Annotated in this window: 28 protein-coding genes; 16 read left to right on the top strand and 12 right to left on the bottom strand. The window is 43.3% G+C overall.

All coding sequences use genetic code 11. From position 1 onward, the window contains the following. Nucleotides 1–115: 115 nt before the first annotated feature. Nucleotides 116–1429, top strand: a complete 1314-nt coding sequence (locus D0T84_RS09095; protein ID WP_163307568.1) for a peroxiredoxin — start codon at nucleotides 116–118, stop codon at nucleotides 1427–1429. Nucleotides 1430–1655: 226 nt separating this feature from the next. Here D0T84_RS09095 and eco read toward each other — a convergent pair whose 3' ends face one another. The 3 genes from eco to D0T84_RS09110 form a co-directional block, all read right to left on the bottom strand. Continuing rightward, a complete protein-coding gene (gene eco / locus D0T84_RS09100; RefSeq protein ID WP_163307569.1) occupies nucleotides 1656–2147 on the bottom strand; it encodes a serine protease inhibitor ecotin in 492 nt (163 codons plus the stop codon). Between the two features lie 264 nt (nucleotides 2148–2411). After that, nucleotides 2412–2639 (bottom strand): (4Fe-4S)-binding protein, encoded by a 228-nt coding sequence (locus D0T84_RS09105; RefSeq protein ID WP_163307570.1) that lies wholly within the window; start codon nucleotides 2637–2639, stop codon nucleotides 2412–2414. A gap of 79 nt (nucleotides 2640–2718) precedes the next feature. After that, the gene (locus D0T84_RS09110; RefSeq protein ID WP_163307571.1) at nucleotides 2719–3015 is read right to left on the bottom strand and encodes a GNAT family N-acetyltransferase; all 297 of its coding nucleotides are present in this window, start codon (nucleotides 3013–3015) and stop codon (nucleotides 2719–2721) included. A gap of 442 nt (nucleotides 3016–3457) precedes the next feature. Here D0T84_RS09110 and dapB point away from each other — a divergent pair, with 442 nt between their 5' ends. Then, on the top strand, nucleotides 3458–4174 hold the full coding sequence (dapB, locus tag D0T84_RS09115) for a 4-hydroxy-tetrahydrodipicolinate reductase (RefSeq protein ID WP_163307572.1): 717 nt from the start codon (nucleotides 3458–3460) through the stop codon (nucleotides 4172–4174). Between the two features lie 8 nt (nucleotides 4175–4182). After that, entirely contained in the window at nucleotides 4183–5676 is a 1494-nt protein-coding gene (gene lepB, locus D0T84_RS09120; RefSeq protein ID WP_163307573.1) for a signal peptidase I, read from the top strand. A 492-nt stretch (nucleotides 5677–6168) separates the two neighbouring features. Here lepB and D0T84_RS09125 read toward each other — a convergent pair whose 3' ends face one another. The 5 genes from D0T84_RS09125 to D0T84_RS09145 all read right to left on the bottom strand — a co-directional run bounded on the left by D0T84_RS09125 (nucleotide 6169) and on the right by D0T84_RS09145 (nucleotide 14170). After that, complete coding sequence (locus tag D0T84_RS09125; RefSeq protein WP_163307574.1) at nucleotides 6169–6351, bottom strand: hypothetical protein; 183 nt, start codon at nucleotides 6349–6351, stop codon at nucleotides 6169–6171. Between the two features lie 37 nt (nucleotides 6352–6388). Beyond that, entirely contained in the window at nucleotides 6389–7780 is a 1392-nt protein-coding gene (locus tag D0T84_RS09130; protein WP_163307575.1) for a sialate O-acetylesterase, read from the bottom strand. A gap of 73 nt (nucleotides 7781–7853) precedes the next feature. Continuing rightward, a complete protein-coding gene (locus D0T84_RS09135; RefSeq protein ID WP_163307576.1) occupies nucleotides 7854–10058 on the bottom strand; it encodes a glycoside hydrolase family 3 protein in 2205 nt (734 codons plus the stop codon). A gap of 9 nt (nucleotides 10059–10067) precedes the next feature. Then, nucleotides 10068–11633 (bottom strand): glycoside hydrolase family 43 protein, encoded by a 1566-nt coding sequence (locus tag D0T84_RS09140; RefSeq protein WP_163307577.1) that lies wholly within the window; start codon nucleotides 11631–11633, stop codon nucleotides 10068–10070. A gap of 17 nt (nucleotides 11634–11650) precedes the next feature. Continuing rightward, nucleotides 11651–14170: a sugar-binding domain-containing protein gene (locus tag D0T84_RS09145; protein ID WP_163307606.1), complete on the bottom strand. Its 2520-nt coding sequence runs from the start codon at nucleotides 14168–14170 to the stop codon at nucleotides 11651–11653. Between the two features lie 268 nt (nucleotides 14171–14438). Between D0T84_RS09145 and D0T84_RS09150 the strand changes: the two genes are divergently transcribed. The 13 genes from D0T84_RS09150 (at nucleotide 14439) to D0T84_RS09210 (ending at nucleotide 41988) form a co-directional block, all read left to right on the top strand. Next, the gene (locus D0T84_RS09150; RefSeq protein ID WP_163307578.1) at nucleotides 14439–18182 is read left to right on the top strand and encodes a glycoside hydrolase family 2 TIM barrel-domain containing protein; all 3744 of its coding nucleotides are present in this window, start codon (nucleotides 14439–14441) and stop codon (nucleotides 18180–18182) included. Between the two features lie 5 nt (nucleotides 18183–18187). Continuing rightward, the gene (locus tag D0T84_RS09155) at nucleotides 18188–20920 is read left to right on the top strand and encodes a glycoside hydrolase family 2 protein (protein WP_163307579.1); all 2733 of its coding nucleotides are present in this window, start codon (nucleotides 18188–18190) and stop codon (nucleotides 20918–20920) included. A gap of 66 nt (nucleotides 20921–20986) precedes the next feature. Then, the gene (locus D0T84_RS09160; RefSeq protein WP_255495287.1) at nucleotides 20987–23341 is read left to right on the top strand and encodes a glycoside hydrolase family 31 protein; all 2355 of its coding nucleotides are present in this window, start codon (nucleotides 20987–20989) and stop codon (nucleotides 23339–23341) included. A gap of 231 nt (nucleotides 23342–23572) precedes the next feature. Continuing rightward, nucleotides 23573–24994 carry a cellulase family glycosylhydrolase gene (locus D0T84_RS09165; protein WP_163307581.1) on the top strand — a complete coding sequence of 474 codons (1422 nt, stop codon included), beginning with the start codon at nucleotides 23573–23575 and terminating at the stop codon, nucleotides 24992–24994. Nucleotides 24995–25062: 68 nt separating this feature from the next. Then, nucleotides 25063–26493, top strand: coding sequence for a cellulase family glycosylhydrolase (locus D0T84_RS09170; RefSeq protein ID WP_255495283.1), 1431 nt, complete (start codon nucleotides 25063–25065; stop codon nucleotides 26491–26493). A 22-nt stretch (nucleotides 26494–26515) separates the two neighbouring features. Continuing rightward, nucleotides 26516–28576: a beta-galactosidase gene (locus tag D0T84_RS09175; RefSeq protein WP_163307582.1), complete on the top strand. Its 2061-nt coding sequence runs from the start codon at nucleotides 26516–26518 to the stop codon at nucleotides 28574–28576. 33 nt (nucleotides 28577–28609) lie between these two features. Continuing rightward, the gene (locus D0T84_RS22900; RefSeq protein ID WP_255495284.1) at nucleotides 28610–30559 is read left to right on the top strand and encodes a glycoside hydrolase family 97 protein; all 1950 of its coding nucleotides are present in this window, start codon (nucleotides 28610–28612) and stop codon (nucleotides 30557–30559) included. 43 nt (nucleotides 30560–30602) lie between these two features. Then, entirely contained in the window at nucleotides 30603–32225 is a 1623-nt protein-coding gene (locus tag D0T84_RS09185) for an alpha-L-fucosidase (RefSeq protein WP_163307583.1), read from the top strand. A gap of 30 nt (nucleotides 32226–32255) precedes the next feature. Beyond that, complete coding sequence (locus D0T84_RS09190) at nucleotides 32256–34247, top strand: glycoside hydrolase family 97 protein (protein WP_163307584.1); 1992 nt, start codon at nucleotides 32256–32258, stop codon at nucleotides 34245–34247. Between the two features lie 19 nt (nucleotides 34248–34266). Continuing rightward, nucleotides 34267–35139, top strand: a complete 873-nt coding sequence (locus tag D0T84_RS09195) for an esterase family protein (protein WP_163307585.1) — start codon at nucleotides 34267–34269, stop codon at nucleotides 35137–35139. A 259-nt stretch (nucleotides 35140–35398) separates the two neighbouring features. Further along, nucleotides 35399–37663 carry a glycoside hydrolase family 3 C-terminal domain-containing protein gene (locus D0T84_RS09200; RefSeq protein ID WP_163307586.1) on the top strand — a complete coding sequence of 755 codons (2265 nt, stop codon included), beginning with the start codon at nucleotides 35399–35401 and terminating at the stop codon, nucleotides 37661–37663. A 2-nt stretch (nucleotides 37664–37665) separates the two neighbouring features. Then, nucleotides 37666–40764, top strand: coding sequence for a glycoside hydrolase family 2 TIM barrel-domain containing protein (locus D0T84_RS09205; protein WP_163307587.1), 3099 nt, complete (start codon nucleotides 37666–37668; stop codon nucleotides 40762–40764). 258 nt (nucleotides 40765–41022) lie between these two features. Then, nucleotides 41023–41988, top strand: a complete 966-nt coding sequence (locus D0T84_RS09210; RefSeq protein WP_370525483.1) for a glycoside hydrolase family 43 protein — start codon at nucleotides 41023–41025, stop codon at nucleotides 41986–41988. A 141-nt stretch (nucleotides 41989–42129) separates the two neighbouring features. On the opposite strand, the gene D0T84_RS09215 is transcribed toward D0T84_RS09210, so the two are convergent. The 4 genes from D0T84_RS09215 to D0T84_RS09230 are packed head-to-tail and all read right to left on the bottom strand — an operon-like array spanning nucleotide 42130 to nucleotide 47016. Next, nucleotides 42130–43671, bottom strand: coding sequence for an alpha-L-fucosidase (locus D0T84_RS09215; protein WP_163307589.1), 1542 nt, complete (start codon nucleotides 43669–43671; stop codon nucleotides 42130–42132). 21 nt (nucleotides 43672–43692) lie between these two features. Continuing rightward, nucleotides 43693–45645: a glycoside hydrolase family 97 protein gene (locus D0T84_RS09220; RefSeq protein ID WP_163307590.1), complete on the bottom strand. Its 1953-nt coding sequence runs from the start codon at nucleotides 45643–45645 to the stop codon at nucleotides 43693–43695. Between the two features lie 46 nt (nucleotides 45646–45691). After that, on the bottom strand, nucleotides 45692–46081 hold the full coding sequence (locus D0T84_RS09225) for an L-rhamnose mutarotase (protein WP_163307591.1): 390 nt from the start codon (nucleotides 46079–46081) through the stop codon (nucleotides 45692–45694). Nucleotides 46082–46083: 2 nt separating this feature from the next. Next, entirely contained in the window at nucleotides 46084–47016 is a 933-nt protein-coding gene (locus tag D0T84_RS09230) for an aldo/keto reductase (protein ID WP_163307592.1), read from the bottom strand. Between the last annotated feature and the right edge of the window lie 331 nt (nucleotides 47017–47347).

A 47347-nucleotide genomic window follows, 5' to 3' on the forward strand; every position in this document is an offset into this window, starting at 1 on the left:
GAAAGACAAGTTGAGTATTAAAAAGAGGCTATATAAAGCTGCGTTGGATACTCAATATCTCAGGAAACTATTGAAAATTTGATGCGGTTGCCCTGACTTATAAAAATAAATATCTATGAGGAAAAATATTTTCTTATTCATGCTGCTTTTTTATTCTTTTGGCATTTCTGCGCAGCAGGTTGAACTTTCGCTTCCTTATATGGCGGGTAAAGAAGCTAAGATTGCGTATTTTCACGGAAGCCGCTCCGATACATTATCTACAATGTTAGACACAGCCGGAAAAGGAAGTTTACGCCTGCCTGACGGATATAAGGGAATTGTACAACTTATCGTTCCTGATTTTGGTTCTACTGAATTTATTGGTGGAGAGCCCCTGGTTAAAGTAGAATCTGACATGGAGTACATCAGTAAAGATAATGTCCGTTTTCCCGATTCCCGGGAAAATGAATTGCTATACCGTTTCTTTGCTGAGAAAAGTGAGAATATGACCCGTATGGCATGGATACAAAACGGGCTTCAACTAAACAAACCGGAGACAGAACTTTACAGGCTGTTAACGGAAGAATTCAAGTCTATTCAGGAACAGTCTGTCATTATCGACAAGCAGATTAATGAAAGTTCGTCTTATGCCGCCAGTTTGATACAGATTATGGTGTTTTCAAACATTCTAATGTCAGCAAACGATACGCACAATCCACAACAGATAGCACAAGTAAGGGCGTACTTGCACAAAGATATGGACTGGCAGGCTCTTTATACATCCCGTGATTTCTGGTCGATGACAACCAGCCTGTATATAAACCTGTTCGATGCCGGAACAGCTTCTCAAAAAGAAGAGGAGGTGAATTATGCCAAAGAAGTAGCTCAACTCACAGCAAAGGTACAAGAACCTGTGCGTTCGGCCTTGTTCGAAAGCCTCTACAGAGCTTGCGAAGGCCTTGATTGGAATATAGCTAAAGACAGTATGATGTCATACATTGCCCAAAACGGAACGGAAATCAACCTGCATGACAATTATATGCAGTGGATACACACGGAATACCGTACACGTACCGGAAATCCTGCACCTGAAATAGAAGGGGTGGAGATGAGGAATAGAGACGGGGGTACATCGCTGGTCATATTCTATGAATCGGGATGCGGCAGCTGCGAAAGTGAACTTGAAGAAATAATTCTTCATTATCCCCAACTGTTAAAAAAAGGAGTGCGTATAATTACGGTTTCGGCCGATGTAGATAAAAGAACATATGACTTTAACTCCCGTAATTTTCTGTGGAAAGACAAGCTATGTGATTTCAAAGGCTTTAGTGGGAATAATTTCAAGAACTACGGTATCATGGCTACGCCAACGATGTTTGTTATTGACAGAAACGGTATCATTGCGGGACGGTATGCCAGTTTGGAAAATACGGGATTATTGAAAAAATAGCAATCTGCCTGATTTTATTTTTAAACAATTACATTATTGACAGCTTTGCAAGGGGCAGGGTCAGCCTGCCCTTATATGTATAATACCGGGCGGGCTAACATGTGAATCGAGAGTTGAATTATCAACCATCAATTCGCATATAATATAAACGAAATGAGGATATAACCCGGTTATACCCTCATTCAATATCTTTGATTGATAATAATATCAATACAGGCTAATATAATTATTTCACATCCGAAGACTGATCTTTACCAGCTTTCCAGATTCTGTATTTTATTTCGTAGCCCTGAGGAGCATAAATTACAATCGGTAATTTACTGTTATACCTGACCAACAATGTTTGCCCCGAAACGAATTTATTCTCATTTGGCTTATTGCATGCCATCATTGTAGATGTAGTCTGGCCATTAGATGTAAATTCATAATAAGTATATCCCCATCCTTGCAGATCTTTTTCTTCAATCTTTCCCATCAATCGATGCTTGTTGCAATCTACGCTCATTACTTTTCCGGGTACAATCTCAACTTTAAACAAAGATTCATCCGACTTTTTCTTCAATTCTATAACATGTCTTACCATACCTTCCGCTGCCTTAGGGAACGGCTCCAGCGCCTTCTCCAGTTCTTGTTTGTTTTGGGCATTTACGATGCCGGCAAAAGACATTATCAGGCTCATTGCGAATAGTGCTAGCACTGTTTTTGTAAACTTCTTCATTTTTCTTTCTATTTTTTAAATTAATTAAATTCTATGACTCCGGTAAAACCAAAAGGTTTAAGGGTCGGATTTTTTTTCTTTACCTTTCATTTTACCCTGCTCGGTATTTAACTAACAATTTAAAACTAGAAAGGTTTTAATTTATTGCGACAAACAGTTAAATTTAAACGGACAGTCAAAAAAATAAAGCATACCGAAAAGAGAAATGGCCGTTACTATAACAGAAACGACCATTTCCCGGAAATATATAAATGTAAAGTCAATTCAATCTCTTTTTTCGTTATTCATCCTGTAACTTAATGCACCCGACGGACATTTCGTAATCTGAGCGATTAGCTGTTCGGTAGTAGCGTTCTCAGGTTTTACCCAAGGCCTTTCTTTCGGATGATAAACCTCCGGCAGCATCTTTACGCATATACCTGCATGCTGACAAATTTCCGGTTTCCATACAATGGTCAGTTCCCCATTTGTATATTCTACAATCTTTTCCATTTTCTTCGTTTTATATAAATAATCAGTAAAAATTAAAGCAATAACGACTTCTGGCCAATCTGTTTCTTTAAGTAAGAGCCTAGAAGTTTATCCCCCTCATTACAATACGCCTCCAGTCGGGATGCTTTTTTATATACCCTGCTATAAAGGGGCAAAGTGGAATTAGCCGCAACTCTTTCTTTTCTATATCGGCCAGCACTTTCTCCGCCAACTGGCTGCCTATACCTCTTCCTTCGAGGGCTACCGGAACCTCGGTGTGGGTCAGGTATATCTCGCCGTTATTCGTCTTGATATACTCCACTTTAGGTATATAGTTCCCTACATGAAACTCGTATTGATTTTTCCCGATATTATCTATAAGTTCATAGTTTTCCATCTCTATATTTTTTATGTTTATCTATAAACGCCATACGAAACGATATTGTTTAGAGCCTGTTTAGATTTTATTCGTTCAATTTCATCAGTCGTTTTATTTATTGTCGTATTTACATACGCTGCACTCCGGTGACCATTGGATGCTGAAGGAAGCATCCCGTGTCTCTTTTTAGGATCGGGATCCTTCCCTACGGTCGGGATGACATGCGGCAGTAAATATTTTTAATTACTTAAAATAAATCATTAACAGGCACAATTCACTTTTGTACGGAAAATCATTGGAATGAAAAATTTTAATAAATTATGTTTATATTTCTTACAAGCTGTAATCTTCGCGATATAAAATAGACTAATAATCAGGTATAAATTGATAACCGAATCTTAAAGAAATAAGTTTTTATGTATATTTGCATGCTTTAGTTACTTATTAACCAATACACAGAATGAATATAGCGCTTATAGGATATGGAAAAATGGGGCATGAAATAGAGAAGATCGCCCTGCAGAGAGGTCATAAAATTGTTTCGATCATTGATGTCAACAATCCGGATGAATTTGAATCTCCGTCATTTAGGAGCGCCGATGTGGCAATAGAATTTTCCATGCCCGACAGTGCTATAAATAATTACCGTAAATGCTTCGCGGCCAATGTCCCTGTAGTTGCAGGTACCACAGGCTGGCTTGAGCATCTGGAAGAGGTGAAAAAAGCCTGTGCGGAACAAGGGAAAACATTTTTTTATGCATCTAATTACAGCCTCGGTGTAAATATATTTTTCGCTTTGAATAAATATCTGGCAAAGATTATGAACAACTATCCGGACTATGATGTAAGAATGGAGGAAACGCACCATATCCACAAGCTTGACGCTCCCAGCGGTACAGCCATCACACTGGCTGAAGACCTGATAAAAGAGGTTGACAGAAAGGACAGGTGGAATCTGGAAACACAAGAAAAAGAGACCGACCTTGCCATCCATTGCATCCGTGAAGGGGAAGTTCCGGGCATACACGAAGTAATATATGAATCACAAGCCGATATCATCAGTATCAAACACGATGCTAAAAGCCGTATAGGATTCGCGCTTGGGGCAGTACTTGCCGCCGAATTCACAAAAGGTAAAAAAGGATTTTTAGGAATGAAAGACATGCTGAAATTTTAAACTGACATATGGAAAAGAGTACATCAAACCAAACGAATAAAAGGGAAAGACGTAAACCCGGCACAAAGCAATGGATATATGCCATTGTTGCTTGTATCTGTTGCATCTCATTTGTTATCTGGACCGGATACTGGGCTGTCCTGATCCTGATTCCCATTTTTATCGACATCTACATCACTAAATTTATCCCCTGGGGCGGATGGCGCAATGCCAAGAATAAACAGGTAAAAAACGTACTCGACTGGGTAGATGCCATTCTTTTTGCCCTCGTAGGAGTTTACTTCATCAATACATTCTTCTTCCAGAATTACCAGATACCTTCTTCATCGCTTGAAAAATCACTTTTGGTTGGGGATTTCCTGTGCGTGAGCAAACTGAGCTATGGGGCGCGTTCGCCAATGACGCCGTTTTCGATGCCTCTGATGCAGCATACTTTCCCGTTTTTCGGGTTTAAGTCGTACCTCGATAAGCCTCAACTGGAATACCAGCGATTTAAAGGTACAGGGCATATAGAGAGGAACGACATAGTTGTTTTCAACTATCCGTCGGGCGACACCGTGGCCTCAAAAATTCAGGAGGTCGACTATTATGTATTGTGTAAAGATGCCGGAAGGGATGCCGTATGGCGCGACCGGAATACATACGGGGAAATACTGTACCGCCCGGTAGACAGGCGCGAAAATTACGTGAAACGTTGCATCGGACTTCCGGGAGATGTGTTGTCAATCGTTAGCGATACCGTATATATAAACGGCAACCCGATACAAAGCCCTGAGAAAATGCAGTTGTTATATTGCGTACAAACAGACGGGACGGACATTTCTTCCGCTGTATTCGATGAGCTCGGATTAAGCAATGAGGATAAAAGAAAAATAGGGATGTTTCAGGATCTGAGGGAACTGGACAGTTTGTCGTATGTAAGGAGAATATTCCCGGATGCGAAAAACGGCAATCCCGGACTTTTATACATGAACATCAATATGACAAAGGAAATGGCTGATAAAATGAAACAAAAGCCATTTGTAGAAAAAGTTATCCCTCAAAATCAATTTTATAAACTGGCAAACAAAGTGGGCGGACAACGCTTTATTCAGCCTACCATCTATCCTATAACTTACGACGGCCAGACCGAACCGGGAGATTTTCATGCATTATGGATACCTAAAAAAGGAGAAACCATCAAATTCGATACAGACGTTGATTATAAGGTCGCGGCTTATACCCGTTGCATAAAGAACTACGAGCACAACAGTTTTGAGTACAAAGACGGGAAAATCTATATCAACGGGCAACAGGCCGACTCTTATACATTCAAGTTCGACTATTACTTTATGATGGGCGACAACAGAGACAACTCGGCCGATTCGCGTGTATGGGGATTCGTACCGGAAGACCACATCGTAGGTAAACCTTTGTTTATATGGCTATCTCTCGACAAGGACAAGAATTTCTTTAGCGGAATACGCTGGAGCAGGCTGTTTACATCGGGCAATAAGAAGTGAGTTATAAATAATGAGTTGTTGACTGATGACTGATGACTGATGACTGCTAACTGCTAACTGCTAACTGCTAATTGTTTCCAATGTCGGTCAGTCGGTAAAAATGTGTTTAATATAATCGTTCTTTAACTTTTTGCATAAATACTATCTTAGGTTAAATACTTTAGTCGCAGTTCCTGACTGCCGCGCCCTCCCGGGCTTGTCCCTTCTTTTGGCATTGCCCAAAAGGAAGCAAAAGGCTAGTGCTTTGTCCCTCGGCGACCCACCAACGGCTGGCCGGCTAAACGGGACGAAACTCGCCTGCGGCTCGGACAACATCCCGTTTCACGCCGACTGCACCGGGTGGGTGCCCCGCCTGCGGAACAGATGCACGGAGTCGCGACGCAACGTCAAGACAGAGGATAAACCCTGCAAATCAGGCGTCAGTCAGCGCCGTTAGCAAGCGTACGGGGTACCCACCCGGTGCAGGCGGCGTAGAATGAAGTGCGGGCGCTTTTATGCATCATCTGCCAATCTGTAGAACGATGAATCCATTATCACTTCATTCAGCCGACAAGCCGATGGTGGGTCGTACGGCGAAGCGGGGCGCAATGCTTTTTTGCTTACTTTTGGAGCTTCGGCCAAAAGTAAGGCAAGCAATCTGTGATTGCGCGCAGAATAAAAAATAAAAGAACACATAATTTAAACAAAACGAAATACTGATTCACATAAATATTCAATTTGTACGGAAAGCCACTACCGGAATCCCTTCTGTAGAAAACAAATTTCCGATACTGTCATCATCAAAGCAATAACGAATATTCACTTTTGTGGATTGTAATCCATCTGTTGAAACAACTAATTTATCCCCCTCTATTTTCCCTGTAGCCTCTTTCCATATACCGTCATCTCCCGATATTTTCAATCCTTCTATTTTACTGCCTTTAATAATTAAGCCTTTCTTCACACCATCGAATGTAATAAATATCTTATCTTCTTTTTGATAGGCTTCCTTAAAAACAGGACTTTCATAGTCTCCAACAAACTTGCCATATGTATCGTCCAGAGCCAGATAAGAGAGTCGTAAACCTGCCCCTCTTTTATCTCGTGGATGTATATCCTGCACATTTTCCACCAAATCGGATACAGTTATCATTTTCACCTTATGCATCATTCTGGGAAGCATTGCTTGTTGTTCGCGCAACCGTGCCGGACCGTTATCTGTGGATTGGTATGTGAATGGAGCTATCTGAACAAGATAAAAAGGAATCTCTTTATTAAAACCTGTGCGCCATGAACTAATCAATCGTTGCATCAAACGGGCATAAGAATCGGCATACGGATGGTTCGCCTCTCCCTGGTACCAGATACATCCGGCTATTTCGTAAGGCATAACCGGACGAATCATACTGTTGTATAACGCTCCCGGCTCTGCAGGCCACCACTGGGAAGCACCATAAAAATCATCGGCCACTACAGGGTCTGACATTACATTCTCACGCGGCGTCCACACTTCGGCGGGAGTACCTCCCCAAGCGGCAACGATAATCCCGACAGGCACGTTAAGTTCTTCACTTATATTTCGTCCGAAGAAATAACCGATAGCACTGGATTGGCGCATGGTTTCGGGAGTACAGCGTGTCCATTTCGAGAAACAATTTTCCTGAGGGGTAGAAGCCCCTATCTGTGGAAGGTGAAAAATGCGGAGATTGGGAAAGTTCGCATTCTGTGCTTCTTCATCGCCATTCTGTATGCCATGATTTACACTCCATTCCATATTGGACTGACCGCTACATAGCCAAACTTCTCCCAGCATCACGTCTGATAGTGTGACTTCCGAAGAGCCGCTGATGCGAATTTTGTACGGGCCACCTGCTTCTACAGTCCGGATGCGTGCAGACCATTTACCCATATTGGTAACTTGGGTCTTTATCGTATCACCATTCAGCCATTCGGGCATGATATTAATATGTTCGCTTGGAGTGCCCCATCCCCAAAGCGTTACTTCCGAATTTCGCTGCAATACCATATGGTCTGTAAAGACAGCAGGCAAGCGGATTTCGGCCTGTAGAGCCGACAAGCAAAATAGTTGAAGAAGGAGGAAGCAGAATATGCTATATCTTTTCATAACTATTTTGTTTTGAGATATTATACTGATACTTATGCAGGCTAAACAAATGAATAAAATCTTTTTCATATCATTATTTAATGTTAATAATTATTGAACTTTTGATGTCTGTCGAAGAAGCTGCACAGTGTAGCGTAAATTTATCTTTCTCTACTATCCATTCCTGTGCCTTGTCATCGAAATAGGCCAGATCTTTCACTGGGATGGCTATATCAACAGTTTTACTTTCGCCTGCCTTCAGGAATACCTTTTGGAAACCTTTCAGTTCTTTGGCCGGACGAGGCAACGATGGCTTCTGTTGTGAAGCATATACCTGTACAACTTCAAACCCGTCTTTAGAGCCTTTATTTTGAAGAGGAACAGATACCTTGATTACATCCCCGTTAGTATATTCCTTTTGGTCGGTAACTGCTTTTCCGTACTCAAAAGTGGTGTATGACAAACCGTAGCCGAATGGAAACAATGCGGGAATCTTTTTGGTATCGTGCCAGCGATAGCCTACCAGAATATCTTCCATATACACCTGACGGATACTGTCGCCCGGATAAGACATCGTGCCAAATGACATGGCTCCGTTATCCTCCCAACGTTTTGGGATACTGAATGGTAATCTTCCCGAAGGATTTGCCTCTCCCGAAATCACATTGGCGGTAGCACTTCCTGTTTCCGAACCGAGATACCATGACTGCATGAGTGCCGGAATTTTATCCAACCACGGCATGGCCACACCGTTTCCGCTGATAAGAATGATCCCCGTATTTTTATTTACTTTCAATAAATCGTCAATCAGTTCGTCTTGTCCGAAAGGTAGGCCATAGGAAAGGCGGTCACCCGACTCACAATCCTGATTGAAATTCTTATTCAATCCTCCAATGTAGAGTACCACATCTGCATCCTTAGCCAGAGCCAGAGCTTCACGTTTTAATGAATCGGCATTGTAGGGAGATGGCGTAGCAAATCCGTAAGATGTTGGCCCGGAGCCATATCCCATAGTGTAAAATATTTTATCGGCTCCATATTTTTCTATCAATCCCTCCAATGGAGTGATTTCTTTACTTACTTTTACATTCGATGACCCTCCGCCTGTGCTTAATCTGCGGGAGGCATTCTCACCGATAACCACGATTTTATTATAACGTCCTTTTGGGATAGGGAAGAAGTTATTGTTGTTTTTCAATAATACAATACCTTGTTCACCCACTTCTCGCGCTACATCGTAGTGTTCTTTCGTAGTAAAGCTGCCATAAGGTTTGTTCCTGTCCATGTTGGTACGAAGGTTTAGACGTAATATCCGCCTGACCTTATCATCAAGACTAGAAACAGGAAGCTGTCCGGCTTGTATTTTCTTCAAATAAGGATCTGCCAGATAATACCTGTTGAATGCAAATTTTTCACCTGTAGTAAGACCATCCGTCCATGTCCCCATTTCGATGTCAAGACCGTTGAGGGCGGCTTCGTCCGTATCGTGCGTACTTCCCCAGTCAGAAATCAATACACCATCGAACTGCCATTCTCCTTTGAGGATGTCGTTATTCAATCGTTTATTGTGCGTACAGTATTGCCCTCTGTATTTATTGTAAGAACCCATTATGGCCCATGCTTTTCCTTCGAGTATGCCGGCTTTAAATCCCGGCAGGTAGATTTCATACAATGCGCGGTCTGAAACCTCCACATCAATATGTCCTCGCCATGTTTCCTGATTGTTCAAGGCATAATGTTTGATGCAGGCAGCTACTCCGTTCTTCTGCACACCCTTTACATAGGCTGGTACCATTTTAGATACAAGGAAAGGGTCTTCGCCCATATATTCAAAGTTTCTGCCGTTGGCAGGAGTTCGATATATGTTAAATGCAGGACCTAACAATACATCTTTTTTTCTGTAGCGAGCCTCTTCTCCTATTGCTTCCCCATATTTATAGGATAACTCCGGATTGAACGTTGCAGCCAGACAAGTCATGGCAGGGAAAGCCGTAGCAGCATCATTTGTCCATCCTGCGCTGTTCCAGCTATTCCATTCCAACTCCTTGTTTACACCGTGAGGCCCGTCAGTCATCATTATTTCGGGAATACCCAACCGGGGAACACCGGGTGTGGTGAAATTGGACTGGGCGTGTATCATCGCTATTTTTTCTTCCAAAGTCATTCTCGACAAAGCGTCTTCTATACGTGCTTCCATTGACTTGGAGTCATCCAAATAGATGGGAGTTTGCTGACTTTGCGCTCCTGCATGTGCCATGAACAGGCTAATAAATAATATGTAGATAGATAATTTTTTCATTTTTATATATTAATATGAGTAATCAAACCACTCAAAATCTGCCACTCCTTTCGAAGCCTTCTGCGAAGCTGCATAAAGCGCAAAATAGATTCCTGTGAATCCTCCTACGGTTTCGCTGCTTATATAGCGTACATTCATTTTTCCTAATGGATTGAATGTCTTATTATCTGTAGAATAGGAGAAGCTGTAGAAATCGTTACTGCCCCCTACCCGTAAATAAAACTTACCTTTTGGCAGTTCTATCTCTTTTTCAATGTGTTTCATATTGCCCAGGCGATAACGCAAAGTAATGATTTGTTTGTCTTTATCTCCCTGACGAACAAACAGGTCGTAGCGGTGTTCGTTGGTCATATATACGGTGATACCCCCTTCATCATTTGGTGATGCATTATCGAGTTCGATGGCTGTAGTAGCTGTACAGTTGATGTGTTGTTGCCTACGGCCAACGAAAGTAGGAGTAACGCCTTTGTCATCTAATTGTACGGTCGTAGTTTTCAGCCGTAGATGTCCTTTGCGTTCTGAAAGCGAGTAGTTTGACATTATCGGGTTATAGAGGTAGTTCCATTCCAATCCCAGTTTCGGCGTATCAAAATTGGTACGGACAGGAGCCGAAGCATGCGGTTTCAGCGGAAGAGTTTCGCAATCCATTTCCAGTTGCGCTGTACCGTCACCATTAATTACAGGCCAAGCGTTTTTGTCCCACCTCACAGGTACCAAGAAAGTCTCTCTTCCGAGCATGTGATGCAGCCCCGATTGTGGACGGAAGCCAAGGAACACCATCCACCAACTGCCATCGTGAGCCTGTACAAAATCGCCGTGCCCGACTGCCTGTATGGGGTTCATTTGTGCATTCTCATTAATATGTGTCATAATTGGGTTGGCAGGATTGGAATCGTAAGGGCCATCTATTTTGCGGCTGCGTGCGATCGTTATCTTATGTCCATATTCTGTTCCTCCTTCGGCAATAAGCAGATAGTACCAGCCATCTTTTTTGTAGATGTGAGGTGCTTCGGGATAACGTCCGCCTGTACCACCCCAAATGGGTTTGGAAGGAGTTAGTTGTTTTCCTGTTTTCGGGTCGATTTCGCACAGGGTAATCCGGTCAGGGATAGAAAGCATATAGCATTTTCCATCCTCGAAATAGAGAGAAGGATCAATACCTCCTTGCTCCAACCATACAGGTTCTGACCATTCTCCGGCAGGGTCTTCGGTGTATACGATGAAGTTACCTTTGTCGCACACATTAGTTGTTATCATATAGAAAGTACCTTCATGATAACGTATAACAGGAGCATATATGCCGCCCGAGGGAGCACAGCTTTTCAGGTTGAGTTGCGACTCACGAGTGAGACAATTCCCGATTTGTTTCCAGTTGACAAGGTCTTTACTATGGAAAATGGGTACTCCGGGAAAATATTCGAACGTGCTGTTTACCAGATAATAGTCGTCACCTACATTGCATACGCTGGGGTCGGGATAAAATCCCGGTATTACAGGATTATTATAACCTTTTTGCCCGAGGCTGGGAATAGTAAGGAAAATGAATAAGAATGCTTGTAAAAAGAAGCGTTTCATGATATTTGAGTTTTTAGTTATTTGCATTTAATGTTAATCGTTGTACTTTTTAGTCCGGTAGCCGTAGCTGTCAGGCTGATATCACCTTTCTTTCCGTCTGATTGCACTACTACCAACGCCTTTCCGTTAAACAACGACCGCGAAGGCTTTTTGAGGGAATGATGATTAGTAGGGTCCCCATTGTCCGTACCGGCAATAAAGCCACTACCTTCGATACTGAAGTTAACCATATTATCGGCTACAGGCACAGGGTAACCATCGGCATCCACTGCTTCCACAGTGATGAATGATAGGTCTGTTCCATCGGCAGTCAAAGTTTGGCGGTCGGCAGTGAGGCGAAGCTCAACGGGGCTGCCCGCAGTTTTGATTTCGCGTGTAAGAACTTCTTTTCCACCTTTGCGAGAGACGGCTTTCAGCGTACCTGCCTGATAAGGAACGCGCCACCATACTTTCATCTCATCGCCCTTTCTAGAACGTTTACCCAGCGATTTGCCATTCAGGTATAACTCCACTTCATCGGCCTGATTATAGTATGCCCACACATCTACCGTCTGTCCTGCCTCCCAGTTCCAATGAGGGAAAAGGTGTAGTACGGTTTTGTCTGACCATTCGCTCTGATACATATAATATACATCTTTCGGAAAGCCTGCCAGATCAATAATACCGAAATACGAACTGCGTGAAGGCCACCAATACGGAGTGGGTTCGCCCAAATAGTCGAAGCCTGTCCAGACATACATGCCCGAAAGGAAACCGTACTTTTTAACAAGCTGCCAGGTGCGTTCGTGAGTAGTTCCCCAAGGAGTGCGGCTGTTGTCGTAAGCAGAGCATTGGTTACCCGGATTCTCGTATGGAAGATCCCAACGTTCGGGACGTATGAACACGTGGTCAGAAGGCATTTCGTAATGTCCGCGTGTCATCAATGCAGAGGTAGATTCCGTGATAATGTATTTCTGTCCCGGATACATTTCGGGAAGTTTGCCCCAAAGGTCATCGTTATAGTTGAAGCCGTAAATATCCATTGCACCCGACTTAAAAAGATTATTGTAGGGACGCGGCTCCTGGTTGCCCGAAGTCACAGGGCGGGTAGGGTCGAGTTCCTTTACCATATCGGCCAGTTTGATGGTAAGCAGGGCGTTGGCATGCAAGTCATCCGAGTGCTCGTTTTTGTTCATACTTTTGGCGAAGTTGAACAGGATATTGGCCTGCTGGAGGTCGAGAGTATCTACATCCATGTGTACCCATTGCTCCAGAACCTCGTTGCCGATGCTCCACATAAAAATGGAAGGATGATTGCGGTCGCGCAGGATGAAATCCGTCAGGTCGCGTTCGTGCCATTCTGCAAAGAACTGCGAATAGTCCTCCTGAGATTTACGCTTGTGCCACATATCGAAAGCCTCGTTCTGGACAATAAAGCCCATGCGGTCGCAAAGGTCGAGCAACTCGGGCGCAGGTGGATTATGTGCAGTGCGTATACCGTTGCATCCCATATCTTTCAATATTTGAAGTTGACGTTCCAAAGCTCGTTCATTCACAGCGGCACCCAGACATCCGAGGTCGTGATGCTGGCATACTCCTTTTATTTTCACAGGCTCTCCATTCAATATAAATCCTTTCGCACGGTCGAACTCAAAGGAACGAACTCCCAACGGAGTATCGTATTCGTCAATTACCTTTCCTTCTTCAATAACCTGTGTAGTAATATTATACATGTATGGACGGGTATCCGACCACAACATGGGCTTTTCCAATTTCATGACCTGCACGGTTTCCATTTTTTCTTCTTTCGAAACAGTCACCTTACTGTTTATTTCAGCTTTTACCTTACCCCCGGCATCAGTGATAACAGATATCAGCTCTGCACTTCGCATTTCTTTACTGTTGTTCTCAAGCGTCAACCGTAGATTTACTTCTGCCGATTCTGCCGATACATTTTCAGTAGTGACGTATGTACCCCAGTGGGCAATGTGCAGCGGATCGACCGTTACAAGCCTTACATTACGATATATACCTGAACCACTGTACCATCGCGAATTGGGTTGTTTGGAATTATCTACCCTTACAGCTATCGTATTCTCTTGTCCGTATTTAAGATATGGAGTAAGGTCGTATCTGAAAGATATATAACCGCTGGGTCTTTCACCAAGCAAGTTTCCGTTTATCCATACGGAACTGTTCCAGTATACGCCATCAAAATCAATGAAAGTCTGCTTGCCTTTGTCGGCAGTATCTACTGTAAATGTTTTGCGATACCAACCAATTCCACCAGGTAGCGCGCCTCCTCCGGGAGTAGCTGGATTGTTTTCAGAAAAATCCGCTTCGATACTCCAATCGTGCGGAAGGTTGAGTACCCGCCAAGAGCTATCATTAAAGCTCTCTGTTGAGGCGCTGGGATCGTCTCTTAAAATAAACTTCCATTCGGAATTGAAGAGGCTAATTTTCCTTGCCGGTTCTTTAGCACTATTTTTATCACAGCTTTGCAATGCCAACAAAACAGATAGCAGAGATAGCAAATACAGAATCACATGTTTTTTCATCATATTTTCAGGTTTTTTCATGAGGATTTTTAGTTCATACATTACGGAATTTATCACCTTACAAAGGTAGAATATACAATTTGCTTTGTTAGTCCCGTATGTTTTGTATGTGGATATCTTACAGAAAACCACAAGGGAATTTTTGTTTCATAATAGAGGCGCTTTTGATAACATCCGCTTATCTAAAACATTTTCTACTGCACCAAGAGATTATTTATTTTATTTTTGTGATATTAGTCTACATATTATCCTACATACCAAGTATATCATGAAAAAAAAATCTTTATTACTCTTTTCTCTGTTTATGTATGTTACGCTATATGCCCAACACAAATCTTTTCTTGAAGACCTATCCTATTATATAGAAAATCCAATCGTTTTTGAGGCAGGTCAGGAAGAAGCCCGTGCATATTACATTCCCAAGGAAAATATCTCTCTCAATGGGAAATGGAAATTCTTTTGGTGCGACACTCCCGAAGGTATCCCTGCCAATTTCTTCGAAGCAAACTATCCGGATAAAAAGTGGCAAGAGATAGACGTTCCTTCCAACTGGGAAACGCAGGGCTACGGCGATAAACTTTTCCGTAACGTAGCTGCTCCTTTCCACGCCAATCCGCCTCATGTACCCAAAGACTATAATCCGACAGGTCTTTACCGCCGCACCTTCAAAATCCCTGCCGATTGGGAAGGCGATAATCAAATTTTTCTTCGTTTCGAAAAAGTAGCTTCCGCCTCTTTTGTCTGGATAAACGGACAGCAAGTAGGGTATAATGAAGGAGCGCAGGAACCCTCCGAATACAATATCACTTCCTACCTGAAAGCCGGAGAAAACACCCTTGCTGTTTGTGTGCTGAAATACTCCGATGGATATTATCTCGAAGGACAGGATTATTGGCGTTTAGCCGGCATATTCGATGACGTTTCGCTCTATGCCGCTCCTACTGTCAGGATATTCGACTGGCAAGTGATTACCGATTTCGACAACAATTATACAGACTCCGAACTAGACGTCCGTGTAAAAGTGAAAGATTACAAAAGTGTCTCAGCCAAAGGTTACCAGTTGAAAGCGCGCCTCACCGGTAAAGACGGTAGTACAGTGAAGGAATTTGCCGCCGCACCATTTGATATGAATACACCCGATAAGATCATCCCCCTCCGTACCACTGTTGAGAAACCATCGAAATGGACTACCGAAACTCCTGAACTTTATACACTGCAACTCGAATTGTACAATGCCGCAGGCAATCTTCAAGACCATGTAAATACAGTTATTGGGTTCAAAAAGGCCGAGATTAAAGACGGTGTTTTCCATCTCAATGGCGTACCTCTGAAAGTAAATGCCCAGAACTCGCACATGCAACACCCCGAATGGGGACATGTAGTAGATGAAGCCACTATACGACAGGATTTTGAATTATTGAAACAGTTCAATTTCAACGCTGTACGCACATCGCACTATCCTCCTGTAAATAAATATCTCGAATTGGCTAACGAATATGGCCTGTATGTAATAGATGAAGTAGGTGACGAAGCCCACGCTACCGAGTGGCTCTCGGACAAACCCGAATATGAGGCTATGTACCGTGACCGTTGCCGTAAGATGGTGTTGCGCGACCGTAACTATCCCTGCATACTCTTTTGGAGTGCCGGAAATGAAAGCGGCGAGGGCGAAAACATAACTCATGTAATAGACGAAGGTAAAAAGCTTGATGCTACCCGACACTGGATGTATGGCGGCAATGCTTACTCTCATCCTGCGGAGGATATTATCGGGCCACGCTATCCTACCCCGATGGAGTTGGAAATACAAGTCGGATTAGGCCGGGATAATGACCGCCGTCCCTCATTTATGGACGAATATCTGTCTGTAGCCGGTAATGGTGGAGGAGCATTAGACGATTACTGGGATGTTATCTACCGCCACCCCCGCCTCATGGGCGGAGCTATCTGGGACTTTGTGAGCCCCGGTCTGACGGAAAAAATTCGCAAGGTAGAAGACAGTTCTCCTTATCAAACTCCTGCTCACCTCATGGGTAATGCACAGCTAGTTAAGGATAAAAAAAATACTGTTTTAGACCTTAACGGACACGACCAATGGGTAGAAGTTTATCGTTCCGACAACGTAGAACTAACAGGAAATACTTTAACGCTTACTTGCAAAGTCTATCCGCGTAAGCTCATTAGCAGTTGCGGCTCGTTCATCACCAAAGGAAACTATCAGTTCGGACTCCAGCAAAACGGAAAAGATAAACTGGAATTCTACCTCTATACAGACAAAAAGCATTCTATCTACGCTCCGCTTCCTGATAATTGGGAATATAACTGGCATCATGTAGCTGCAATATACGACGGTAGCGAAATGGGCATTTATATTGATGGTGAAAAGAAAGCCTCGGCAAAAGTATCCGGCAATATCCGGAATTTTCCGTTTCCTGTTAATATTGGGCGCAATGCCGAAGCTCACGGACAAGAAACTTCAGTCTATATCTGCGATGCGCTAATGGATGAGGTAGGTATCTTTGATAAAGCCATACAATCTGATTTCCGACCCGAAGAAGCTAATCTCTGGCTGGATTTTGAGAACGAAACAGACAACGGCACATTTTACAGCTACGGCATAGGTGCGCGTACTTACGGAAGCATCTGGCCGGATAGAACCATTCAGCCCGAAATGTGGCAGATGAAAAAGAGCGTTCAGCCGCTGTCTTTCTCAATGGTCGATGCAGAGAACGGTGTTCTCGAAATCTGGAACCGCAATCATTTTACGGATGCTTCGCAGTATGATATCCGGTTAGAACTGATGGAAGATGATAGAATAATCCAATCCGGAACCATAAACCTTCCCATTGCCCCATTGAGGCGCGAGCAAGTAGAAATCCCCTACCGAAAGCCCGCCATCGTCCCCGGCAAAGAATACAGAATAGTGGTGCGCTCCTTCCTGAAGAAAGACGAACTATGGGCCAAAGCCGGACACGAAGTAGCATGGGATGAATTCAATCTACCCTGGAAAGCATCTGCCCCCGAAGTCAAACAAAACAGCACCTCCGCCCACATGGAAATACCGGACAGCACGAGCCAAACCTCCCCGCACGACCTTGTCGTTACCGGTGCAGATTTCCGCTATACGTTCAGTCATCAGAATGCATTATTTACCTCTCTTATATATAAAGGAGTAGAGCTACTGAAATCCCCCATCCGCCTAAACCTTTGGCGTGCCCCGCTTGCCAACGAGCTTGATAACTGGAATGCCTGGAATGCGGCCATGCCCTACTGGAAAAAAGGCTATGGCTACACCTTGGCCACCGAAATGTATTCCACAGGCATCGACAACCTCACCCTATACCCACTATCATTCTTCGCCGAGGAAGTGCATGGCAAGGTGCATATTAAAATTGTCAACGCCGAGCTTACCAACACAGGCGGGAAAGAGAAAAAAGACCTCTATATCGAAGGTGTGCAGTGTAACGGTATACTCAATACATACGAATACATTATACACGGTGATGGAACTATTGAAATCTCCCACAACCTGAAGCCGGAAGGCAAAATGCCGCTTTGGTTTCCTCGTGTGGGGCTTACCCTCACTGTAAACGATGCCCTCAATCATGTAGAATGGTATGGTCGCGGTCCACAGGAAAACTACCCCGACCGGAAAACAGGATACCGCACAGGCATTTACGCCAATACTGTAGATGGATTGTACGAACCCTACCTCATGCCACAGGATTATGGACTACGAACCGATATCCGGTGGGTGCGCCTGACGAATGATAACGGAACAGGCCTGCAATTCGAAATGAACGAACTATTCAATTTCAACGTCTATCCTTACAGTACAGAGAATCTGACGAAAGCCATGTATACCTACCAACTGCAAAAGCAGGATGGAATTACTGTAAATCTGGACTATGCCACTACCGGAGTAGGATGTACGGCTCGTGGAGTGTTCCCATCGTATCGGGCACAGGTACAGGAATATAACAGAACGATAACAATCAGACCCATAAAATAGAAACTATGAAGAAACTCCTTTTTATCACTTTCATCCTAGCTGCACAGTTGCTCTGTGCGCAGGAAACCGTTCGACATTATCTTTCGGGTACAGATAAGGATAACACCGAAAAATGGGATTTCAGGATTACTTCTGGTCGAAATAGTAACCACTGGACGAAAATTCCTGTACCCTCCTGTTGGGAAACTCAGGGCTTTGGCACTTTTTATTACGGCTGGGAAGAACCCGAAACCTCGGACGAAACAGGCTACTACCGATATTCATTTAAGGCAGATAAAGCCTGGCAAGGACAGAACGTCCAAATTGTATTTGAAGGTTCTATGACCGACACCGAGGTTAAGATTAACGGCAATCTTGCCGGAGAAGTTCACGAAGGAGGCTTCTACCAGTTCAGTTATGACATCAGCCATCTGCTGTATTATGGAGAGAAAAACCTGCTTGAGGTAAAAGTAGCCAAGCGTCCTGCAAACAAAACTATTTATAATGCTGAACGCCAAACCGACTTCTGGCTCTTCGGAGGTATTTATCGCCCTGTCTTTTTAGAGGTAAAGCCCCCGCAGCATATACAGTCTGTCGCTATTGATGCCCGTATGGATGGCAGTATAGCTGTTCGCCCGTACCTGTCTGCCGATAACGAATCTGCTCAGATTTCCATGTACGTAGAAAAACTAGATGGCACACGTGTTTCGGATGTTATCGTTGCTCCTGCCGGAGAAGACCTCCGCACAAAAATAGACAATGTAATCCTCTGGAATCAGGAGAAACCCTACCTCTATCGGGTAGTGACTGAATTAAAAAAAGATGATAGACTTATCCACCGTGTCAGTGAGAAAATCGGTTTTCGCACTGTAGAATTCCGTGAGAATGACGGTTTCTACCTTAATGGCGAACGTATTATCTTCAAAGGTGTAAACCGCCACTGCTTCTGGCCTGAAAGCGGACGAACCCTTTCCCGAAAAATTTCGTTGGATGATGCTCTGCTCATCAAAAGTATGAACATGAATGCCGTGCGCATGGCTCATTATCCGCCTGATAAAGATTTTCTGGAAATCTGTGACTCATTGGGATTACTTGTTATCAATGAACTTTGCAGTTGGCAAAAAAAATATGATACCCCCACGGCACGCCGTCTGGTAAAATCGATGGTAGAGCGCGACCGTAACCATCCTTCCATTATACTTTGGGCAAATGGCAACGAGGGTGGCTGGAATACAGACGTAGATGATGACTACCTCATCTACGACCTCCAGCAACGTTTTGTGATGCACCCCTGGGAACGTTTTCGGGGAACGGATACTAAGCATTATCCCGATTACAACTACGTGGTTAATTCCACTATTTATGATAGTGACGTTTATTTTCCCACCGAATTTATGCACGGTCTTTTCGATGGGGGGAATGCAGCTTCTCTGCGCGACTTCTGGGATGTTATGATGAAACACCGCGCACCAGCCGGAGGCTTTCTTTGGGCTCTGCTTGATGAAGGCGTTGTTCGCAATGACCAAAACGGTCGTATTGACTGTAAAGGTGATTTAGCTCCCGACGGCATCGTAGGTCCTTATCGTGAAAAAGAAGGAAGCTACTATGCTATCAAAGAAATATGGTCGCCCGTGCAAGTGCTCAATCGTACTATTCCCGAAGGTTGGGACGGTAATTTATTAATTGAAAACCAATACATGTTTACAAATCTTGAGGACTGTACATTCTCGTATCGCCTGTCTGATATAGAATCTTCTAATGATGGAAGTTTCACTGAGAAGGTGGCGACAGAAGCTAAGCTTTCTCCTCAATTTTTGAAGCCTGGAGAGCGGAAAAAGGTAGCTTTAAACTTACCCAAAAATTGGAAGCAACATGATATTTTATCGTTCACCGCAACCGACCCGCAGGGCTATGAGATTTATACATGGAGCTGGCCAATCGGTAAAGCGGATAAGATAAAAGATAAATTATTGTCAACTTCCATTGATGGACAAATCGCCGCCGAAGAAGACAATACCCATTTGTATATAACCCATGCCGGAAATCGTATGGTATTTAGCAAAAGTACCGGACTCCTCGAAAAAGTGGAGACTCCAAGCGGACAAATCTCCCTGCACGGAGGCCCTGTTATCGTTACCTCCACCAATGCCTTGAAAGAGCTGAAACATTACCGGGAAGGTGATACCTACATTGTAGAACCATTGTATGAAGACAGTCAATGGGTAAGATGGATATTTGCTCCTAACGAACCTCCCCGTTTCGATTATACTTTTCACGTAAAAGGAGAAGTCGACTATTTCGGTATCGGTCTCAATTACCCAGAAGAGAAAATAAAAGCAATGGAATGGATAGGCGAAGGTCCTTATCGCGTGTGGAAAAACCGGATGGAAGGAACCCGTTTTGGTCGTTGGTACAAAGATTATAATAACACCGTTACAGGTGAATCGTGGAATTATCCGGAGTTTAAGGGTTACCATGCCGATTGTCGGGCTGTGGCATTACATACGAACGAAGGAACTTTCAGCATGATACCTTCCAATTCGAATCTATTTTTTCAGATGCTAAAAGCCGAACGTGCAGAAGGAGCCGGAAACGACAACACTGCACCTGCATTCCCTGAAACCAATATCGGATTTATGCACGCTATACCTGCCATTGGCACTAAGTTTCAGAAACCGGAACAGTTAGGACCTTCAGGCCAAAAGAATATGCAACTGAACTGGGTTCCTGTTAAAGGTAGCTTATGGTTTATATTTTAAGCCGAATTTATAAATTTTATCAAAATAATCATGAAAAAGAAGCTATTTACAACGTTCCTCTTGCTGATGCTTACAACCATTTTTATAGCAGGGCAAGCCGGGGCGCAAACGTATCAGCGTACCACACAAGGTATAAAAAGCACAATACAAGGTACTGGTGTTGAAATCAGTTTTTTTACACCTTCTACAGTGAGGATTCTGAAATCTCCCGAAGGATGGAATTATACCAAAGAAAGCCTGTCTGTTGTTGGTAAACCGGAGAATGTAAAATTATCTGTCACATCCAAAGGAAATGTATTAACCATAAAAAGTAATCAACTCACAGTTAACCTTAATCAGGAAACAGGACAGACAACTTTTGCTTCTCCTTCCGGAAAATCACTTTTGGAAGAGCAGGAAAAAGGAGTGCGCTTCGATAATATTAACGATGCCGGAGTAAAATCATTTAGCGTATACCAGTCGTTCACTTTAGAAAAAGATGAGGCTATTTACGGACTTGGGCAACTGCAAAACGGCAAAATGTCGCAACGTAATCAAACCAAACGACTGATTCAGGATAACCTGGAAGACGTGATAACCTTCTTCCAATCCGTAAAGGGATACGGTATATTCTGGGATAACTATTCGCCAACCACCTTTAAGGATAATGAGGAGGAAACCTCTTTCCTGTCGGAAGTTGGAGACTGTATCGACTACTATTTTATGTATGGAGGAAACGCTGACGGAGTGGTTGCACAAATGCGCTATCTAACAGGTGAAGTGCCTATGTTCCCCCTATGGACTTATGGCTTCTGGCAAAGCAAAGAACGCTACAAAAGCCAGAAAGAAATAGTAGGCGTAGTGCAAAAATACCGCGAATTGGGAATACCTCTTGACGGAATTATTCAGGATTGGAGATACTGGGGTAATAACTATTTGTGGAACGCAATGGATTTCCTGAATGAAGAGTTCCCCGACCCGAAGAAGATGATGGAAGATATACATGGCCAGAATGCGCACATGATTATTTCCATCTGGTCGTCTTTCGGCCCTCATACGAAGCCTTATCGCGAATTGGATAAAGAAAACATGCTGTTCAATTTTGCAACCTGGCCCGAATCCGGCTCATTTAAATGGCCGCCCAATATGGATTATCCTGCGGGAGCACGCGTCTATGATGCGTACAATCCCAAAGCACGCGACATCTATTGGAAATACCTGAATAATAATCTGTTGCCACTTGGCATAGATGGCTGGTGGATGGACTCTACCGAACCCGACCATTTCCATATCAAACCGGAAGATTATAATACTCAGACCTATCTGGGCTCATTCCGAAAGGTGCGCAATGCGTATCCTTTGATGACGGTAGGCGGAGTGTATGACCACCAACGTGCCGTTACTTCAGATAAACGTGTGTTTATTCTTACCCGTTCGGCCTTTGCCGGGCAGCAACGTTATGGTGCTAATACATGGACAGGAGACATTACGGCATCGTGGGAAGTTTTTGAAAAACAGATACCCGCCGGATTGAATTTCTCTTTATGTGGCATTCCCCACTGGAATAGCGACATTGGCGGATTCTTCCTATGGCAACATCCACTGATGCTCGAAGACCCTGATTATCGTGAACTCTATGCCCGTTGGGTACAGTTCGGTGCATTTTGCCCTATGATGCGTTCACACGGAGAGGGTGCTCCAAGAGAAATCTATCAATTTGGTAAAAAAGGCGAGCCTGTATATGATGCGATTGAAAAATACATCCACCTGCGTTATAGCTTATTGCCTTATATTTATACTACTTCTTGGGAGGTAACCGCAAATCAGTCGAGCTTTATGCGAGCACTGGCAATGGATTTTGCAGAAGACCGCAATGTATGGGACATCCATAACCAATATATGTTTGGCAAATCGCTATTGGTATGTCCCGTTACCCAACCAATGTATACTAAAATGGTTTCAGATACAGTCCGTGTAGAAGACTTTAGCACAGTGAAATCTACACGGGTATATTTGCCCGCAGGCTCCGATTGGTACGACTTCTGGACAAACAAGAAACAAACCGGCGGACAATATATTCAGAAAGATACACCTATCGACATCATGCCTCTGTATGTAAAAGCAGGTTCTATTCTACCAAGAGGTCCTGAGGTGCAATATGCCACAGAAAAGAAATGGGACAACCTTGAGATACAGATATATCCGGGCAATAATGGTGAGTTCACATTGTATGAAGATGAAAATGATAACTACAATTACGAAAAGGGAATGTATAGTACAATCGCCATGAAATGGAACGACCGCGCACGCACGTTTACTATCGAAGACAGGAAAGGAGATTTTAAAGGCATGCTGAAAGAACGGAATTTTAATGTAGTAACAATAGATGGCTTAAGAAAAACCGTTTCTTATAATGGAAAGAAAATGGTAATTAAGTTATAATTTGTAGACTAAAATATCGGGACAAGAGAATATACAATTAATCTGGATGCCCCTAATAAACAGTCTGTGGACTGTGTATTAACAAAAGTTACCCTAATTAAAAACAACCCTAAGGCTCCTCTGGCGCCTTAGGGTTCTTTTTTGAAACATTGAGACATAAGTATCTCCATTTTGTAGTTTATTTTCGCAATACCGAATCTATTCATCATTCAATGATTAAATACTGTATCCATGAAAATACAACTGAGTAAGACAATCATCCTAATTCTTTTCTTGCTTATCTACCCCGATATAGAGATAACAGCAAAAGAATACAATGTTTCCGTAAATGGAGGAACTATTGTTGCTACCCTTCCACCTACAATCAATACGGTACCCGAAGTAAAATTCGATAAAGATTGGCTTGAGTTGAAAGAGATTAAGAAAGGTGCGAATGGTAACTACAACCTGAAATTCGGTGTAGTACCCAATACCTTTGTGTCAGGACGTACGGCCGAAATCAGAGTAATAGCCAATGGTAAAACAGAGATACTCACCATCACACAAAAAGAAAATATACTGGCTCCCGACAAGAGCGGTATGGAAACCGACGCCATTCAATTAGTATCCAAAATGACTATGGGTTGGAATCTTGGCAATACACTGGAAGCCATTGGCGGAGAAACTAATTGGGGTAATCCGGTAACGACAGAAGACATGATAGTGAAAATCAAAGACTACGGATACAATGCCGTACGCCTGCCATGTGCATGGGATCAATACCTGGAGAATCAAACATCCTACAAAATAAAAGATTCGTGGATGGCTCGCGTGAAAGAAGTGGTTGACTATTGCATAAACAACGACATGTATGTCGTACTGAATATCCACTGGGATGGAGGATGGCTCGAAAACAACTGTACACCGGACAAGCAAGCTGCTGTAAATATAAAACAAAACGCCCTTTGGGAACAGATAGCCGTTTACTTCCGCAACTATGACGAACGCCTGCTTTTTGCGGGATGTAACGAACCCAATGCAAAGACTGCCGCACAGGCTGAAGTACTAAGAAGCTATGAGCAGACTTTCATAGACGCCGCCCGGCGCAGTGGTGGGCGCAATGCCTACAGAAACCTTATCGTTCCCTCTCCCGAAACTAATATCGGACTGGCAGAGACTATCATGAAGCTACCCAAAGACCTGATAGAAAACCGCATGATCGTCGAAGTGCATTATTACGATCCCTTCAATTTCTGCATTATGGACAAAGATGAATCCTGGGGGAAAATAGCCTATTTCTGGGGAAAAGGATACGAACAATATGCGGTTGGTCTATACGAAGGACGGTTTTCAACATGGGGACTGGAAGATTATCTGCTCGAACAATTCAAAATGATGAAACGCAATTTTACAGACAGAGGTATTCCGAGTATTTTGGGAGAGTTCGGCGCAGCGAGACGGCGATTCGATGACCCCAAAATACAACTTGCTCATGACCAGTCGCGCGGATACTTCTACCAGATGGTTACCGAGCAGGCTAAAAATCACGGAGTAGTACCTTTTATATGGGAAATAGGCGGAGTTTTTGACCGTCGCGACAATATGCGGATAACCGACCCTGAGGTGTATAATGGGATGGTACGCGGGGCTAAGTCAGGAAAATATCCTTTCTAAAAATTAAACAGTTTCTCAATAAACTTTAGAAAATTATTTAAATGAAAATACTATTAAAAATTACATCAATGAAAACATTATTAAGTTACATGATTATGCTTATGCTCCTTCTTCCGGCATGTTCCGATAGCGAAGGAGAGAAAATTAGTGTTAATATAAAACAAACTTCTTTTAAATTTGAGAAAGAAGGGGGTTCGGACATCCTCGAAATACTATCGAACACAGATGTAACTGTTCGTAGTACCGAAACATGGTGTAAGGTTACCGATCATACCTCTTCATCAACTACCCGCCAGTATAAAATAACAGTGGAATCTAACCCATCGCAAGAAATCCGTCATGCTAAACTTATCGTTACAGCCACCGGATTTGAGGAACAAATACCTGTAGAGCAAGCAACTGCTCCCGAAGAAAAGGGCAAATATATCGTACGTAAAAATCTTACGACTCAAGAACTGGTTAATGAAATGGGGCTGGGTATAAACCTCGGTAATACACTGGATGCTGTAGGTGATTGGATTAACCCGAGTAGTATACTTAACTACGAACAAGCATGGGGCAGTCCTGTCATTACAAAAGAAATAATCGAAGGATATGCCAAAGCCGGTTATTCTTCAATGCGGATTCCTGTTAGTTGGAGCAATCTGATGTCAGCAGATTATACAATTCACCCCGACCTTATGGATAGAGCCGAAACCATCTTAAACTGGGTACTTGACTATGGCATGGTGGCTATCATAAACGTGCATCACGAGAATGATTGGGTGAAGAAAGTTCCGACAGATGCTGAGGCTAAGAAAAAATTTACCTCTGTGTGGGAGCAAATATCCAAACGCTTTGAAAAATATGGAGACCTCCTTATGTTTGAGCCAATGAACGAAATCGGTTATGATGAAATATGGACTCCTTGGAATGGAAGTCAAGCCAATAAAGCCAAAGCCTTTGGATATGTGAATGAACTCAATCAACTCTTTGTTGATATCGTAAGAAGTTCAGGCGGCAACAACGCCAAACGCCATCTTCTGGTGGAAGTCTACAACACAGGCGACAGTTACGCTTACGACCCGCTGACCAAAATACCGACCGACCCGGCCAACCGTCTGGCGCTAACGGTACATTACTATGCGCCCGCCCTGTTTGCCATACTAGGCAATGGCGAGGATGGAGGATGGGGCATAGGAGTTCCTTCCTGGGGTACAGCAGAAGAAATCAAGGAGCTCAACGATGCAATGGAAGCACTGAAGAAAAACTGTGTAGATAAAGGCATTCCTGTAATCGTAGGCGAATATGCATGCTCTTCAAAGGACAGAACACAAGAAGTAGTAAGACTCTATTGCGTTTCCGTAACCGAAGCCATCTATAAGAATGGAATGTGTCCTATGTTTTGGGATGTTCCGGGAGCAGGGCAGTACGACCGACTAACTTATAAATTTAAGGACCCGATATTCCTGAAAGAAATGATGGCGATTCCTGCCAAATATCCACGTAATAAAAAGTAGAATATCCACGAAGTAGTAATATATGAAAACAAAAAACGTTCTCTTTTTTTACCTGACGTTCCTTGCAGCTTTGCATGCCAAAGCACAATACTCGTTTGACAAACCTCTCTATGGTGCTGCCTATTATCACGAGTATATGCCCTACGAACGCTTGGATGAAGATATACGCCTTATGAAAAACGCAGAACTTACCGTTGTACGTGTAGGCGAATCTACCTGGGGAGTATTCGAACCACAGGAAGGCGTATTCGAATTTGAGTGGATGGATCGTATTATCGACAAGATGCATCAGGCTGGTATCAAAGTTATATTGGGAACACCCACCTATTCCATTCCGGCCTGGCTTGCTTACAAGCATCCGGAGGTAATGGCCGAACATCAGCGTGGAAATAAAGCCTATTATGGAATCAGGCAGAATATCGACTTCACCAATCCCACCTTTAAATATTACAGCGAGCGTATCATCCGTAAACTGATGGAAAGGTATGCCCAGCATCCCGGCGTTATCGGCTATCAGGTAGACAATGAAACCGAAGCACGGGGGGTAAACAACCGCGACTATTTCATCGGTTTCCGCAACTACATTAAAAACCGGTTTAACAATGACCTCAGCCTGCTTACCAAAGAGTGGGGCATGAACTACTGGGGTATGAATATCAATACCTGGGAAGAATTCTATACCCGTGATGGGGTAACCAGTCCATCCTACAAGAACGAATGGGAACGGTACAACCGAAAGCAGGTAGCCGATTTCCTGAACTGGCAATGCGACATAGTAAACGAATACAAACGTAAAGACCAGTTTGTAACACACTGCTTCATGCCCGACTTTCAGAACATCGATCAGGTAGAAAGTTTTCGCCAGATGCAATATCCTGCTATAAACGTTTATCACGATGTACAGGATAAACAAGACGGTCAGCGCATAGCCTATGCAGGCGACTTTGTGCGTACCGTAGCCAACAATAATTATATCGTCATGGAAACCAATGCTCAGGGCATAGGTTGGGATGCACGCACCCAATATCCCCCTTACGACAAACAATTGAGGCAAAACGTGTATGGGCATTACGCTTCCGGTGCCAACATGGTAGAATATTGGCATTGGTCTACTCTCCATTATGGACAGGAAACTTACTGGCGTGGCGTATTGGGACACGACCTTCAACCCAACCGTATATACAATGAATTTAAGACTACAGCCGAAGAGTTGAAAAGAATAGGTGACCGTATTGTTGATCTGAAAAAGAAGAATAAAGCAGCAATTCTATACAGCCACGACTCTTACCACGCTTTGGGCTTTATGCCTTATACCTACAAAAGCAATTATCCTATCGATATGGTACACAAGGCGCTCTACTTCCAGAATATCGAAGCCGATATAGTTCCTTGTGATAAAATGACTGATTTTAGCCAGTACGATATGCTGGTCATTCCTCCACTCTATGTCGCTACAGACGAATTACTGTTGGCTATAGACCTATTTGTAAAGGAGGGAGGGCATGTAGTGATGATGCACAAGAGCGGATATTGTAACGAACATTCGGCTGTCAGGTCTACGTTTGCCCCCGGACCATTACGCAAAGCCTGTGGATTTTATTATCAGGAATATTCCACCATTAGCGAAATGCCATTGAAAAACAATCCTTTTCAATTAGAGAACAAAAATCAGATAGGCGATTGGTATGAGTTCCTGATACCTGAAACAGCAGAGCCATTAGCATACGCAGAGCATCCATTTTTCGGAAAATGGCCTGTTATCACAGAAAATAAGTATGGCAAAGGAAAGCTGACTTATATAGGAACATATCCTTCGCAGGGATTACTAGACGCAATCGTAAGAAAGGCAGCCGTAGAAGCCAAAGTAATAGCTGCGGACAACCATACTTTCCCGATAATTCAACGCTCGGGAGTTAATAAATCGGGTAAAGCCATCCACTATATATTCAATTACAGTGGAGAAACGAAAGAAATTACCTACACATACCTACAGGCTAAGGAACTGATTTCGGGCAAAGCCGTACAATCAGGAGATAACATTGTATTGGAACCGTGGGAGGTATTTATTATGGAAGAAAAATAAATTGTCATATAAATAGAATATTAAATAATTATCATGAGAACACTTATCCTCAGCTTATTCCTATGTTTATCATTCGGGCTTTCGGCTCAGACTTTTACCCTGCAATCGCCCGATGGACAAATATCTTTGGACATCGACTCATCCGATGGACTTTCTTACTCCGTTTCTTACAAAGGTAAACAAGTGATAAATCCTTCGCCTCTGGGTTTTGAGTTTCAGAATGAGCCTGCCATGCATAAAGGCTTTACTTTGCTAAACACTCCCAAATCCACTTTGCAGAACGATTCTTGGACTCCTGTAGTAAAGAATAAGCATGCCCAAGTAGATGTGCAATGGAACGAGACACATCTTGCTTTGGTAGAAAAAGAAGGTGGAAAACGCCGGATGGATATCTTTTTCAGAGCCTACAACAATGGCATTGCCTTCCGTTATCAATTATATAGCAGTCAAACTATAGGCAACAGAGCCATGAGCCGCGAGCTGACCGGTTTTTCTGTGCCTTCTCACTCTCAGGCATGGGTGGCAGAATACGAACCTGCGTATACATCCAGTCAGGAAAGCGAATTCAATAAACAGTCTGTAACTAACTTAACAGTTCAAACTGTGGCAGGGCTTCCCTTGCTGATAGAAGTTGATAAGCAAAACTATCTGGCCATCACTGAAGCCAACATTGACAATTATCCGGGCTTCTATATCGGTCGAAAAGCAGACGATACCGAAGGACAAGTGTTGCTCACCACCAAACTGTCGCCATTACCGGGCGAAAAAGAAGATGGTATCAAAGCCCGCTTCTCTGACAAAACATATACTCCTTGGCGGGTAGTAATGGTAGGCGACAATCCCAGACACTTCATCGAATCCGAAATCGTACAATCTTTGAATCCGCCTTGCGCTATCCAGAATCCTTCATGGATAAAACCTGGCCTTTGCGCATGGGATCACTGGTGGAGCGGAGAGGTGAAAATGGAAATGCCTGTTATCAAAGAATACATTGATTTTGCCGCCGCACAGGGATGGCCTTATATGCTGATTGACTGGCAATGGTACGGACCATTCAACCAGCCTGAAGCCGATATTACCAAACCTGCGCCTCAAATCAATATGCCCGAAATACTCGCCTATGCCCGCGAGAAGAACGTGCGTATCTGGCTGTGGCTATACAGCACAGATACCAATCGTAACAACGCCTTCGAAGAAGCATTTGCTCTGTATCAGCAATGGGGCGTTGCCGGTGTAAAAATAGATTTCATGGATCGGGATGATCAAGAGATGGTAAACTGGTATCGCAAAGTCATCAAAAAAGCAGCCGAGCATCAACTTATGGTCAACTTCCACGGTTCTTACAAACCCGACGGTATAGAACGCACTTACCCCAATATGATAACCCGCGAAGGTGTACTTGGCGAAGAATACTCCAAGTTCTCCGACCGCATCATTCCCTCTCATAACGTTACTTTGCCTTTTACACGCATGTTGGCAGGGCCTATGGACTACACCCCCGGCGGATTTCTCAACGTTACACCCGAACAGTTTAAGAATCAATCGCCTACCATGATTATGAATACACGGTGTGCCGAACTATCCAAATTTGTGATTTATGAAAGCCCTTTCACCGTTTTCTGTGAACATCCCAAGCATGTATTGGGTCAACCCGGAAGCGACTTCTTGAAAATTGTTCCTACCGTATGGGATGATACCCGTTTTGGGGATGGTTATCCGGGAGAATTTGTAGTACAGGCTAAACGTTCGGGAAAAGACTGGTTCATAGGTGCCATGAATAATAACGTTTCGCGTACCATTACCATCCCTACCGACTATCTGCCTGCCGGAAAATATGAGTTGGAATATTGGGAAGATGCCAAAGACGCCGGAAAGAATCCTACAAAACTCCAAAAAGGCCGCATGGTGATAGAAGCCGGAAAACCGATAAAAATACAAATGGCAAACGGAGGAGGGTATGTGGCAGTCCTTAAACTACTCTAAATCATCCTAAACGATATTCTTAATAAAAAACACAGCCATAAATATGAATAAGAACATACTTAAAACACTGTTACTTTCCGCAGCTCTTACCGGCACTTTAGTTGCCTCCGCTCAACAAAAGAAGCAAGAACAGGCTCAGCAAGGTAAATTTCAACCGACCTGGGAATCCCTATCCCAATACGAAACTCCCGAATGGTTTCGGAATGCAAAATTTGGAATCTGGGCACATTGGGGTCCTCAGTGTCAGCCGGAGGCTGGCGACTGGTATGGCCGTGCCATGTACGAAGAAGGTGGCGATGCTTATAATTGTCACTTGGAAAAATACGGGCATCCTTCGAAATTTGGCTTTAAGGATGTAATCAACGAGTGGAAAGCCGAAAAATGGAATCCTGAAAAACTTGTCGCTCTCTATAAACGTGTAGGTGCGCAATACTTCTTCGCTATGGGGAACCACCACGACAATATGGACCTTTGGGACAGCAAATACCAGTCGTGGAACTCAGTAAATATGGGTCCTAAACGTGACATCTTAGCCGAATGGGAAAAAGCTGCCCGTAAAAACGATCTGCCCTATGGTGTGAGCATCCACTCTTCGCACGCCTGGACATGGTACGAAACCGGACAAGGCGCGGATAAAAAAGGCTCTTATGCAGGTATCTCCTACGATGCCCGTGTGGTAACCAAAGAAGATGGCAAAGGCAAATGGTGGGAAGGATACGACCCGCAGGAGCTATATGTGCAAAACCATGCCCTTAGCGGGCATGCTTGGGCTGCTTGGGACTGGCCCGAAGGTACATCTGTACCTGCCCAAGCCTATTATGATAACTTTTTCGACCGCACTGTTGATATGATAAACAGGTATAACCCCGACCTCGTTTATTTTGATGATAGCGTGTTGCCTTTCTGGCCTATCGACAACACAGGTCTGGATGTTGTAGCCCACTACTACAACCACAACATGAAACAGAATAACGGTAAGCTCAACGCTGTTGTCTTCGGCAAAAAATTACAAGACCAGCACAAAGAAGCCATTGTATGGGATGTAGAAAAAGGCGTACCATCCCAGTTGCAAGATAAAGCATGGCAAACTTGTTCCTGTCTCGGCACCTGGCACTACAATCGTTCTACTTATGTAGACAATTGGTACAAGTCGGGCAAAATGGTTATTCACATGCTTATTGATATTGTCAGCAAGAACGGAAACCTGTTGTTAAGCGTCCCTATGAGAGGAGATGGAACCATTGACGATAAAGAAGAAAAGATACTGGAAGATATTGCCGCATGGATGGACATCAACAAAGAAGGAATCTTTGACACACGTCCCTGGCGTATTTTCGGAGAAGGCCCTGCCGCTGAAACAGCTATTCCTTTGGATGGTGCAGGCTTCAACGAGGGTAAAAATGAGCCTTATACCTCCAAAGACATACGTTTTGTAGAGAAAGGTAAAGCCCTTTATGCCCACATTTTGGAGTGGCCGACAGACGGAAAAGTCTTAATCAAATCCCTGGCATCGGATAGCCCTTACTATACCAGCAAGATAAACAAAGTAGAAATGCTGGGAGGTGGTAAAGCAGATTTTCGGAGGACTAATGAAGGCCTGTTGGTAAATTTACCGAAGGGTAAGAAACCGAATGACATATCTTTCGTATTGAAGATAACGAACTAATATTCATACTATTATAATTTAATATTAAATATGAAAAAAAGTATTTTTGCTTTCTTGTGTATGGCTCTAGCCTTAAGTGCACAAGCCCAAAAACAGTTTACTGCCATATCGCCCGACGGAAGAATAGCAACCACCGTCATTCTGGGCGACAAATTAAACTACTCCATCGCTCACGATGGGGAAACCATTCTCCACGAATCACCTATCTCGCTTACACTCAGCAGTGGAGAGGTATGGGGAGAGAAGCCCCAACTATCTCAAAGCTCCCAAAAGAATATCCGGCAAACTATTAACTCACCCTTCTATCGTAAAGACAAGATTGAAGACGAATATACCCTGCTTACCCTTGACTTCAAGAAACAGTGGGGCGTTGAATTTCGGGTTTATAATGATGGAGTAGCTTACCGTTTTGTCAACAAAGGTACGAAAGCATTTACTATAGCGGGCGAAGAAGTGGCTTACAACTTTGGCAATGATGTTACTACTACTGTGCCTTATGTGATGTATGGAGAAGATGGTAATTATGAATCACAGTTCCACACCTCTTTTGAAAATACTTATATTACAGATAAACTTTCGAAGCTCAATAAACAGCGTCTTATGTTCCTGCCATTGGTAGCCGAAACTCCCAGCGGAAAGAAAATTTGTATCAGCGAATCCGACCTCGAAAGTTATCCGGGGCTTTTCCTGACTAACGCACAAGGTAACCATTCTCTCACAGGGATGTTTGCTCCTTATCCGCGGGCGAGCAAATTAGGCGGGCACAACATGCTGCAATTTGAAGTAACCGAGCGCGAACCCTATATCGCCAAAGTAAGCGGCCCCCGAACTTTTCCCTGGCGCATGGCTATCGTTACTACTACCGACAAAGATTTGGCCGATAACGATATGACATACAAGCTGGCAGCACCTTCGCGCATCTCGGATATTTCATGGATTAAACCCGGAAAAGTAGCGTGGGACTGGTGGAACGATTGGAATATTACCGGAGTAGATTTCATTTCGGGTATCAACAACGATACATATAAATTCTACATTGATTTCGCCGCTGCCAACGGTATAGAATATGTTATTCTGGACGAAGGATGGGCTGTAAATCTGAAAGCTGACCTTATGCAGGTAGTAGACGAAATAGACCTCAAAGAGCTGGTAGACTATGGCAAAGCTAAAAATGTAGATATCATTCTTTGGGCAGGTTATCACGCTTTCAACCGCGATATGGAAAACGTATGCCGCCATTATTCAGAAATGGGAGTGAAAGGTTTCAAAGTAGATTTTATGGACAGGGACGACCAGGAAATGGTAGAATTCAACTATCGTGCTGCCGCCACCTGTGCCAAGTACAACATGATACTCGACCTGCACGGCATGTACAAACCGGCAGGACTGAACCGCACTTATCCCAACGTACTGAACTTTGAAGGCGTACACGGATTGGAGCAAATGAAATGGTCGTCTGCCAACGTAGACCAGATGAAGTATGATGTAACCATCCCTTTTATCCGTCAGGTAGCCGGCCCGGTGGATTATACACAAGGAGCTATGCGTAATGGAGCAAAAGGAAATTATCATCCTTCTATCTCTCAACCTATGAGTCAGGGAACCCGCTGCCACCAACTGGCGAGTTATGTTGTGTTCGAATCCCCTTTCAACATGCTCTGCGATACGCCTACCAATTACATGCGCGAAGCCGAGTCCTTAGAATTTATTGCCGCTATCCCTACAGTATGGGACGAAACCATTATCTTAGATGGCAAGATGGGAGAATACATCGTTACTGCCCGTAGAAAAGGAAATGTATGGTACATCGGTGGAATGACCAACTGGGACGCCCGCAACCTGAAAGTAGACCTTTCTTTCCTTGGCGAAAAGGCTCGCACAACCACTCTTTTTAAAGATGGAGTGAATGCGCACCGCAATGGGGAAGATTATAAAAAAGAGAGTATTCAGCTGAAAGGCAAAAAAGATCTTGATATCCATTTAGCACCGGGAGGCGGTTTTGCACTTCGGGTAGAAATATAAAATGCAAGGAAAGAACTATATGAAACGAATCATTTTATTAACAGTCGCGCTATACCAAATATGTTTAGCATTTGCTCAATGGGGACCACAAAGCAAAGTAGAAAGCCACAGTTTGCAAAGTAAAGTCCTCGGTACTGAGCGGGAATATACTATCTACCTTCCCAAAAGCTATGAAGCTGAAACAGACAGGAAATATCCTATCCTATATCTCCTTCATGGCATGACTGATACTGATAAAGCCTGGTTTTGGCGGGGACATGTACATGAAGTCATGGATCAGCTTGTCGCTTCTGGCGAAGCCGTAGAAATGATTATCGTATCACCTAATGCAGGAGGCAGTTTCGAGGAAGGTAACTGGAACGGTTACTTCGACATGCCCGGCTGGAAGTACGAAACATTCTTTTTCACCGAATTTCTGCCACATATCGAGAGTACTTATCGGGTAACCGGTGGTAAATCGCACCGTAGTGTTGCAGGTCTTTCTATGGGTGGGGGTGGAGCTGCTGCTTACGCACAAAAGCATCCCGAGCTGTTCTCTTCCGCTTATGCAATAAGTGCCTTAATGAACATTCCTGAACATGGAGCAGCCCAACCCCGCGAACCTGGTGATAAACTGGCTATCCTTACGCAATCCGTCAAAGACAATAGTTGCGTGAAGTATGTAATAGAAGCCGATGAGGAATGCAAAAAGCAATTGCGCACAGTCAAATGGTTTGTAGATTGCGGCGATGATGATTTCCTATTGGACAGAAACATAGAGTTCTTCCAAGCCATGCGCAAAGCCCATATTCCCTGTGAGTTCCGCATGCGTGACGGCGGACATACATGGGAGTACTTTCATTCGGCGCTTTATACCTGTTTGCCGTTTTTGAGCCGTAATTTTGGAAAATGATATTCTAAATATAAGTAACTGTATTCAGGCTCTAAACAAATGATTCATTTGTTTAGAGTTTGTTTTTTTTCTTAGCTGCTTAAATATATTAATATAAGGCCATGTATCGGGTATCCATACATTTCTTTCTTGCATATTGTAACATTTCTACCCCTCATTTATAACATTACATCCCCCTCCATAAGTCTTTTACAAAACATTTAAGCCAGCCGTTTCATTCTCCTCTTCTTATCTTTGTATCTTATTAAATTTTAAATCCATGAAACGAATCTTTAAAACTGGTACTCTGCTTATGCTCCTAGCCACTATGGCAGGATGTAGCAACACCTCACAAAACACTCCTCAGGAGAAACTCACCGTAAACGATAAGAAGATCAATGAAATCATCGCCCAGATGACTCTTGAAGAAAAAGTGGAAATGCTGCACAGCAAAACCATTATGTCTTCCGAAGGGATTCCCCGTCTGGGTATTCAGGATATTAAATATGCTGACGGGCCATTTGCCGTTCGTGAAGAGATAGGAGACGGTTTTCAACCTATGAACTGGACAACTGACTCCGCGACTTATTACCCAACAGGTTCTGCATTGGCGGCCACATGGTCTTACGACTTAGCCTACGATTATGGTAACGCTCTCGGAACCGAAGCCCGCCGTCGCGGTAAAGACATCATACTTGGACCGGCCATGAATATTCAGCGTTTGCCTGTAGGAGGACGTACTTACGAGTATTTCAGCGAAGACCCCGCCCTTAATGCAGTATTGGCTGTTGGATATACCAAAGGTATGCAGGATGCAGGAACAGCTGCCTGTCTTAAACATTACGCACTCAACAATCAGGAAACGAACCGTGGCAGCATAGATGTGATTATTGCCGAAAGACCTATGCGTGAGATTTATCTCAAGGCTTTCGAAGCTGCGGTAAAAGAAGGAGGCGCCATGTGTGTGATGCCTGCTTACAATAAAGTAAACGGATATTACGGCTCTGAAAATAATCACCTCAACAACGTAATCCTACGTGGCGAATGGGGTTTTAAAGGCATGACCGTATCCGATTGGGGAGGTACACACAGTACTATGGGAGCCGCATTGGGAGGCCTCAATGTACAGATGACAGGAGATGAGTACCTCGGCCCTCCATTGATTGACTCGGTGCGCGCAGGTAAGATAAACGAATCGGTAATAGATGATAAAGTACGCGAAATCCTTCGTCTACGTTTTGCAATTGAAGCTATCCCGAACGAAAAAGCCAATACTGTAAAAATATCCCAGAAGGAACAACAGCAAGTAGCTTACAACGTGGCTGCAAAATCCATCGTACTTCTTAAAAACGAAAAGGCTGTACTTCCTATCAATACCAAGGAAACAAAAAAGATAGCTGTGATAGGATTGAATGCCACAGCGACAACAGCTTCGGGCGGAATGGGAGCCGGAGCCAAAACACCTTACGAAATAACTCCGCTGCAAGGACTTAAAAACCGCATCGGCAATGATGTGGAAATACTATACGCCCCTGCTTATAAAAATTACATGGGTATGTTTGCAGGCAGTAAAGCCAATACGCCTGAAATTGCTCAAACCCTTGACGAAGCACCCGATGCCGCGTTATTGGCCGAAGCAATCGCTGCTGCCCGTAATGCCGACCTCGTCCTGTTCTTTGCAGGAACGAACAAATTCATTGAGAGTGAAGGTATCGACCGCGAAAATATTCTTCTGCCTGTTAGTCAGGATATAATTATAGCTAAACTAGCCGAAGTGAATCCGAATATCGTAACTGTAGTAGTATCAGGTGGCCCTTGCGACCTTAGAATAGTGGAGAAGAAATCAAATGCTATTGTTCAGGCTTGGTGGAACGGTCTTGAAGGTGGACACGCCTTGGCAGATGTACTGCTTGGAAATATTTCGCCTTCGGGAAAACTTCCTTTCACTTTCCCTCTGAAACTTGAAGATTCACCTGCATACGCTTTGGGTAATTTCTCGAAAGAAGTAGTGAGTGATGGAGACGTTTTTGCCGCTCAATTTAGACACGATATTGTGGGAGAAACCGAGTACGACCATAACGTCAATTCTCCTAAAGCACACTATTCCGAAGGTCTGCTTGTAGGATACCGTTGGTTCGATACTAAAAACATGCCGGTTCTTTATCCTTTTGGTCATGGCTTGTCTTATGCAAGTTTCGACTATGCCAACATCAAAAGCGATAAGAGTAAATATGCTGCTAACGATGTCATAAAAATCAGTTTCGATGTAACGAATAAAGGCTCTATGGAAGCAGACGAAGTAGTACAACTTTATGTTCGCCGTCCCGATGCAAAAGTGGAATGGCCGTACAAAGAACTGAAAGCCTTCAAACGGGCTACAATTGCCGCGGGTAAAACTCAAACGGTTACGCTCGAAGTTCCCGTTGCCGAACTGCGCTACTGGGACGAGGCAACCAATGGCTGGAAACTTGAAAGCGGAACTATCGAAGTACTTGTAGGAACTTCTTCTGCTAAACTACCTTTGACAACCAAAATAACCATCTAAAGATGAGACGAAAACTATTCATGTTTTTGCTATTGGGCACGGCTTATGCTAGTGCCCAAGTAGTTTCTGACTGGGAGAATCCGGCTGTAGTAGGCATCAACAAAGAACATTACCATGCCACTCTTACACTGCCTTCCAAGAAAGCTGATTGCAGGGAAATCGTATCATTAGATGGTAAATGGCGATTCAAATGGTCTCCTGACCCTGAAAGCCGCCCTGTTGACTTTTATAAAAATGATTTCAATACGGACGGGTGGGACATGATTGTAGTGCCGGGATCGTGGCAGTTGCAAGGCTATGGCAAACCCATATATACTAATGTAAGCTATCCTTTTCAGAAAGACGAACCTAAAGTTACAAGCCAACCTCCAGTAGAATATTACAGCTATGAGAACAGGAATCCTATCGGCTCTTATGTAACAACATTTGAGGTTAAGCCCGAAATGAAAGATAAGCGCCTATACCTACACTTCGAAGGCGTAAAATCGGCCATGTATGTTTGGATGAACGGAGAAAAAGTAGGTTACAGCCAAAACTCTATGTCGCCTGCCGAATTCGATGTGACTGATTTTGTTAAATCAGGGACAAATCGTTTGGCTGTAGAAGTTTATAGGTGGTCGGACGGAAGCTATCTCGAAGATCAGGATATGTGGCGGCTTAGCGGAATATTCAGACCGGTAGAACTATGGGTGCGCCCACAGGCACATATCAGAGATTATGCAATATCCACCGACCTTTCGAAAAATATGAGTTCGGCAGCATTCCAAACAAAGGTATGGGTAAGAAACCAAACCAACCGGGAGACAAAAGACCTGTCATTGGAAGTAACACTTACGGGACAGGATAACAGCGGAAATAAAATCAATAAAATAATGACAACTTCGGTGAGTGCTATTGAAGCTTTATCGGAGGAGTGTGTTACATTGTCCGAAATCATCAAAGAACCCCGGTTATGGTCTGCCGAGAAACCCTATTTATATGATGTGAATATAAAGCTTCTCAACAAGAATGATATATTGGAATCGTTCGACTACCATTGGGGCATACGAAAAATAGAAATCGTAGGAGACGTATTCACGGTCAACGGAAAAGCCATTAAGCTGAAAGGGGTCAATCGCCATGACTATCATCCCCGGACCGGCTTCTATGTCGATCCCCAAACGATGGAAAAAGATATCCAACTGATGAAACAGGCCAATATCAACATGGTGCGCACATCTCACTACCCACATCTGCCTTTGTTGTACGAATTGTGCGACAAATATGGGCTTTATGTGATGGATGAAGCCAATCATGAAAGCCATGCATACGGCTTGGGAAGCAAAGATTTGGGAGATAATCCAAGATGGACGCTGGCGCATGTCGACAGGGCTGTATCTATGGTAGAAAGAGATAAAAACCATCCGAGCATTATATTTTGGTCTTTGGGCAACGAAGGCGGAAGCGGGCTTAATCTGCGGGCTATGGCAGATACGGTTCGGGCTTTAGATGCCAGCAGACCTGTATATGACGATACCGACAGATCGGTTTCCGACGTCTACGACGAAGCCTATCTAAGCCCCGAAGCCTTTAAAGCTCTGGGTGAGAAGATAACCGACCGCCCCGTATTTATGCGGGAATATGCTTATGCTATGGGAAATTCTATCGGCAATTTCAGAGAATACTGGGATGTTATCGAAGCTGACGAAAGTATCATAGGTGCAGCCATCTGGTGCTGGGTAGATCAGGGAATTCCAAAGAGATTAGACGGTTCACCATTAAGATATGATGATAATCCTTCACTACTAAAATTGAAGTCCGGTGAATTTTGGGCTTACGGGGGAGATTTCGACGATCACCCCAATGATGGACCTACCGGTATCAACGGGCTGGTATCTCCCGACCGGATACCCCACCCTCACTATTATGAGGTGCAAAAGGTTTATCAATATATAAGGTTCGAAAAGGAAGGAGAGTCACGAATCAAACTGACAAACATGTATGATTTCTCCGGTTTGGATGAATTTGATTACAGCTACGAGTGGATATGCAATGGAAAGATAGTTAACAATGATAAGCTTAAGTTGCTTGAAGGGAATGTTCTGGAAGTTCCATCAAAACCAAATAGTCAGGGAGAGCTTTTCTTAAACATATACGCAACTCTGAAAGAATCCACTATGTGGGCAGAGAAGGGCTTTGTAGTGGCCAAAGAACAATTTGCTTACAACAATTTCGAAACACCAGAAATGACGAATGAAGGGGAAAAAGCAAGCTTTAAAGAAACTACCGATGCCATTGACATAACCGCCGGAAACATAGCATTCTGCATTGAAAAGACCACTGGTGCATTGGCAAGCTGGAAAGTAAATGGAAATGAATTGTTACGCGGAGCATTAGAACCTTACTTCTGGAAACCTGCTAATGATATTCAGGTTCGGAATGGCTACAACGAACGTCTAGGCGCATGGAAGAATGCAGGACAGGAACGAATTGTCAAAACCTGCAAAACAAGTATGAAAGAAGGATTGGTAATAGTTGATATCAACATGTCCCTACCAACCATAGGAGCCGGATATGAGCTTCGCTACACAGTAAACGGTGCTGGACAGATGCAAGTGAAAGCCTCCTATCAGCCTGAAAAAGAAGATATTCCTCTTATGCCAAAATTTGGTATGAGGATGCGTCTTCCTTCTGATATGAATCAGGTAGAATGGTACGGGCGTGGCGAAATTGAAAATTATCCCGACCGTAAAAGCGCAGCCTTTATGGGGCTTTATCGCCGACCGTTGAATGAGTTTATCACAGACTATATCGTACCTCAGGACAATGGCAACAGATGCGATGTGCGTTGGTTCTCGCTGGGCGATAGTGCTAAAAAAGGAGTAAAAGTCACAGGTCTGCAACCATTGTGTTTCCGTGCATGGCCTTACGGTGAAGAAGACCTCGATGGGAAAAAGCATCCGCACGAACTACCCGAACGTGACTTTATCAATCTGAATATAGATTTAAATATCCACGGAGTAGGTGGCGATGATGGCTGGGGAGCCCGCACAATGGATAAATATACTATCGATGGAAATCTACCTTATAGATATGGGTTTGTGATGGAGTATAAGGATTGAATACCTGTAGATATTGAAAAGAGCCTCTTTATAAAAAAGAGGCTCTTTTTTCAACTATACAGTTTTGGGGAGGAAGTAGAAGTCGAACTAAAAACAGAAACATGTTACATAGAGAAAAGAAGATGTATCATTTCACGCCGTTCTTTTTATGGATAATGAGTAGATTTGCCAAAAGCAATCTGAATTGAAATAATACATGTAACTAAAAAACGAACAGTTATGAAAAAAAGTAGCTTATTAATATGTTTGGGTATTTATATGCTTATAGGGTGTACACCGAAGAGCCAATTGCCGACATTTACGAATACCGGCAACCCTCTGATAAAAGACAAATTCACAGCTGATCCAGCGCCTATGGTTCATAATGGAAAGCTATATTTGTATGTGGGGCAGGATGAATATTATGAGGGGCAGGATACCGCTTCCGGAGGAAAAGAGTTCAACATTACGAAATGGTTATGCTACTCTACCGAAGATATGCAAACATGGACAGACCACGGCTGTGTATTGAAGCCTACCGACTTTAGTTGGGGAGTGGGCGAAGCATGGGCGTCGCAAGTTATCGAGAAAGAAGGGAAATTCTATTATTATACCACAGTGCAGGCTGGCCCGCCATATAACAGTAAAGTGATAGGAGTAGCCATAAGCGACAGCCCTACAGGACCATTCACAGACCCTATAGGCAAACCTCTGGTAACAGATGATATGACATCGAACGGCCCACGGGGATGGTGGAATGATATTGATCCCACAGCTTTTATAGATGATAATGGGCAGGCATGGCTCTGCTGGGGGAATGGTACTTGTTTTCTTGTCAAGCTCAAACCCAATATGGTGGAACTTGATGGAGAGATTATGGTAGTGGATTTGCCCAAGTACATGGAAGGCCCTTGGCTACATAAACGTGGTAATATTTATTACCTCACGTATGCATCGATGGGTGCAGACAGGGAAGCTATAGCTTACGCCACAGCTTTGTCAATGGAAGGGCCGTGGACTCCACATGGAGAATTAACAGGGATGGCAGAGAATAGTTTTACTATTCATCCGGGTATTATTGAGTTCAAAGGGAAGTGGTACTTGTTTTATCACAATGCTGTACTAACGATAGATGGTCATCCTGGTGCTATAGGACGCCGTAGTGTTTGTGTGGATGAATTACTCTACAATCCTGATGGTACCATGAAGTTTGTAAAACAAACTAAAGAAGGCATTGCCAAATAAGTAAATTCCCAAATTGATAGTGGTAATAAAAAGATTGTCAGGGATGAATATCTTTTATACTATAATTTTGAGTGTGTAGCATTATCTACACACTCAAAACTTAAAGCTATATCCACTTCCTGAATTACTGCAAAGATTTTCTTAAAATCCATGTTTCATTACCTCATTCACAGCTTCCGATTGGAGATGTTCGCCCACTTTCCTGTCGAAAGATATTTTGAAAGAATATGCATGTTCACAAGGTTTGTTTTTTGGGAAAGATAGTTTAAGCCCCTCTTTGGTTTGTTCCCAGCTTATTTTTTCGTCAGAGCCCAACAGTCTAACATTCTGTATTACAGCATCAGAAACAGCTTCTTTATTCAACGATTTTATGAGTAAACCGCTATCATCCCAATTTAGTGCAATAGCATAAAAATCGTTGCCTTTGGTTGTAAAACGAATATCCTGCGCTGTATAAACGGTTGCATCATTGTCTGTAAAAGACCCTTTTGTCGGTTCAGCATTTCCTTCTCCAAACTTCTTCCAGCAGCGTGTCCCATAAATGGCTTCTCCATTTACATCCAGCCATTTACCGATGGACAGAAGAACCGCTTTCTGTTCTTCAGTAATCGTTCCGTCAGCGCGTGGGCCGATGTTCAACAACAGATTTCCGTTTTTACTAACTATGTCAATCAGGTCGTGAATAATTTGCCCGGGAGTTTTATTCTCTTCGCCATCGATGTATGACCATGATTTTTTGCCGACAGATGTATCGGTTTGCCAAGGGTACTGCATCATCTTTCCTGATTTTCCTCGCTCTACATCCCATACATGCACATTGGTAGGATATCCCTGTTTGGTATTTACCACCACGCCCTCATTCCAGTCGATAGCATTATTGTAGTAATAAGCCATGAATTTATTGAAATAAGGCATCAAAACCGGATTGTTTACTGTCCAGTCGAACCATATCAGTTTAGGTTCGTATTTATCAACCAGTTCGTAGGTGTGAGTAAGCCACTCGCGTGCAAAATCTTCAGTGTACTTTTCGCTCTCGTAGCGTTTGCCATACAGAGAGATGTTCATATCCTGCACATCCGACGGAAATTGCATGCCTCCGTTAAAAAACCAGGCATTTTCGGCTCTGTGAGTAGATAGCCCGAAAACAAGTCCGTTCTTTTCTATGGCTTTTTTCAGTAATCCCAGGATGTCTTTTTTAGGGCCCATTTTCACTGCGTTCCATTCATTAAGGTCGCTATCGTACATCGCAAATCCGTCGTGATGTTCGGCAACAGGAACAATGTACTTAGCTCCCGATTTCTTAAATAAATCGGCCCACTCGTCAGCGTCAAATTTTTCAGCTTTGAACATTGGGATAAAATCTTTGTAACCGAACTTATCCTGCTGACCCCATGTCTCAATGTGGTGTTTATAGGCTACATGGTCTTTCTGATACATGTTGCGGGGATACCATTCGCTGTCGAAGGCGGGCACGGCATAAGCCCCCCAATGAATGAATATTCCGAATTTGGCATCAACAAACCATTCGGGAAACTTATAGTTCTCGGCTATATTCTGCCAATTGTCCTGAAAAACTTCCGTACCCTTGGGTGAGGCCACAGAGTCGATGTTGTAGCTCCTTTTTCCTGATTGGCAGGTGAGAAACAACGCTACGGTTAATAATACATACAGGTTCTTTTTCATGAGTAAATATTTAGAGTCTGTTTATTCGTTTGATTGTACCAATATTATGCCCCCTTCAGGTTGAATAACAATTTGTACTTTTGCAGGGTCTTTAACCTCTGCTTTATCCACTACCAACTGCCGTTGTTTATCATCTTTATAGCAAACAGCCTCATTTCCTTTCGAGAGCATGGGCAGATTGAGAGTCAGTTTTAATACGTCTTTTTGAGCATTAACGCCTGCTATGTACCAATTATCTTTATGGCGGCGAGCCAGTACGCAATACTTTCCCGGATAGCCATCCAGAAAGACAGTTTCATCCCATGTGGTTGGTACATCTTTCATGAACTCAATGGCTGCATGTGGGCCATCGGTCAGGTTATTAGGCGCTAACGCAAAAAATTGAACAGGGTTTTGAAATAACACAGCGGTTGCCAATTGGAAAGCATCGGTCGTTTTCCGGATAGAACCTCCGTCGTTGGTGCGGTTGTGACGCTTATTCAACAATGTACCGCCAAACTCCATACATCCTACGGCATTACGGATGAATGGGTGCAAAGAGGCATTCATCGCTTCAATATCGTTCATGTGCTGACTAAAAATCAGGGTTTCGGAGGCCAATACGGCTTCGCTGCCCACATAGTTGGGATACATCCGTTCCCATCCGCGCGGCAGCGTACATCCATGAAAGACTGCCATTAGCCCATAATCATCGGCATCACTTAAAATGCCTTCGTACAGGCGCATCGTTTCTTGCTTGTCACCCCCAAAGAAATCGACTTTTATGCCTTTTACGCCCATCTTCTCCATCCATTTCATTTCCCTCTTGCGGGCTATGGCATTGTCCATAATATTTATAGGCCCTTGCTCAATATCATTCCAATATCCACTGGAACTATACCATAAAAAGACATCGACATTCTTACTTTGTGCATATTTGATTAGTTCCTCTATACGATCGTATCCAATATTTACATCCCACCAACTATCAATCAACACATACTCATAGCCCATAGAAGCTGCAAGGTCAATGTAGCGAACCTGATCTTCATAATTGATGCTTTCGTCCTGCCACATAATCCAACTCCATGTGCCCCGGCCATAGCGGTACTGGTGTTTGGTTTCGTAAAGCGGCTTTACCACATCCCACGGTATGGTGGTTTCAACAATCGGTTTCAGGTTATCTGCCACGGTGATAGTGCGCCAGGGTGTATTTCCCGGCAGACCAATTCCCGGTGTTGTGGTGCCATTACCGTTGTTTTCTTCAGGCATTGGAAATTCGAGCGTATAAAGTCCGTTAGGGTCTGCATCGCTCAGGCGTGAAGCGCAATACTTACTGTCCACTCCTGTTTCGCTAATGAGAGCCCATCCATCTTCACCTACACGAAACAGGGCAGGGAAAGTAAATCCTCTGCCATACTGCGAACGTTCGGTAATGGGGGCATCCACTTTATAGACTTCTTCGTAGCTGGGTTTTGTACGTTTCCAACCAATCATCGGGTCGCTTTGAGGAGATAGGAAGGTTGTGGTATATAGAGGAAAATCAAAGCCTGTTGCTTCCTTTAAAATAACCATGCTCGCAGTTTCTCCTTTTTTCTGTATTTCATATCTGAATGCAATATCATTATTGCTCACCTGAAATATTACATTAAAGGCGTGGAAATCTGCATTAGTTAATTTTACGACTAATTTATTGGCCGAATAATGAATGTGTGACTGTTTGATTCGGCCGAGGATATATGATTCATCTACAACACTTTTTTCTGAGCCTATTAGCGAAAGTTTTTTACTAAAGTCCCCGATATTGGTAAGGAGTCCTAATGGAGATGCTTCCAGAATGGTTTTATCTTTATAGGTGACGGAGTAGAGAAGACTGCCCGCTTCTAGTTGTAGGTTCACTTTGAGATTTGAATCGGGGCTGGACACAACTAATTCCTGTGCTTTGGCAAAAGAAATAGTCAATATACAGATGAGTAGTAGATGTAATTTTTTCATATATTTTTTATTTGTAATTTTTAATCGTTTAGAGTCTGTTTAAATTTTATTCATAAAGATTAAATATTCTATCCATTAATTGCCATTTCTCATTCGAAGCAGCATTTGGGTCTGCTACCTGAAAAACAGACATATATTCCTCCCACTCGGCTTGGCGTGGCAATGTTGCTAATATTGAGAATGCTTTATCCCAATCAAAGTCGAGAGGTGTTTCCACTATCATAAACAGACGATTTCCGAATAGATATATTTCCATTTCCAGTATCCCTACTTCCCTTATCCCATCTCTGACAATAGGCCAATGCTCTTCGGCGCTATGCCTCTTTACATATTCATTAATGAGCTGAGGGTCATTTTTCAAGTCAAGAGTCTGACAATATCTTTTGGTCGGAAAATCATATTTCTTTGATTTATATCCTGATGCTTTTGTTTCCATATTCAACTATTTAGCCATGTGTCTCGAAAACGAGGTTTTAATATAGTGTGCACCTCATCCAGCAGTTCTTCATTCAAAGCCTCTTTTGCCCATTTTATATTTTGCAATACTGCTTCGGGACGTGATGTGCTGAATAATGTAGTTGCAATGCGCGGATTGGATACCGAATATTTAACAGCCAGTTGCTCAATTGCTATACCCTTCGATTCACAATGGTTAACCGCTTTTCTACACAAATCCTGCAAAGGCTTGGGTGCGGGATGCCAATCGGGAGCGCCGCGTTTGGTCAGTAATCCCATTGAGAAAGGAGAAGCATTGATCACCCCTATCCCCTTTTCCTCAAAATAATCGAGATAATCTGTTAAGGCATCATCATTGAGACAATAATGACAGAAAGAAAGTACGCTTTCTACTGTTCCTGACGGTACATGGTCAATTACGTACCTAAAATGGCGCAAAGTCAGGTTAGTAATCCCTACGTGTTTTACAATACCCCTGTTTCTTAATTCCACTAAGGCAGGAAGAGTTTCATTACAAATCTGCTCTAGGTCGGCAAACTCAATATCATGGACATTAATCAGATCGATATAGTCGACATTCAGTCGTTCCATGCTTTCGTCAACACTTTCAATAGTTTTCTGAGCTGAATAGTCCCAATGATTCACACCGTTTTTGCCGTAGCGCCCTACTTTTGTAGACAGGTAATATTTATTACGTTCTATATCTTTCAAGGCTTTACCCAAAACCGTTTCGGCTTTGAGATGCCCATAATAAGGAGAGACATCAATGAAATTGATACCGTTTTCTACTGCTGTATGCACTGCTTTTATGCCTTCTTCCTCTTTGATTGAATGAAAAACACTACCTAATGACGAAGCTCCAAAGCTGAGGTTGGAGACCTTCATTCCGGTCTTTCCTATTTCTCTATATTCCACGATATTATATTTATGCCAATCAGTAGTTGATTAGTTAAATGTTCAATTTCATTAGTCGTTTTACATACGCTTCGCTCCTGTGAACGTTGTTTGTCGAGACTCGGCATAACATGAATTTCTAATTCAGTTCTGCCCTCGCTAGTTAAAACGTTCTTTTATTTTTTACATAAAAGCTATCCTAGGCTAAATACTTTAGTGGCAGCTCTCTACTGCCGCGCCCTCCCGGGCTTGCCCCTTCTTTTGGCATTGCCCAAAAGAAGGCAAAAGGCTAGTGCTTCGTCCCTCGGCGACCCACCAACGGCTTGCCGGCTAAACGGGACGAAACTCGCCT

The organism is Dysgonomonas sp. 521 (genome assembly GCF_010501055.1).
In the GTDB taxonomy this organism is placed as follows: domain Bacteria; phylum Bacteroidota; class Bacteroidia; order Bacteroidales; family Dysgonomonadaceae; genus Dysgonomonas.

Bases quoted from the DNA above. Each gene is read 5' to 3' on its own strand.
- D0T84_RS09095 (WP_163307568.1), top strand. From the start codon at position 116: ATGAGGAAAAATATTTTCTTATTCATGCTGCTTTTTTATTCTTTTGGC.
- eco (WP_163307569.1), bottom strand. From the start codon at position 2,147: ATGAAGAAGTTTACAAAAACAGTGCTAGCACTATTCGCAATGAGCCTG.
- D0T84_RS09105 (WP_163307570.1), bottom strand. From the start codon at position 2,639: ATGGAAAAGATTGTAGAATATACAAATGGGGAACTGACCATTGTATGG.
- D0T84_RS09110 (WP_163307571.1), bottom strand. From the start codon at position 3,015: ATGGAAAACTATGAACTTATAGATAATATCGGGAAAAATCAATACGAG.
- dapB (WP_163307572.1), top strand. From the start codon at position 3,458: ATGAATATAGCGCTTATAGGATATGGAAAAATGGGGCATGAAATAGAG.
- lepB (WP_163307573.1), top strand. From the start codon at position 4,183: ATGGAAAAGAGTACATCAAACCAAACGAATAAAAGGGAAAGACGTAAA.
- D0T84_RS09125 (WP_163307574.1), bottom strand. From the start codon at position 6,351: ATGTGTTCTTTTATTTTTTATTCTGCGCGCAATCACAGATTGCTTGCC.
- D0T84_RS09130 (WP_163307575.1), bottom strand. From the start codon at position 7,780: ATGAAAAGATATAGCATATTCTGCTTCCTCCTTCTTCAACTATTTTGC.
- D0T84_RS09135 (WP_163307576.1), bottom strand. From the start codon at position 10,058: ATGAAAAAATTATCTATCTACATATTATTTATTAGCCTGTTCATGGCA.
- D0T84_RS09140 (WP_163307577.1), bottom strand. From the start codon at position 11,633: ATGAAACGCTTCTTTTTACAAGCATTCTTATTCATTTTCCTTACTATT.
- D0T84_RS09145 (WP_163307606.1), bottom strand. From the start codon at position 14,170: ATGAAAAAACATGTGATTCTGTATTTGCTATCTCTGCTATCTGTTTTG.
- D0T84_RS09150 (WP_163307578.1), top strand. From the start codon at position 14,439: ATGAAAAAAAAATCTTTATTACTCTTTTCTCTGTTTATGTATGTTACG.
- D0T84_RS09155 (WP_163307579.1), top strand. From the start codon at position 18,188: ATGAAGAAACTCCTTTTTATCACTTTCATCCTAGCTGCACAGTTGCTC.
- D0T84_RS09160 (WP_255495287.1), top strand. From the start codon at position 20,987: ATGCTTACAACCATTTTTATAGCAGGGCAAGCCGGGGCGCAAACGTAT.
- D0T84_RS09165 (WP_163307581.1), top strand. From the start codon at position 23,573: ATGAAAATACAACTGAGTAAGACAATCATCCTAATTCTTTTCTTGCTT.
- D0T84_RS09170 (WP_255495283.1), top strand. From the start codon at position 25,063: ATGAAAACATTATTAAGTTACATGATTATGCTTATGCTCCTTCTTCCG.
- D0T84_RS09175 (WP_163307582.1), top strand. From the start codon at position 26,516: ATGAAAACAAAAAACGTTCTCTTTTTTTACCTGACGTTCCTTGCAGCT.
- D0T84_RS22900 (WP_255495284.1), top strand. From the start codon at position 28,610: ATGAGAACACTTATCCTCAGCTTATTCCTATGTTTATCATTCGGGCTT.
- D0T84_RS09185 (WP_163307583.1), top strand. From the start codon at position 30,603: ATGAATAAGAACATACTTAAAACACTGTTACTTTCCGCAGCTCTTACC.
- D0T84_RS09190 (WP_163307584.1), top strand. From the start codon at position 32,256: ATGAAAAAAAGTATTTTTGCTTTCTTGTGTATGGCTCTAGCCTTAAGT.
- D0T84_RS09195 (WP_163307585.1), top strand. From the start codon at position 34,267: ATGAAACGAATCATTTTATTAACAGTCGCGCTATACCAAATATGTTTA.
- D0T84_RS09200 (WP_163307586.1), top strand. From the start codon at position 35,399: ATGAAACGAATCTTTAAAACTGGTACTCTGCTTATGCTCCTAGCCACT.
- D0T84_RS09205 (WP_163307587.1), top strand. From the start codon at position 37,666: ATGAGACGAAAACTATTCATGTTTTTGCTATTGGGCACGGCTTATGCT.
- D0T84_RS09210 (WP_370525483.1), top strand. From the start codon at position 41,023: ATGCTTATAGGGTGTACACCGAAGAGCCAATTGCCGACATTTACGAAT.
- D0T84_RS09215 (WP_163307589.1), bottom strand. From the start codon at position 43,671: ATGAAAAAGAACCTGTATGTATTATTAACCGTAGCGTTGTTTCTCACC.
- D0T84_RS09220 (WP_163307590.1), bottom strand. From the start codon at position 45,645: ATGAAAAAATTACATCTACTACTCATCTGTATATTGACTATTTCTTTT.
- D0T84_RS09225 (WP_163307591.1), bottom strand. From the start codon at position 46,081: ATGGAAACAAAAGCATCAGGATATAAATCAAAGAAATATGATTTTCCG.